General features: G+C 43.8%; 40 protein-coding genes, 4 tRNA genes and 2 rRNA genes. 14 read left to right on the forward strand and 32 right to left on the reverse strand.

All coding sequences use genetic code 11. The annotated features are described in order from the left end of the window. Positions 1–121: 121 nt before the first annotated feature. Complete coding sequence (locus J4227_01290; GenBank protein ID MBS3109144.1) at positions 122–622, reverse strand: hypothetical protein; 501 nt, start codon at positions 620–622, stop codon at positions 122–124. A gap of 72 nt (positions 623–694) precedes the next feature. Beyond that, positions 695–1,147 carry a hypothetical protein gene (locus J4227_01295; GenBank protein MBS3109145.1) on the reverse strand — a complete coding sequence of 151 codons (453 nt, stop codon included), beginning with the start codon at positions 1,145–1,147 and terminating at the stop codon, positions 695–697. A gap of 130 nt (positions 1,148–1,277) precedes the next feature. Between J4227_01295 and J4227_01300 the strand changes: the two genes are divergently transcribed. Beyond that, entirely contained in the window at positions 1,278–1,811 is a 534-nt protein-coding gene (locus tag J4227_01300) for an Lrp/AsnC family transcriptional regulator (protein ID MBS3109146.1), read from the forward strand. On the opposite strand, the gene J4227_01305 is transcribed toward J4227_01300, so the two are convergent. Continuing rightward, the gene (locus J4227_01305) at positions 1,812–2,432 is read right to left on the reverse strand and encodes a methyltransferase (protein MBS3109147.1); all 621 of its coding nucleotides are present in this window, start codon (positions 2,430–2,432) and stop codon (positions 1,812–1,814) included. A gap of 205 nt (positions 2,433–2,637) precedes the next feature. Here J4227_01305 and J4227_01310 point away from each other — a divergent pair, with 205 nt between their 5' ends. After that, complete coding sequence (locus J4227_01310; GenBank protein MBS3109148.1) at positions 2,638–3,060, forward strand: hypothetical protein; 423 nt, start codon at positions 2,638–2,640, stop codon at positions 3,058–3,060. 627 nt (positions 3,061–3,687) lie between these two features. Here J4227_01310 and J4227_01315 read toward each other — a convergent pair. From J4227_01315 to J4227_01350, 8 genes are all read right to left on the reverse strand, one after another. Further along, a complete protein-coding gene (locus tag J4227_01315) occupies positions 3,688–4,179 on the reverse strand; it encodes a hypothetical protein (GenBank protein MBS3109149.1) in 492 nt (163 codons plus the stop codon). A 1,026-nt stretch (positions 4,180–5,205) separates the two neighbouring features. Then, the gene (locus J4227_01320; GenBank protein MBS3109150.1) at positions 5,206–5,910 is read right to left on the reverse strand and encodes a proteasome assembly chaperone family protein; all 705 of its coding nucleotides are present in this window, start codon (positions 5,908–5,910) and stop codon (positions 5,206–5,208) included. A gap of 72 nt (positions 5,911–5,982) precedes the next feature. Further along, on the reverse strand, positions 5,983–6,999 hold the full coding sequence (locus J4227_01325) for a hypothetical protein (GenBank protein MBS3109151.1): 1,017 nt from the start codon (positions 6,997–6,999) through the stop codon (positions 5,983–5,985). 124 nt (positions 7,000–7,123) lie between these two features. Continuing rightward, the gene (locus tag J4227_01330) at positions 7,124–7,516 is read right to left on the reverse strand and encodes a hypothetical protein (GenBank protein MBS3109152.1); all 393 of its coding nucleotides are present in this window, start codon (positions 7,514–7,516) and stop codon (positions 7,124–7,126) included. A 244-nt stretch (positions 7,517–7,760) separates the two neighbouring features. Beyond that, on the reverse strand, positions 7,761–8,864 hold the full coding sequence (locus J4227_01335) for a hypothetical protein (GenBank protein ID MBS3109153.1): 1,104 nt from the start codon (positions 8,862–8,864) through the stop codon (positions 7,761–7,763). Between the two features lie 56 nt (positions 8,865–8,920). Next, positions 8,921–10,993 (reverse strand): hypothetical protein, encoded by a 2,073-nt coding sequence (locus tag J4227_01340; GenBank protein ID MBS3109154.1) that lies wholly within the window; start codon positions 10,991–10,993, stop codon positions 8,921–8,923. 31 nt (positions 10,994–11,024) lie between these two features. Further along, positions 11,025–12,464 (reverse strand): hypothetical protein, encoded by a 1,440-nt coding sequence (locus tag J4227_01345; protein ID MBS3109155.1) that lies wholly within the window; start codon positions 12,462–12,464, stop codon positions 11,025–11,027. Further along, on the reverse strand, positions 12,461–12,982 hold the full coding sequence (locus tag J4227_01350) for a hypothetical protein (protein ID MBS3109156.1): 522 nt from the start codon (positions 12,980–12,982) through the stop codon (positions 12,461–12,463). Before J4227_01350 ends, J4227_01345 begins: the two co-directional genes overlap by 4 nt. A 476-nt stretch (positions 12,983–13,458) precedes the next feature. Here J4227_01350 and J4227_01355 point away from each other — a divergent pair, with 476 nt between their 5' ends. Beyond that, positions 13,459–13,725: a hypothetical protein gene (locus J4227_01355; GenBank protein MBS3109157.1), complete on the forward strand. Its 267-nt coding sequence runs from the start codon at positions 13,459–13,461 to the stop codon at positions 13,723–13,725. Between the two features lie 47 nt (positions 13,726–13,772). On the opposite strand, the gene J4227_01360 is transcribed toward J4227_01355, so the two are convergent. Genes J4227_01360 through J4227_01375 form a run of 4 tightly spaced genes read right to left on the reverse strand, consistent with a single transcriptional unit; the run spans position 13,773 to position 22,657 of the window. Beyond that, positions 13,773–16,001, reverse strand: coding sequence for a hypothetical protein (locus tag J4227_01360; protein MBS3109158.1), 2,229 nt, complete (start codon positions 15,999–16,001; stop codon positions 13,773–13,775). 59 nt (positions 16,002–16,060) lie between these two features. After that, positions 16,061–18,223: a hypothetical protein gene (locus J4227_01365; GenBank protein MBS3109159.1), complete on the reverse strand. Its 2,163-nt coding sequence runs from the start codon at positions 18,221–18,223 to the stop codon at positions 16,061–16,063. A gap of 5 nt (positions 18,224–18,228) precedes the next feature. Then, positions 18,229–21,498, reverse strand: a complete 3,270-nt coding sequence (locus J4227_01370; protein ID MBS3109160.1) for a hypothetical protein — start codon at positions 21,496–21,498, stop codon at positions 18,229–18,231. Next, the gene (locus J4227_01375) at positions 21,485–22,657 is read right to left on the reverse strand and encodes a hypothetical protein (GenBank protein MBS3109161.1); all 1,173 of its coding nucleotides are present in this window, start codon (positions 22,655–22,657) and stop codon (positions 21,485–21,487) included. The genes J4227_01370 and J4227_01375 overlap by 14 nt, the downstream gene beginning before the upstream one ends. A 394-nt stretch (positions 22,658–23,051) precedes the next feature. Between J4227_01375 and J4227_01380 the strand changes: the two genes are divergently transcribed. The 6 genes from J4227_01380 (at position 23,052) to J4227_01405 (ending at position 26,353) form a co-directional block, all read left to right on the forward strand. Beyond that, complete coding sequence (locus tag J4227_01380) at positions 23,052–23,222, forward strand: hypothetical protein (protein MBS3109162.1); 171 nt, start codon at positions 23,052–23,054, stop codon at positions 23,220–23,222. After that, complete coding sequence (locus J4227_01385) at positions 23,219–23,425, forward strand: ribbon-helix-helix protein, CopG family (GenBank protein MBS3109163.1); 207 nt, start codon at positions 23,219–23,221, stop codon at positions 23,423–23,425. Before J4227_01380 ends, J4227_01385 begins: the two co-directional genes overlap by 4 nt. Further along, complete coding sequence (locus J4227_01390) at positions 23,418–24,335, forward strand: hypothetical protein (protein MBS3109164.1); 918 nt, start codon at positions 23,418–23,420, stop codon at positions 24,333–24,335. Before J4227_01385 ends, J4227_01390 begins: the two co-directional genes overlap by 8 nt. 10 nt (positions 24,336–24,345) lie before the next feature. Further along, positions 24,346–25,164, forward strand: a complete 819-nt coding sequence (locus J4227_01395; protein MBS3109165.1) for a hypothetical protein — start codon at positions 24,346–24,348, stop codon at positions 25,162–25,164. A gap of 11 nt (positions 25,165–25,175) precedes the next feature. Beyond that, positions 25,176–26,027, forward strand: a complete 852-nt coding sequence (locus tag J4227_01400; protein ID MBS3109166.1) for a hypothetical protein — start codon at positions 25,176–25,178, stop codon at positions 26,025–26,027. A gap of 62 nt (positions 26,028–26,089) precedes the next feature. Next, complete coding sequence (locus J4227_01405) at positions 26,090–26,353, forward strand: 50S ribosomal protein L35ae (GenBank protein MBS3109167.1); 264 nt, start codon at positions 26,090–26,092, stop codon at positions 26,351–26,353. A 45-nt stretch (positions 26,354–26,398) separates the two neighbouring features. Here the strand turns inward: J4227_01405 and J4227_01410 are convergent, their stop codons facing one another. Then, on the reverse strand, positions 26,399–27,601 hold the full coding sequence (locus J4227_01410; GenBank protein ID MBS3109168.1) for a tripartite tricarboxylate transporter permease: 1,203 nt from the start codon (positions 27,599–27,601) through the stop codon (positions 26,399–26,401). A 52-nt stretch (positions 27,602–27,653) separates the two neighbouring features. Next, positions 27,654–29,492: a hypothetical protein gene (locus J4227_01415; protein ID MBS3109169.1), complete on the reverse strand. Its 1,839-nt coding sequence runs from the start codon at positions 29,490–29,492 to the stop codon at positions 27,654–27,656. A 96-nt stretch (positions 29,493–29,588) separates the two neighbouring features. Between J4227_01415 and J4227_01420 the strand changes: the two genes are divergently transcribed. After that, a complete protein-coding gene (locus J4227_01420; protein MBS3109170.1) occupies positions 29,589–30,050 on the forward strand; it encodes a hypothetical protein in 462 nt (153 codons plus the stop codon). 83 nt (positions 30,051–30,133) lie between these two features. Here J4227_01420 and J4227_01425 read toward each other — a convergent pair whose 3' ends face one another. Continuing rightward, the gene (locus J4227_01425) at positions 30,134–30,499 is read right to left on the reverse strand and encodes a hypothetical protein (protein MBS3109171.1); all 366 of its coding nucleotides are present in this window, start codon (positions 30,497–30,499) and stop codon (positions 30,134–30,136) included. Positions 30,500–30,636: 137 nt separating this feature from the next. Here J4227_01425 and J4227_01430 point away from each other — a divergent pair, with 137 nt between their 5' ends. The 3 genes from J4227_01430 to J4227_01440 all read left to right on the forward strand — a co-directional run bounded on the left by J4227_01430 (position 30,637) and on the right by J4227_01440 (position 34,037). Further along, positions 30,637–31,509 carry a DMT family transporter gene (locus J4227_01430; protein MBS3109172.1) on the forward strand — a complete coding sequence of 291 codons (873 nt, stop codon included), beginning with the start codon at positions 30,637–30,639 and terminating at the stop codon, positions 31,507–31,509. Between the two features lie 133 nt (positions 31,510–31,642). Continuing rightward, on the forward strand, positions 31,643–33,649 hold the full coding sequence (gene lonB / locus J4227_01435) for an ATP-dependent protease LonB (protein ID MBS3109173.1): 2,007 nt from the start codon (positions 31,643–31,645) through the stop codon (positions 33,647–33,649). Between the two features lie 136 nt (positions 33,650–33,785). Next, positions 33,786–34,037: a hypothetical protein gene (locus J4227_01440; protein ID MBS3109174.1), complete on the forward strand. Its 252-nt coding sequence runs from the start codon at positions 33,786–33,788 to the stop codon at positions 34,035–34,037. A gap of 79 nt (positions 34,038–34,116) precedes the next feature. On the opposite strand, the gene J4227_01445 is transcribed toward J4227_01440, so the two are convergent. The 11 genes from J4227_01445 to J4227_01495 all read right to left on the reverse strand — a co-directional run bounded on the left by J4227_01445 (position 34,117) and on the right by J4227_01495 (position 44,475). Further along, entirely contained in the window at positions 34,117–34,692 is a 576-nt protein-coding gene (locus J4227_01445) for a hypothetical protein (protein ID MBS3109175.1), read from the reverse strand. Beyond that, positions 34,689–35,831: a hypothetical protein gene (locus J4227_01450; protein MBS3109176.1), complete on the reverse strand. Its 1,143-nt coding sequence runs from the start codon at positions 35,829–35,831 to the stop codon at positions 34,689–34,691. The genes J4227_01445 and J4227_01450 overlap by 4 nt, the downstream gene beginning before the upstream one ends. A 234-nt stretch (positions 35,832–36,065) precedes the next feature. Next, positions 36,066–37,055, reverse strand: coding sequence for a bifunctional N(6)-L-threonylcarbamoyladenine synthase/serine/threonine protein kinase (locus J4227_01455; GenBank protein ID MBS3109177.1), 990 nt, complete (start codon positions 37,053–37,055; stop codon positions 36,066–36,068). A gap of 51 nt (positions 37,056–37,106) precedes the next feature. Then, a complete protein-coding gene (locus J4227_01460; protein ID MBS3109178.1) occupies positions 37,107–37,607 on the reverse strand; it encodes a PH domain-containing protein in 501 nt (166 codons plus the stop codon). A gap of 68 nt (positions 37,608–37,675) precedes the next feature. Then, positions 37,676–38,056, reverse strand: a complete 381-nt coding sequence (locus J4227_01465) for a four helix bundle protein (protein ID MBS3109179.1) — start codon at positions 38,054–38,056, stop codon at positions 37,676–37,678. 110 nt (positions 38,057–38,166) lie between these two features. Then, positions 38,167–38,718, reverse strand: coding sequence for a YdeI/OmpD-associated family protein (locus J4227_01470; GenBank protein ID MBS3109180.1), 552 nt, complete (start codon positions 38,716–38,718; stop codon positions 38,167–38,169). A 15-nt stretch (positions 38,719–38,733) separates the two neighbouring features. After that, positions 38,734–39,015 (reverse strand): AbrB/MazE/SpoVT family DNA-binding domain-containing protein, encoded by a 282-nt coding sequence (locus J4227_01475; GenBank protein ID MBS3109181.1) that lies wholly within the window; start codon positions 39,013–39,015, stop codon positions 38,734–38,736. A gap of 31 nt (positions 39,016–39,046) precedes the next feature. Beyond that, positions 39,047–39,283 carry a hypothetical protein gene (locus tag J4227_01480; protein ID MBS3109182.1) on the reverse strand — a complete coding sequence of 79 codons (237 nt, stop codon included), beginning with the start codon at positions 39,281–39,283 and terminating at the stop codon, positions 39,047–39,049. Positions 39,284–39,857: 574 nt separating this feature from the next. Beyond that, positions 39,858–42,715: ribosomal RNA gene (locus J4227_01485) — 23S ribosomal RNA — on the reverse strand. Positions 42,716–42,855: 140 nt separating this feature from the next. Further along, positions 42,856–42,962: transfer RNA gene (locus J4227_01490), tRNA-Ala, on the reverse strand. A 158-nt stretch (positions 42,963–43,120) separates the two neighbouring features. Further along, positions 43,121–44,475 (reverse strand): 16S ribosomal RNA (locus J4227_01495). Together the 16S and 23S rRNA genes with 1 tRNA gene alongside form the textbook arrangement of a ribosomal RNA operon. A gap of 301 nt (positions 44,476–44,776) precedes the next feature. Between J4227_01495 and J4227_01500 the strand changes: the two genes are divergently transcribed. Next, entirely contained in the window at positions 44,777–45,856 is a 1,080-nt protein-coding gene (locus J4227_01500) for a hypothetical protein (GenBank protein MBS3109183.1), read from the forward strand. Between the two features lie 387 nt (positions 45,857–46,243). On the opposite strand, the gene J4227_01505 is transcribed toward J4227_01500, so the two are convergent. The 3 genes from J4227_01505 to J4227_01515 form a co-directional block, all read right to left on the reverse strand. Next, positions 46,244–46,318, reverse strand: a tRNA-Glu gene (locus J4227_01505). 210 nt (positions 46,319–46,528) lie between these two features. Continuing rightward, positions 46,529–46,638 (reverse strand) — tRNA-Ile (locus tag J4227_01510). 85 nt (positions 46,639–46,723) lie between these two features. Further along, positions 46,724–46,794: transfer RNA gene (locus tag J4227_01515), tRNA-Gly, on the reverse strand. Positions 46,795–47,014 lie beyond the last annotated feature (220 nt).

The following is a 47,014-nucleotide window of genomic DNA, read 5'->3' on the forward strand; positions in this document are numbered from 1 at the left end:
GCCATTGCTTTACTATCCAAACTCTTTTTTCAAATGTCAATTTGTACATAAACATCACCGAGTGAGGTTTATGTGTAAACTAATAATGGGATAGCACAGAGAGAGAATGAGCCAAGCTAGTTCAGGTCTTCCTTCTGATAGGAGAACGCATTAGCTCACGATGCATGTAGCAGGACATTGCCAGCGCATGTGCATCCTCCGGTATTTTTACATAGGCCAAGCTGCCTGTTGCAGATATGGTTAAAAATCTATAATAAATTGAATCTCGATATTCTCGGAATGGCTTTTCATGCAACCTTCTCACACTGGTCTCGATATTTATCACACGACACACTTTACTTTCTTGGAATTTGTCAAACCATATTATTTTCTCGACTGTGCTTCCAAATTCAGCTTGTAATGCTGTGTACTCCCCTTCTTCAAACGTACTAAACACCGACTCAAGGTATATTCCTGGAATCTCATTGTTCCACCAATTCCAGAAATAGCTTGATTTTTTTATCCTGTGCACGCCAGCGCCATCAACTTTTTTAATAATCACCTGTGGCTGAACCACAAACTCTTCATGATTTCCAGCTAATTTCTGATAACTTATTCCGGGAAAATACAATTCTCCATCCATCTTGTTGTAATTGCTTCGCATGCATCTTCAGGAAATAACCGTCCTCACAATTCCAGCCTTCGAGCAACTTTGTCATTTCAAATCTATATGCAGCAATTCTGCATACATTTTTGCAGCTGCCTCGCTGATATCCATTGTCCTGACATTTCCCTGCGTCCTCAAATAACCATCTGTTTGTTCGGTACCATAATTCATCTTTGGATCATACTGTTTCAGCTCCAAAGGCAATTTTCCTTCTCTGAGCTTATCAGCAAGGACCTGTCGTGTTACAGCTTCCCTAAATTGGCCAATCAGGTCAGCCTTTATATTGAGAAAATCGTCGATGAACAGGCTGTCATCAGCTTTTACGACTGCACCACTATTAGCAATAAAATCCATGCTTAAAGACATTTTATTCCTATCTATAGAAAACTTTTGCCTAGGCACCACAAATGTCTCCATCCTGAAAACGCCATTTTCCTCTTCCTTAACCGGAAAATACTGGATTTCGCTTCTGTAATCCGTAGCGTCAACTTGTTTTGTCATTTTCACACCCCTCAATTAATTTGTAACTTATTGGTAGTAGTAATAATCTTTATCTTAAATAAATAGCTTTTGCTATTTTTTTGCGCAAAAAACGATAAATTTATAATAGATACACGTATTTTGCGAGAATATGGAGAAACAAAGCTTTCCTGAAATAGAACAATCAAAAAAAGATTTACTGGTTTATGGTCCGCACCACAAGTTCGACAAGTTCGACAAAGCCATAATGAAAGCACTGAATGAAAATGCCAGGCAAAGTCTTGCAGACATTTCTAAAAAAGTTGGCCTTTCAAGGGATGCAATTCGGAATCGCATAACAAAGCTGATAAAGGACAAGGTTATCTCAAATTTCAAGCCAATCCTGAACCCTCCGGCCATGGGATTTCCAATAATAAACTATGTCTTTATTTCTTTACATAACCCGACGGAAAAAGAGGAAAAAAAATTCATTAGTTACATGAAAAGCCACAAAAATATAACTTATGTTGGAAGCATCATAGGAAAATGGGATTTCATCATAGATGTCATGGCTGAAAATCCGGGGAAATTCAACGACGTTATGAAGGAACTGAGGCAAAACTTTGCGGATCTGATAAAGGATTATGAAATTTACGGCGTGCTTGAAGAATACAAATATGAGGAGATAGCTGGGCTGCTGTCGTGATCATTTTCTCTTAAAGGTATAACAGCTGACGCCTATCCTTTTAATCCTCGAAGTGTGGTATTTCATGGTATTTTTCAGGGGGAAAGAAAATTTCTGCTCGGAAACAAGCTGAAAGCCATGCTGCTCTGCGAATTTCTGCAAGAATTCAGTGCTTTCACTTTTGTGAAGGCTATACACCACATCCGCAATCTCAAAGGCTTTTTCAAGAAAAATTCGGTCAGCGTGCCTCCTTTTCACGCCAAAAGGTGGATTCTGGAAAACCGTGTCAACTTTTGTCCTGAAATTCCTTATGTCGTCAAATATGACCTCAAACGGAAAATTTGCCAGGTCTTTCCGGGTTGTTTCAATGTTCTGCTTTAGGATGTCAATCACTCTCTCATCCTTTTCAACAAAATAAACTTTGCAGGCGCCAAGCAACCCACCGCCGATGCCGAGTATGCCAGGCCCGGCCCCAAGGTCCGCAACAACCTTTTCATCAACATGCCCGGCCATAAAAGCATTCCACAAAATAGTTGATGCAATTTCAGAATCAGTTTCATACTGCTCGTCGACAAATTTGGGCAATCTGAACTGGTGCAATTTGGACAGAAGAATCGCAATGCCTGATTTTGTCAATTTCATAACCATACTTAAGCCTTCCACTTTATAAAAAATTTGATTTCATTTTTTCAAACTATTTTTTCCGGCATACAAATCTTTTTAAATTAAGTGGCTGTGCTAGAACCGGGGGTGAAGGGACATTAGGATACTTATCAATCTTGCCAGACGAATCTTCCCATGGCAAACAGGCATTGACGAGGTCAGGAAAGAGCTGGACGAGCATCTTGTGACGCTGAATGAAAATACCAATGAGATGCAGGCAAATTATGAGTATTTGATGGAGCTTGATTCTAAGATACAAAAGCTCAATGAAAGAATAGATGAGCTGCATATGGTCATGAATCCTAATTTTAAAAAGGACAAAGCTGTTTGCGCATCACCGTTAACAAAGCTTGAACAAGAGGTTTTCCTGATCATTTTCACGACGACAGACACCCTCCTGACATACAAGGATATTGCCAACAGGACAGGACTGTCTGAAACAATGGTCGAAAAGTATGTCACAAGCCTGGTTGTCAAGGGCATACCTGTCATAAAGATTTACAGAAACACTAGGACATATCTTAGGCTGGATGAGAGATATAGGCTCCACCAGGCTAAAAATGACCTTCTGAAGCTTAATGAGGCCATAATCCAGCGAATGTTTTGATGAATTTGGCTCTGCTTACGCTATGACTCACTTTGTGACTTTTAACAATTTTTTTTCCTCGTCGGAAGTCATTTCTGACTTGCCCAATATCTTTTCAAACCACTTTTGATTATCCACGCACTTTCTATTGGTTTCCTAGTGCCTAAATGGAAAATATTGTTTTTTTAAAAATCCAAGCCTATTTTTGCTCCAACTCTCACTTTCCATATATGGAACTAAATTATTTATATATGATCCTTAAACTGTACATAATGCAAGTCCTTTTTTCTGTAATAACCACGACGCTTTGTAACATAATCCGAGAATCATGGAACATTTATAGATAGGGCAGATCTTGGTTCTATATTGTCTTGCTTGCGGATGATTTTTAATATATCTTCTTAATTAATTATAATATTGAAATTAATTAATTCCTGAGGATAAGCTCAAATACTATATAAAACCTATTATCACAATATCGACAATTGAAGATATAATTTCAATCAATATAATTTCTAAATATATTGTATGATTATTAGAAAGTATTATTATCCCTTCATTATTCTTGTATAATAACGAAAAAATTTCTATTTTGATAAAATAAGATTAAAGATTTTAATCAATAATTAAAATTTTTAAGAAATTAATCTATCCGTTAATGTCTTTGGCCTTCATTCCTTGGCTGATTTTCTCATTTTTAACTGTTTTTTGCAGCTCTCCAATATATTTGGCCGTAAAATCAAGGTTTGAGTTAATGCGATTTCTGGCCTTGTCAAATGCATTTTCCAGGGTACTACCATTTAGCTTATACCCGACGACAACTTTATTGTTACCACCAATAAAGCTGGTTTTAGATATGAAGTCAATTGCAAGCCACCGTTTAAGGTAATCATACATAGTCTGCCTGGTGATGCCCGCCAATACTGCCATTTCCTCGACGGTAAGCACGGCTTCAGTGGGATTTTTCTCCCGGTTGGCCTTCTTAGCCCTCTCATACAGTTCAACCAAGACCATATTCATGCGCTCTGTGGAACCTTTTTTCCTTGGCATAAGGCCCATCCTGGTCACAACAACATTTGCCAGCTCGTCGGTAGAAGGGTTTATGCCAGGTTCAATATCTGTTAGTATGATCTTGTTCATATCCTTGCCAATAACTTCCATTTATAAAAATGTTTGCATTATACCGACAATTGTCTATATTTTGGGCCTTATATCATTTAATTAAATATTTTAATTTTTAATTGAATATTATATATGATAATTCCTTATTTGGTCATGGAATACTACTATTAGCCCGGCTTTACCCAAATAAGGGAAAAAGCACATTAATCAATCAATTTTAACCAGATAACTCAAGGATTAGCAATATTTTCGGCAAAATCCCGAATCTTAAATTCGCAATAAAAGGGCAAATTAGTGCATAATTGCTTACGGGTCGGGATTATATCCTACTGTTAATCCATTTTGCCGACAAATTAGTTTAAGGGGTCTTTGCCCACAAGGCACCATTCTCGACTGAAAATATGGCAAAAGTCGCATGAATTGACAGGTTTTATTATCTTTTCGGCATTATCTCGAATTTGGTACGAGTATGGATTAATATGGCGCTTTATCGACGATAAATGGCATTCATGCTTTTCTAAACCCTTATCAAATTAATTTCATATACGGATCATGGCATCTCCTACATCTCCCTATTCACCAAATTCAACTTTTTTGCTATCTTGCACTATTTTTTTATGTTGGATTTTACACTTTTTGCATAATTATTATTTCTGTTATTATCGACGATATTTTATATTGAGTTTTTAAATAATATACTCTGTAGCATATAAAATAAAAACTAATTTTTTTAATATATTGTTCAATATATATTTAATATAATAGATAACTAAAAATATGTTTTATATCATATTCGATATAACATATATTCTGTAGTAAATATTCAATAAATTTTATCTATATTGCAAATAAATACATCAAAAATCGTATTTATTATCATTATACTTAGAAAGTGAGAGTTCATGCATATTGGCAAGCTGGTTTGAAGAGCTGATGTTTCGTTTTGATGTAGACTCTGGTCTAAAAAATGGTTAGGCACCAGAAACTTGATTAGAAGTTAACTCATTTGTCGTCAGGTAAATAATTCAGGTTAAGCAAAGTAGCCTACCCCACATATGACATCATTTTCTTTTCTTTCTGTTCCTGGGCCACCTTGCTCTTTTCCAGGAGGCCTTTAAGCTTGCGTTCGAATACTTTTGCTGACTCAATCAATGGCGCTTCGTCAACACCAAGCCCAAGAAGCTTGTTTAAGGCTCCAACAAGGCTTGCAGCAGCATGGCTGTCAGGCATATCAGCATGGCTCTCCACGAAAAGTGAGGACAAAGGCTTATCCAGCTTAACCATCAGAGCTGAGGTCACCCCTAGGATTATGCCTTCATTCATAGCCTCAAAACCCAATGCACTAAACTTTGCCTTTTTATCGTCGTGCTGGCTAAAGTAGAATATTTTTGGATTTATGCTGGGCTGGGCTGTGCCTACACCCTCAAGGGCAATCACTTCATAAGCATCAAATGCATCTGCAATCTTGACTATTTCCTCTGCAAGCTGCCATTCCGAGCCCTGGCCTGCTGCTATTCCGTGAATAATGACAATATTGTGCTTTTCATCGTAAAATACGCCGATTGGATCAACCAACGTCTGGTTATGCACTGCAACAATAGCCGGCGCATCTTCGAGCCATATCTTGCCAATGGATTCAGTTTTCAAATGCTCTATCAAGAATTCTGTTGCTATTGTGCCGACCAAGCCAAAACCAGGGAATCCTGTAATGACAATCGGCTTTTTTGGTGTTTTTCTCAGCTTATGCATTTTTTCACTCTTTTTCTCTTTTTTTTATTTCCATGTTTCCCATTAAGACCTTTCTGTCAACCATACCTTTTCTCAGGCCGCCCGCAGCCATCCTTCCTGACCGTTGCCCATGTGATAGATTTTTTCCTTTCTTGCCTCATGATATAGCCAATTGGACAATGACTCCACATCCATGAGAGCATTGTGCAGCGATAATTTCAAATCGTCAAATGTTATCCTGTCCAACTGATCCTTTTGGGCCAATTTCGCCAGTTCGCCAAATTTTTGCCATAAATCATAAACCAATATCCTATGCTTAAGCATCATCTGGTAAACATCCGTTATTTCACTGTCATAAATTTGTATTAGATCCTTAATCCCCTGAACATACTGCTCAAGGGTTCCGTTTTTCTTCAGCCTATTCAGCACCTTGATTTTTGCCTTGCTTTCCTTTGCCAAATCCACAATCTGCTTTGCCATGACCTTTTCCAAGCGAACAAGCTTCTCAACATGCTCAGTGTCTATGGCAACTTTAAGCTGTATTCCATCAATGGCCTGCTTTTTGGCCAGGTCCCAAATCATCCTGAGGCAGGCTTCCACTTTCCTGTCAAGGGCATGCATCCTGGCTTCTACCTGTTCCATTGCCTCTTTAAGCCTGGTTTCAGCCATAAACCTTTCCGCTTCAGACTTGGCCGTAATTTTCAATTTGTGGGCAAAGAACAGGAGATTAGCGCCCAAGCTTTTTTCAAACCGCCTAACATCCTTTAGCTCCCTGAACGCAAAGGTCTGGCCGCGATAGTCGACCTTCTTAACCTCCTTAATCTCCCTATTCAGGTCGCCTCTAATCTCCTCAAAGCATTTTTTTATTCTTGTCCTTATTGCAGTAATCTGGCCGCTGACTGCCTTGTGCTCCTCATGGCTTTTCATATCAGCTTCTGCAAGATGCGACAGGTGCCTGAGCCGGATTATGGCGTCCTCGAGCATTTTTTCGAGATCCCTATCCTTCTGCAGCTTGGCCTTGAGAATCCAGCCGCTGTGCCTAATCTGGTGAGCCAGAAACTTGTCTGGAAACGGGTTTAAGGCATAGAATTTTGGATTTAGCTTCCCCATACAAGCCAAAATGCAAGAATACTATTTAAATTTTTTTCAGTCCCTGCAGAGCGATTACAAACTTTACCGCAGGAATCCAGCGCCAAAGAAGCTGGCAAGAAACTATAAGAAAAAAACAAAAAATTTACAAATTCATGGCAAATGTGGCAATCATGAGGAATATGCCTTCTATTGTGAAAATCACATAATAGATGGTGTCCTTGATGAAGTCCAGGGCAAACCAGCTCATTCCCAAATCGTGCTTGCTCAAGACCTGCAAAATGCCAGCTGCCATTATAACCACCGCTATAATGAACGAAACCCAGCCAATTGCATTGCTGTTTGTTATTTCAATGACAGAATTTACCATGAGATAGAACCCGCCTATCGCCACGATGTACGCAAATATTTCCAGTGGCAGCCAAGGCAGCTCAAACCAATCCGGCCCCATGCCGAAGCTGTGCAACAGCGGCAAAACGCCCGTAACTGTCAGGACCAGCCCAACAAAAAAGCTTATCCAGTCTTTTGTGTCTATCATCTTATCACCTTTGAAATGGGTATAATTCACTTGGCTTATGCGAAATGATTATTTAAAATGTTTGGAATTTTCCACTAGTTTCTAACTGGTGGCTGGAAAGCCAATGTCAAACTTTCAAGTGAAAAATTCCTAACATCATGAAAATCGCATTTTTGAAAAGCATTCCAAACTAACCACGAGGTCTGTGGAACTAAACATGACATTTCACCAGTCTCTGACCGGTGGTTCTTGACAGTTGCGATGCTTAGGCAGCATCTTTCTTTGCATCCTGCGCAACTGAGCCGACCGCCTGCAAGGCTTCATACTTGGCCGCGTCCCTGATGGCAATAAGGATTTCCTTAATCCTGAGCTCCATCTCCTTCGCAAGGTCCCTTGGTATCTGGTGTTCTTCAGCCAGCTTTTCCTGGTCACGGTACATCTCATTCAGGATCCTAATCATGCCAAACATTATAAAACCAGACCTGAGCACCGCGCCCATGCCCTCCTTAAAAGCAGTTTCCACCATCTTGAAGATCTCATCTGATTTCTTATTCAATTTATCAATGAAATCAGTTATGTGCTGTGGCTCCAGGAATTTTGGCTTTTTCTTATCCATATACTGTTCATCAGCCAGTCTTCGCAGCTCGACTATGTCCTCCACAATCTTTCTCCTGAGGCGCACAACTTTTCCATAGTCCCTTATGACATCCTTAACGCCCCACCTGATCATCAAATACTTCCCGAGGCTGGCAGATTCATCTTTTATCGTTGATATATACTTGCTCATCAAAGTTGCCGCATCCTCCCTTTCAACACTCTTAATCATATTCAATAAGTAACCATAATCCTTTTTCAGCAATTCCATGGTCTCGCCTATAAGCTCATCTCTATGGTGCCTCACTGAATTCCTGGCCCTTTTGACAGCATTTATCATCTGCTGCAATTGCTCGCGCGATTCCTTCACTGTTATGCCTTTCAGCTTTTTTTCAAAATTATTCTGTATTTTTCGAAGGTAAACATCATAGCTTCCTGAATTTGGCAGCTTTCTCAAGAGGCTGTCCATATAAAGGAACAATCCCACTGTCAGAAAATAGTAATACTGCACCGCAAAGTGGCCATTCTTGACCATGTAAGAATCATTGACTTCAATATTTGATAAATCATGCAAGTGCTCGAGCTTTTCATTTTTTTCAAATGCCTGGAATACTTTTTGTGCACTGTGCACAAATTTAGGGGTTTCAATGGAGCGCAAATGGAACAGGTTGATAAACCCCATAACCCCTTCAAGTTTGCTGGTTGCCAATTTTATCTTGAATGGGCCATAAGTGTGCAAAACAAAATGCCTATGCAACATATCAGTATCTGCCATTATCTCACCTTGTCCTTTGGTTGTTAACTTATTTTTCTTTATATATATTTTTTGATTTAAGCTGCCTTTTTTGGAATTTCGGGCAGCTTTTCAGGCTTTTTCTGAATAATTACGGGAGCATTCGCATTCACTGCCCCTGGAAGCTTAGCCTGTGGCTGGTAGTCAGCAGCCATGGCGGATATTAACTGATTATAATCAACAGCCTTCGGAATCCTCTGCCTTATGTTTTCCAGGACTTCATCCTCAAATTTAAGGTCATGGGTCACATAATCCTCAAGCTCTGCCATCTTGTCATTGTAAAATCCAATGAGCCTCTGAGCCTTGTTCTGATCGGCAAGGCTTCGCTTGATTTCTTCGTGCAGCCTCACGAAATATTTGCCTGCATAGCCCCTGAGGCCCTCATATCCGCCCGCCTTGCCCTTCTGGGTAAAGGCCAGCTTGAACTTGTCCCTGTTCAGGCGCTTGCCGTACTCCTTCAGTATGTTGTCAACTTCACCCAGCTTCGCCAGCCTGTCAAATTCTTTCTCAGTCATCAGGCCTTCACGGAAAACGTATTCCCGCTTGGCCAGGCTTACAGCATCAGGATGCCTCCTGATTTCAGCCTGTGCATGGTCTTTGAGCAGCCTCAGCCTCGCATCCAGCTCTTTCTCAAGGTACATTGCATTTGCCCTAAAATCCTCATACATTTCATGGGCAGCCTTTCTGTCCAGCTGCCTTAAGATAAGCTGCTGCCCGTAAAAGCCAATTATATGGAAAGAATGCCTTTGCCCCTCATAATCATGGATTATGGTCTTTTTGGCTGCCTGAATCTTTTTGTTTATCACATTATACATGCCCTGCGTTTCTGCTGCAGTTGCCTTGTCTTTCAGGTTTCTTCCTTCAAGCTTGTGGTAAAACCCCCCAAAAACTGCGCTTGCTTCCCTGGATGTGAAGCTTTCCCGTTCCAGTTCTTCCCGAATCCTTTGCATTGGAGGCAGCAGGTCCTTCTCAGCCTTTACAACAACATCAAGATACTGCCTTATGTCCTTCACAATCATCTCAAGGTTATGGAAATGAGGTATAAGCTCCTGCGCAATATGATTTGCAGCCTCATACCATCTGATTTCATTCTGCAAATCCTCATTGAGCTCCCTGTTGAATTTTTTCAGGTAGTTTTCGATATATGCATCATCAATAATTACCATATTTCCCGTGATTCTGCTTTTTGCATCATCGGCAAACCTGTCAAACCTATTTTTGCCATCTTCATTCCTCATTTCATGGGCCAGCAGGCTTTTCAGCTGCTTGTAGGCATTTTCCTGGAAGGACAATGCACGCTGCAAATACGGGACAATTTCACCGGCACTCATCTGGCCATCCCGCAAAATCCTTTCCAGGTGCGGCTTAAGCTGACTGAAATTTTCGATTATTTCCTTGGGATGCTTTATCTCCATCTGTTCCTTCAGGACATTTTCCTTCACTCTTTCAAGCGCTTTTTTAAGCGGTGTTTCCTGCGACTCTATGCTGTCAAGAGCCTTGAGAATTTCCACATTTATTGCCTTGATCGCAAGGGCAATTTTGCCTGACCCGTCCATCTTTTCCGCAGGATTCGCATTTTCTGCCTTGGAGATTAAGGGCGCCGATTCCTGCCCGAATTTCACAACCAATGCCTGCTTCTGCTTTATCAGGTCCGCCATCCTTATCAGGTGAGAATCTTTTTTCTCCTCAGCTTCTTTTGCCGTATCAACATTGTGGATTGGGCTGGCAAGCATCCTTCTTTTTCCAAACCCGTAAGCACCTGCGCCCACCAAAGCCAGTCCTATAACAGCACCAATGCCCGCCATCTTTGTGGTGCCAGAGCCACTCTCTTTGCCCGCGCCTGTTTCTATCTCAGTAATTGCTGAGGCCACGCTCTCCTTAATTGCCACAATCCTTTGATCTGCATTGGCAGCATATTGTCCATTGTCAAGAATCTGGTGAAGGGTTCGCAAACCATTTGCATCATCATTGGTCCTCAGCTGATTTCTCAAGGACAAGGCAAGATAGGCATATTCCCCCTCATAATTGGCTGCGGCAGAATTTGCAATGGCAAGTATGATTACCATTAATGCCGCGAAATTCAAAATCCCCAAACTTTTCTTGCTCATCATTTTCTTATCATCATCTCTTGTTCTGTCAATCTCATTTGAAATTCCTATAGCCCTGCGCTGAGCAGCTTCCGCTCCTTAGGTCCAACAGAATCTCGAACTGGGTTTGCATTGGAAGGCTCTTGATGTACCTCCTTTCATCACTGGTGTAGCATTCTTTCTCTCCAGGATTGAGGGTTGCCAAGCTGGTTTCTGCTCCCATGTCAGGCGAATCCACGCCAATTGCATCATTCCTTTTATCAGGCCAGTCAATCAGTATCTGGTCAAGCTCTGACATCCATGCTTCGCATTTGCCAACCATTTCATATTCCTTGCTCTGCGTCGGGCCAGGCTCCAGGTTGTTTGCATTTTCCCTGTATTTCAGCGTGCCGTCGCTCAATTTCTTAAGCAAAGTGTCAAAGGTGTCAGTTTTTCTAAGGACTATGAATTTGCATTCCTGTGCAGCGCCTTCGGCGATTTGCTTCAGCCTGGCATCGATTGTGGCTTCAGAATATACTGTTACAGGCGGCGTTTTTCCAAGGTCCTTCAGTTTTTTAACATATACAGCATAGGCATCAGAAAATTCCTTTTCGAGCACTTGGCACCTGGTCAGGAAATCCCTGTTTGCAGGAGCGTTCTCATAATCCGGTGTCCTCGAATTGCTTAGCCAGGCGCTAAGGTCAGAATTGACCTGCCTCAATTTCTTGAGGGCGTCAGCATAACTGTCATCATTGATGATGGGCGCCCTGCATTCAATCCTTGCCCTGTCCTTGTAAATACCCAATTCCTTTTCCAGCTCAATTATGTCTTTTTCCAGCTGGGCTTTTTGGTCGGCAGTCAGGCCATCGCCCTTAACTGCCTTGCCTCCTGTCGCTTCGCTTATTTTCTCGGCGACTTTGCTGCTTACAATAGTCGGGCCGCCAAAGTCCGGAACCTTGAAAGTTTCTTTTCCAAAACTCGGCAGACTCAGTTTTTTTCCTGTGAAAAAGATGCTGCCAACATTGAAAAGTATTACAGCCACTATCACTGCCAAGATCAACGAGAGGAATTTGCTTTTTATGCCCATCCTTTGGAAGAGGAAATACAATGCTATTATGACGAGGAAGAACAACAAATTCTTGGCAAATGGTATGAAAAAGGAAACACTCAGGCCAGCCCTTATGACTGCAATAGCCATTGCTGCGCCAACTATTATTGCCAAAGCCCGAACGGCTCTGCCAGCTCCTCCTTGTTTGATATCTTCACCCCAAAATTTTGATAGCCCAATATAGACTATTGCAACAAATATTCCAGTAAATATCAGAAAATCAAAAAACTGCGCATATTTGTCATAAATTGGAAGCCCTGTGGAACTCGTTGCATCTGTCCCTTCAACTCTGATGCCAACCAAGTTCCCGAGATCCTCCAATTGTGCGAGGACAGGAGTCAAAGCCAGGGCAAGCGCAGCTACAAGGACGAGCCACTTCGCGTTTTTAGCCAATCTGTTTTTTATCATCTTGCCCTCCTTTGCAAGGCTTTAATCAAGAACTCTGACCCAAACAGGATTGTCCCGGACTGTATCATGCCTGAAATGTGATTGTCCCTGGACAAAATCCCAGAAACAAATTCATCATCGGACATCACTCCTAATTTATCCTCCTTGAATATTTTGGCAGCCGCAGCTTTTGCCTGTTCAAGACTGTGATGACCTGTCACTACCAAAATTCCATTCTGATGCTTTAGAACAAGCCTTGTGAGTTCGGACAGTTCTTTTACATCTTTTTCATCGGTTGATGCAACAAAACATGCCAGATGAAACGCAGATGTCTTCCGAAGATTGATATCATAGAAAAGTCCAGTGCCAAGCTTTTCTGCAACAACAATCCCCCCTTTTTCCATTTTTTTGAGGGACTTGTAAGAGCCGGCCGGGCTAATCTTCAGTTTTAATCCAATCTCCCTTGTGGTAAATCTAGAGGCATAATTCTTTATGAGAAATGCAATAATTTTCTGGTCATTGTCGCTTATGGCAATCATATTTAGTTATTACTTTTTCTCAATAATATACTATTTTTAGTAATTAGTCTACTATATAATGGTATTATATATAAATTTTTTGCTATAGGGTATTTTTTTTTGTATTTTAATAAATAAAAAAAGTAGTGAATTGTATGAAAAATAAAATTTGATAAATTAATTTAATAATAAGATATAGATTATAAATTGATATATGTTTACTATAAGTGAAGAAAAACCTGCACTATGGTTTTTTATATGAAGACAATAATCATATCATATTTTTGCTATGCCTCTATATACCTTATATTGCTAAAGTATTAATATTCAAGAGCCCTTTTATCGTCTATAAAATACGAGCAACTACACTCAGGATAGTTGGTAGGCCTTTGAGCCCTTATTTTTTTTCTTACAGTGGACCGAAAGACTTAAATACTTGTAAAAGTATATTAGTATACAAATAGATATACTAAGGTTAATTAGATAGGTTGAGAAAGATGATAACTATGCTACAACCAAACCAATCCTCAAACAGAGAATCAAATCTTGTTAGGATTATTAATCAGACAAATGCAACAACCCTTCACAATGGGAGTGCTTATCATCCGATTCTTGACGTAAACGATAATCCGGAGTATTTTGCGAAAAGGAGACATGTTACTTACAGCCCACCAAATTTCGAATCTCCTGAAGAACAAGAGGATTACAGTAGTACATCACCACACGGTGGATATTGGTACATTCCCCATCCAGTAAGGGCTTGATTTAGACTAAGATCTGAGACTAACAACTATGCGTTATTATAGCTTGCTTAATCTTTATCGCTCACAGGAAGCTCTTCCCATTGCGATTCAACAAGGTCTGCTTCAGACTCGGGAGCATTAGCCGTAGCAACATCGACCCGCAATGGATTCATTGGGAATTTACCACCATATGGCCTGGGCCCATAGTCATAACCATGTATCTCCTGGCCAATCAAATCAAAATATTGATTCATTCTCTTTGAATAATGTGTTCTGGACAAGACTGTGTCAATCATGTATATAGCCAGGCCTCTGGTGCTTATGTGCGGGTCATCATCCGGGTCAAGAATATCAGAATTTATCCCATCCGTTGTCCAATGATAGAATATCCGGCCAGGATGCTTCCAACTTTTGTATCTCGCATCATTTGTGACATGGCTGTGTTCCAATGCCCTTAAATCAAAGCAAGGATTCAGATTAGATGGCCTTCTTTCATCAATCCATGGTCGGTCATACTGCCCTGAACTGCCAAGATATGAGTATTGCCCATCAGCTTTATTCAATAAGTACATTGTGAACGACCTTGCCTCGCGCACATTCTCTAAGGAAACTTGCACAGTTGTATCAATTCTATTTAGCCCTCTGTGAGGCCTTGCTGCACCTTCATGCTCTCCATGTTCTCCCTCAATATGCTCTTCGGCCTCATCATGTTCCTCAGTTAGTGTATGGCCTTTAATCCTCGGGGTTATCTTATGCACTCTTTTGTGCATCCTGGCCAGCACATAATCATAAGCATTCATGCTATAAGGGTGGTATCTTCCATCCCTAAGATCATCCCTGAATGCATCGAATTCTCCATCTATCCACATTGCCACGTCAAGCAGTTTTTGGTACATATGCGTGTGCTCATCATAAAATTTCCTGTGGGGATCATTGATGTACCTCTCTTGGTCCGGAATACTGTATTTCTCTATCAATTCTCTTCTCTTCTCGGCCATATCCGCCTCAGAAACGCCATGGAGCCGCCATCTTTTTTCTGAATTCTCAAGCAATTGCCTTTTGTATTTATCGGCAAGAACAACAACCCTGTGTTGTACATCATCATATTCCACTTCAAGGGGCATATTATACTCATCCCTGCCCCAGCTCATTTCATGAGGCAATTTGACAAAATTGCCACCATGTGCCCTCACAGCTTCCCTAATAATATCCTCTGTCTTCCGGTTTCGTCCTGTGCTCCACCTGCCAAGCCTTCTCTCTTCCCGGGTAGGCAGAGGCGCATTTGGCTGATTTGGATTATAAGTATCCCCTCTTAGATCCTCATCATAATCCGGGCTGTAGATTACACGGTAAGTTCTCCTGCACACAATGTGCTGCTTGGTGTGCACTTTGTCCAAAAATGTTGTCATGCTCTCAGCCAGATTATCAACTTCATTTTGCCAATAGAAGCTGAATGCCCAATCTGATTGTTTCCTGAGATCCTGCTCATATTTGCCAATTTCAATCTGGAAGACTTCATTTACCATGTCAGTATATGCCTTTTCCAACGCGTCCAGATTGGTCTTAATTTCTCTATCATAAGTTTCCTTGCCAAACTCCCGAATTAAGCCATTCTTATTGGCCGCGTATAGTTCCCTGCACGCATTAATGACCTGTGATACAAGTTTTTTATGGATGTCCTTGAATTCATCTGCATACCTATAACCATATATCCTAAGATATTTTTCAATTCCATCATAATAGAGAATTTTATGCTCTTTTGGAATTCTGAACGGGAAGAACCTCGTCTCCTTCCTATCACCGGGCAGCTCAAAGTCAAATTTGACCCATACAGGTTCCATTGCTTCAATCGGAGGCTGCGTTCTGTCCAGCTTCTTCCTGCCAACAATATTGCCTTCATTATCAAATATTTCAGTAAGCTTGTCGAAGTCTATCTGGTATTTTATGATAGCCCTCTCATAATGAGTGTTGATTCTATCAGTGAAAGGCCCCACAATAGTGGTTGATTTATGCTCAACGTCATTCTTTAACTTGTTCCAGTCCTCACCCCAGATTTCTTTTTCTATTTTTTTCAAAAGGTCCATCCTGGCAGAGCCAACATCAAACAATCCCATAAATTTCAGTTCCCTGATTAGCGGCCCCAGTGAAGGCTCAACATCTTCTGTAGTGTCTTTTGCATTGCGGACAAACCGGAATTTTACATTGTTCCAGAGCCTAATTGGCATTTCCTGAAAAAGAGACCTGAAAATGCCTGCCAAGTCCTTGTGAGATTCCCCTCCTCCTCCAGGTTCTGCCATTTTATTCACTTCTCATTTGTTTTTTCGGTTCTTTCTATCATTTTCTTACTAACACCTATTTATTTTTGTTGGATTACTTTGGATCCTTCAATTTGTGGGGAGGGACCAATAGGGGGTTTCTTTGCAATTTCATTTGCCTTTGCAACGGATTCCGGGATTATCTTTTCCATGGTTCCCGGTGTATTGATGCCTCCCTGTTGCCAGGCATTTCCAGCCTGTTCATTCACCTTGGCACTTTTTTCCATCTCCACCAACAGCTCTGTAAGCTTTTCTACGTCAAAATGCTCCTGTACCAATTTCCTGACATTTTCACCAACACTTGCGAAATGCACCTCAATTTTCTGAAGCAGGGCCACCAAATCCTCAATCATGGCAAACTTGTTTTGCAAATTCCTGTACATTTTGCCAAACTGGCCCCCTATGTCATCTGCGATCAATTTTATGTTTCGATATGCTTCAATCTGAACCCTCGCCACAATCGCTGCATCATGGTATTCATTCTGGGAAGTTGTTGCACCCATAAGCTGTCCAGCATATGCCTGCCATTTTCCGGCAAGTGAAAAATCACTTGATATTCTCTGGAGGCTTGGCACCCAATCACCTTTAGGCATTGCATCAAATTTTTTCCGGAATTCCCCCATGCCAAACCATCCATCAATCAGCATGAGCTCCAATTTTTTTGCGATGGGCTTCCAAGTCGCTATAAATTTTTTCTCCCTAGCATCAACTCTTTCAAGGAAGCTTTCAACCTGCCTTTTGCTGGAAGAAAGCCTCTCTTCAACAAGGGCCCGCATTGTGACTATCCCTTCAACCATGTCCTTTTCCAAAATATTGATCCTGGACTGCAGGATCTCCTCAATTGACTTTTCAACATTATTTGAAATCAGCATAAGCTGCTTTTTCCTGCTCAAGAACAAATTTCTCAATCCCTGCACCCCCTGTGAAAAAGCCTCCAGCACCTTTTCCTTGTTGTTCACTTCTGCAGCAATCACCGACTCAATCTCTTTCATCCAGGCCTGGATATCATCCCTGTGCCTTTGCCGGATTTCAACAATCTTATCAGCGACTTTTTGGTCTGCAAATTGTTTTATAATATATTGCGATTCAGCTTTGGCATTTCTGGCAACAGCCAGGAAATCCTTCCAGTCATTTTGCTGGTAGCCCTTGGCAATCAGGGCCTGCAGCCCCATCTTTGTTTTGCCATCTCTCCTGTCCACATAGGTGCCTGGTCCCAAATATCTGTATTTGTCAACATAAAACAGCAATTTCCTTATTGTCTGATCCTTTTTCAAGTCTTCTGCCAGCACATTATCCTTGAACTGCTGCAGCAGGCCTGAAAGAAGAGCCTTTACCCTATTGACATAATTAAACAATAATTGCACATACTGGCTTGTTGTCCCGGTCTCAGAGCTGAATTCTGCGAGCCATTTTTCCAATTGCAGGATAAATTCGTCAAGCAAAACAATTTCTTTTTCCACATTATCATATTTTCTCTGCATGTCCAGGACTGTTTTCAGTTTCCTGACAAGAATCGCATCATTTATCCTGTATTTTGCCTGGAGCTCCTGCTCAAGGTGCTGCACATAGACAAACAGATTTTCCCGGATATGCGGGGCATTCTGGTTGCCGGGCTTAAGATCCGCCTTATTCATTTCCCGCAATTCCTTCAACTGCTCCCTGAGATAGGCATTTTCTATACTGCTGATGACCTGAACCAATCTTGCAATGCGATTTGCCAGGGCAACATCAGGAACTCTTCTGATGCTCTCCATCAAAGGGCTGTTTCCGCTTTCCACTTCGTGCGAAAGCTCGTTCCTGAAATAGCCTGAAATTGTTTCCTCAGACTTTACCCTGAGCATGCTGTGCAATTTCAGCAGCAGAATAGCTTCATTTTGCTCTATACTCTTCAATTGTCTTATCTCATTTTCAAGAGGCCGGTCGTATCTGCCTATTTCCGGTGCCATGGCTTTCAGGTAGCTGATGAATTCCTGCGGGCTTGAATTGTAGTTTCTTTTCGCTTCCAGAACCATTCCTAGGCCAATTGTGGCCTTATGTGCCCTTATTGCCAGAGCAGGGTCTGTCAGTATGACTGGCAAATCATCGTTGGTTATCTGTTGCAAGAGGGTTTTCAAATGCTCTTCCAACTCCCTTCTCCTGTCTTCATACATCTTTGTCAATTCAGGCCATCCCATTCTGGCTCCCTTTTCTTTTGTTTCGGCCATATTAATCACTTAGGTGCCTCCTGTTTTGCCGGATTCAGCGACTCGTCGCTGTAATAAATGCCTGGCTCTGGCCCACCGGAATCCTTTACAAACCATGACAAATATTCATTAACTATGTGCTCATCCTGTATGGTGTTCTCAAAGTAAAACTTAAGGAACTTGGATATTCCCAATGTGCTGATTCCAGGATAAGGTGTGGTGTATTCATAACTGCGAATTGCTTCGTTGCTTGTTTCGTAAAATCTTTTTCGGCCAAGGAACTGTACATGGTAACGTGCAGGATTCTTGAAATATTCCAAGTCAACAGCCGGATGGGAAATATCAGGGAACTCAACTCTGCCATTACTTATGGCCTTCCTGACGTTTCTAAAGGCCCTTCCTTCAGCATCTCCATGCAGGAAAGCATGCTCATAGTCTGAGAATGTTCTGCTCGCGCCTCTGTAAGTGCCATATCTAAGCTCTTCAATCCATCCAATCCACTCAATGTCAAGGTACTTCAGTGGATTTGTGAACTTCTCAAACCATGAAATTGTCGGCATCCTATATTCGTCACCTTCAAACACTGGCTTGACTCCCCTGATATAAGGCTGGCCATGATTTCGCCTGAGCCATTCCTTTGCATCTGCCACAGTCCTGTACTTGCCAGTCAAAGCTCCCATGTTAATTTCATTCAAATCATCAAGGAAGTAGCCGTCCCAGCTAACTTCATCCCTATCCTTGACACTTTTCAATTCTTCCACTTCTTCTGCAGCCTCTTCTTCAACTTGCTCAAGGGCTTCCCCTCTCTCGTCAGCCCTGAATGTCTCCATATTATTTTCTGATGTCCTTCTTCTTATATCTTGCATGAGATTCTCGCGCAGATCTGCCTCTTCTCTCCACTTTATACCATCAACGGGCACAGGATGCACCTTGACTGTGTTAAGCCCTGGGCGATGCGCTTCTCTTCCTTCATCGTCACCTGTCACTTTTTCAAATGTGAAGTCAAAATAATAAACAGGCGCGCTGTTGCGGGCCATTAAGTATGTGTGCGTGTACATGCCACAGTATGCATACTGATCGGCAACCAGCTTTCTTCGTGCATTAACCCGTATCAGCAGTCCGTATTTTCTCATGGCTTCAATATATTCCTTGTATTTGCCCGTGATATTCGGGACAATAGACTGCCTGAAATCACGCAAGACCCTCTCCTTGATGTTGGTGGCTCTCGCAGTGACTTCTGTAGCTTCAGAGCCAGTCCTTAACTGGGAAAGAGTCAGCTCGGACTGCAGCCTTTGGAGCAGTGAGAATGTATACCTGAATGTCTGAGTCGCCCCTTTTATGTTGGAGGTATTACCATAATTCAGGTATTTTGAATCGCCATCCACTTCATCATAATAAAAATTCTTGTATTTCATGAATTTGACATTGAACATCCTAAACCTTCTCCTGAAATCATCTGCGTCGATGTTTGTCGGGCTCAAAGGCTGGGTTTCATCAATCTTCTTAACCGGGAACACTTCGCATCTTGGTCCTGATTCGAATAGCACAATCTGAGTCCTGAACCTGTTCTGGGACGTATCTTTGCCAAGCCTTGCACTGTTTGGCCTTGGGACCCCTTCCTGGCCGTATATCTTCCTCATCAGCTCATAATTCTGAATTACTGCGCCGTGCTTGCCCTTGAAAACCTGCAGCCTGAGGAGATAATTCATGAGAGTGAACAGCTTTTCCCTGTTATGCAGGAATTCCAATGGGAAAGTGTTTCCTGGCTCATAACCGCCGGTTAATCCGAATTTTGTCAAGGCACGACCCGTTGGATCATTAATCCCCCTTAACCCTCTTCCAACATGGCGCCAGGCCCACCTCTTCAAATCTTCCATTATTCGGCGCCAGCCCTTGTTTTCCTTATGTGCCTTATCGCCTGATTTCGTTGCCATGCCTGCACCAATCGCCACGATGAAAAGCAACCCGCCAAACACCCAGGCAGAGAACGGCGCTATTGCATCTGCTGTAGAATCCTGGGCGCCACTCTTGAACCACCACCATCCCGCGGCTCCCAATAAAAGCACAATCCCCACCCTGATGGCCATCTTAGTCCTGTCATTCTGAATCCCATCTGTCTTGCTGTAGCCAATATATCCAGCCACACCCAGCGCCAAAAGAATAACAGAGCCTGTCAAAATCTGGCCATTGAACAATCCTGCAATTATGTCAAATGGAATTGCAGTGAATGCATACTCTTCAAAGGCAAGGTCAGCAAGCCATTCAGTGAGAAGGGACGCGAACAAAATATTGATCCATGCCCACTTATCCTTGAAGGTGTCCTGCGCTTTCATTCCCTTGTAAATTACAAGACCAAACAGCACTTCACCAAAGAACACAGCGCTCTTGACAGTAATCCCATTATTGGCTATTGCTGATCCGGCAAGTATAGCAATGGTCCACTGTATTAATTTGAAATCAGTCCCAATTTTCCATGATGTCAGGAAGAAATATACAAGCAGGCTCAAGCCTATGAAAATGAAAATCTGCCTGCCCCGCAGTATTCCAAAGCCCTCGAAATTGGTGCTTTCGGTTGTCAGGTCAGGGGAGTACGATGTTGATACCCCTCTTTGTGCATTTTCCAGTGTTTCTACGGTATAGCAATACCTGCCTGATGTCAGGCTGTCTCCCTCCCTGTTCTGGACAACGCAATTGGCGTCCCCGAGGAGATAATACCTGATCTCTATGAGGCTATCCTGTTCCCATATGTACTTGTAAGTCTTTTCATCATATGGCTTGCCTCCGGTAAATGGCCCAAGTGCAATCGTTGATGCAATAAGCAGGGCAACAGCAAAGATTCCAAAGTTGCCCCATTTTCCAGTCATCTTTTGCTTAACCTGCGGGATGAACTGGGCAACCACCATAATGAATCCGGTAATCAAGCCAAGATTGACAAGAACCTTCAGATGCAGGATGTTGCTTACCCATCCCATCTTCCAGATGTAATTGGCCTTCAAATCCGGGTTCATGAATGCAAGCAGGACAGCGAATGCAACAACCCCTAGCTGCAGCATATTCCTGTACCTGTCTTCTTTAACCTCCATCAATGCAGCCCCGGCCAATAGAAGCGCAGCTATTATCGCAGCGTTGATTCCGGCATACTTGTATTTTGCAACAGCTCCCTGGATTCCGGTTGTCGCAGAATTGAGGGCATCCCCTATCTGCGCAGATGCAAGCCCAATTGATACAAGCGCTATTGCAGCAATAACAAGAAGCATTGCCCACTTCGCATTCCTGGCAGATTCAGTGCTGCTCATTTAGCACCTCCTCTGCTTTTTTCAGGATTTCATCAGAAGGAATTTCATTGAATTCATAGCCGGAATAGGCAAGCTTAATCCATTTTTTCAAAATCGGCTCTGAAAAAGCATATTTGTTGTCCCTCTTCACCAAAATGTCAGCCTGCATCATCCTTTCCAAAAGGCTTTTTGTTACAGGGGCGCTCCTGTAGATACGCCTTGAAATTTCTGTCAGCCTTGGCTCCCTAAGGAAAGCAAGAATCTTGACAACAGTCTTTGGCATTGCCTCTCCGCGGGCGCGATAAAGATAATCATTCAGCATTGACTCAAGGTGCAAAAAAACCGAGGAATTTTTCAGAGTCATCTCAATCAAAAAGGACTTTTTGACATCATGCGTCTCGGAATACCTATTTGCAATGGCATGAACCAGGAAAGGAATGCCTTCAGAAATCGCATGAATCTCATCAGCAACTTTATTGTCTGCTTTGCCAATAATCTTCCCAACCAATTCCTGGGTTTCGGCCTGGCTCAGACCATATACCCGCTCCTGTGCAAAATTCCTAAGGGATTTTTCCAGCAGCACCCTGCCAGAACTGGCCACAAGGTATGAAACATTCCTGCTGCTGAGCGGAATCAGGGACAAAACATCCCTGACCTGGCTGAAATTATTGAGATCAAAAATGTTCTCAAAGTCATCCAGAAGCATGACAACTTTCTTCCCTGATTTTTTTGAAATTTCGTCAGCAAACCCAAAAGCCCTTTGCAGCATTGCCTTTTGGTCCGGTTTTATTTTTTGCAGCTCGTTACTCAAGAAGTCGACTGTATCAGCAGCATTTTTTCCGAGCCTGTCCTTAATGGAAAGAAGATGGGAAATATCCTGGAATTTTACGTAGTCCTGAGAAATGGCGCCCAGGAACCAGAAGCTGATACCGCCAATAAGTTCGACAGAAAAGTTTTCAGGGGGTGTGCTTGTTCTGTTTAGGCCAATATAGACCGGCAATAGATCGTGATGCTTGTCCAGCTTATCCTTGATCTCCCATAAAAGGGTTGTCTTGCCCGCGTACTTCGGCCCAACTATGGCGGTGTTTTTTCCTTGTCTTGCATATTCACTCAGTTTGTCTGAGTAGAACCTTCTGCCGACATGGTGCTTCTGGTTTCTTGGGTTAGCCAAAAAAAACATGCTGTCACTTTGTTGCTGCGTTTGCTGTAATATTAATTATTCCAATTGGACTATAATCAAATTAGTATACTATTATATAAAACTTTTGTTTCTGTGATTTTGGCACACCCGTCCAAATTTGCCAGTCATTTTGTATCTTATACAAAATGGAATATATTCTGATTAGTATAGATTATATATTTAAATTTTATTATTGTAGAAAACATATATTTTTTATTCCAATTGGTATATATTCTAATTAAGATAGTATTTATAATTTTCCTTTTAAATACAATCTTCTCATTATTTTATTACTTATCGAGAGTAACAAAACGAAAAGCTTAAATACTGGTAGTACGATATACTACTAAATACACTACTTTATGGTACTGACATTTGTTGGGGTGTGCGCAACATGAAACCAGCTGCTGAAAAAATCAGCATTAGCCTTGAATTTGAGACTGTTTCTAAACTACTTGCAAGGCTGGCCAAGCATCGGAACAGATTCCCCACAAAGAGCCATATCATAAGGCATGCAGTGCACGAATTTCTGAATCCGGACAAAAATGAGGGGGATGCGTCATGAAATTGAAGATGAGCATTACCCTGGACAATGAAACATTAAAACTCATTGAGGAGCAGGTAAATTCGCAGAGATTCAGGAACAAGAGCCACGCAATTGAATTCGCAGTAAGAAAACTTCTGGAGCAAAAAATTGGCGATGCCAAAGGCACTGCGAAATCGCAAAAGTCGCTAAATGCCTATCTGGAGGGTGATAGCCATGGCTAGCAGCAAACCCTCTGACCTGGGCGAACTTGTAAACCAGCAACAGGCACCTCCATCAAGCCATAAAGCCGGCGGCCTGGAAAAGGAAATACAGAATGAGCCCACTGACAGTGGATGGAATTTCAAGCAGGTTGCAAAAGATGTTGCCAAATTCTCACCTTTTGCCATTTTCAACTACCTTGCATCCGGCGGCCTTGCCTACTTAACAGGCGGAGCCAGCTTCCTCAGCTCAACAGCTTCCTTGATGTCACCTATTGGCTATATGTTTGGCAGGCTAATAGAGAACAGGAAGGCCAAAAAGAAAACAACATGGTACCAGATGCGAAAAGAACTCGGCACTGGCAATTTTGTGGGGAATCTTGCTTACTGGGTCTACCAGATCCCGGAATTCCTCAATATTTCAACAGCCACGTGGGGAGGCAAGATACTCAGGAGCCTGTCGTTCAATCCAGGAATGCTCATGCCCTTTATTGCACTTTACCAAACCGCTGTCTATCTTCGTGATAAAATCGGGACAAGGAACGCGCTTAAGGGATTATACAATGGAAAAATCTTCAGCTACATCAAAGAAGCATATCGCAATAAACTCAAGAAGGATTACTGGTCTGATGTAACAAAGACCTTTGCGACCCTGTTCCCAATCCACCTATACAGCCTCAATTTCGTTAAAATGCCTGCACTGCGTGTGGGCATTGGCGCGATGAATGATATACTTTTCAGATTAATAGCCGGCAGGCCAGAGGGAAATGGCCAGCAGCTGAAAAATCAAAAGGTCGAAACTGAGCAGCCTGTCCGGGCAAAATATGAGCCGCTGGGCAAGTACAAGGGCTTCAAGGAAAAGCTGGACCACTTTTTCAGGGCGCCAGGATACGAGCCCTTCAGCTACCAGCCGGCTATGAAGGGTGCACATTGAGTGAGTTACCATGGCAGATGAAGAACACAACCAAAACCTGGAGCATGAAGTGAATAACCAGGAAAGCAAGGGCTTCATGAAAAAAGCCATTGACACAACATTCAATTTAGCGGTAGCTGGCGGGGCTACAGCCCTGGGGCTTGCAACAGTCGGGCCTGTTGCACCAATTGTTGCTGCATCATTTGGAGGCGGCGGCCTGATTGGCGGCCTTATTGCCAGAAAAAAGAACAAGGAAAACAGGAAGCCAATATCAGAGATTGTAAACTCCTCCCTGAAAACATACTCCGCAGTCAACACTGTCTTTTACCCAATGACTCTGCTTGGCAATGCAACATACCCTGTCGCGGCAAACCTGGGCGCACAGGCATTCGGAACAGGAATAGGAGAATACCTCGGCAGATCAGCCTGGGCACTAACTGGATTCAACGGCGCATTTGTAGGATTGTTCAAGGGGGCGTACCACCTTTTCGACAAAAAATTCAATCCCAAAGGAATAGGAAAGAGTATAGCTGATGGTTATGGGTCATTGGCAACCAGAATAGGGACTGTATTCGCGCCAGGCTATATCCTCGCGGCGAATGGAATACCGGACCTCAGCATTGGGCCATACACAGCGCCGACTTTTGCAGTAAATGCATTGCCAGTGGGAATCTACAACGAAATTAATCCGCCTGGCCAGGCCAAGGAAGAAAAAAAGCCTGATTTCAGGTCCGCGGCATCCCAGATTTCACCCCAGCAGCTCCAGCAATACCAAAATCTGCTTGCACAGAATCCGGGATTGGCCAAACAGCTTGCGCAGCAATATCGGGCATCGCCTGCTCCTGCATAGGGAAAAGCAAAATGGCAGACCAACATCCACCACAAGAAGTGAAACATGATGACGAAAAAAAGATAGCGGAAGCTGCGAAGAAGCAAGAAGCGCAGAAAAAAGCAGCAGAGAAACAGGCAAGGCAGGCAGCAAAACATTCTGCAGAGAGCCCAGCGGCCGATTCCCGCTCCAGACAGAATTTGGAATCAAGGGTCAATCACACCATCCTTGAGAATTTAGGAATTGGAATGTTGGATGGAGCCAAGGTAGTGGCCAAGCCATTATATACTGCAGGCTGGATGACTGGCGGCGGACTCGTCAGCTATGCACTTGCCGGGCTGAGCCCATTTATCCTCGGCGGCGGCCTTGCAACAGGACGCTTTTTCCTGAACAGGGCAGCAAACAAGCCGTTTACTTTCAAGGATTTCAGAAAGGAATACGCAAAGGGGCTATTCAGTGGACTTTTATACTATCCTGCAGCAGTTGACATTAGCGCTACACCCTCAATTCCAATAAAGCTCCTGAAATTTTTTGGATATGGCGCGCCAACTTTCATGGCAGCTGACAATTTCGTGGACCATTTCTACCAGAAGTACCAGACACCATCAAGTCTGATTAGTGAGGTTAAAAAAAGGCCAATCGCGAAAATTGTCGGTGAAGGAATTGCCGACACAATCTCTGAAACCCCTGTCAGCTACTACAACTGGGTCAAGCAGACCAAAGGCATACTCCCGGCAATTGTTGCTGCAAACTGGAGTGCATCATACCCCATGGAAGCGAAGTATGGTGTCTCTGTCGGCACTGCATCTGCTTACAGGTATTTCACTTCAAAGGAAGCCATTGCAGCAAGGGATAGTGCAAAGAACAATAAGGCAGTGCATTAGGATAGGCATATCTCTTTACCCTATGGCAAGCTTTAAAAACACCCCTTTTTTCCATTAGCACCATGAAAGGCGTAATTGTAAATTTCAGGGGAGGCAAGCACACGCAGACAAACAACCAGATGGTTGTGCTGCCAGAAGGTGTGACATCCAAGGACAAGGCTGTTTCGCTAATAGGCAAAAGCGCTGTCTGGACCTCGGCCGGGAAGAACAAGAAGGACATCAAAGGCAAGATAACCAATGTCCATGGCAGAAATGGCGCAGTCAGGGTTGTATTTGAAAAGGGCATGCCTGGCCAGTCTGTTGGGCAAAGGGTTGAAATTAAATAGCAATAGCAGCCTCCGATTTCTCGTATCAGTCAATTTCCATATCAGTTAAACCAGAAAATAAACCATGACAGGCACTGTGAGGCATGCCATTGCATGTGTTCTCGAGATTTTCTTGATGGCAGGAATCAGCCCAATGGCAGTCGATACGATCATCACAACCAGTCCCAGAATGCCGGTCAGTGCCAATCCGATGAGGGCAATGAATGCTATTATTGTCCAGACTACTTTTTTATAGGGCATTTTTGTCATAAGCGATGAAAAGACTTTTGCAACTGCAAGGCTCAGCCAAACTCCGATGCTGGCTGCTATTAATGCGGATGCAAGCATAAGCATGATGTCATTCATCTCCATCCTCCCCATCATTTCAGCCAGAGCCACCACAACCCCATTCCTTGCCTTGCTTATTGTGTAATATGTGGCGAGTGATAGAACAAAGTTGACCATGCCTATTGCGCCCATTAAAATCATAAATCCATGGTCGCCGAGCTTTCTGGTAATTTGCATTGAGATTACTGCTGCAGTGGATGCGCCAATGCCAGGAAGGACTGCCGTGATAAAGCCTGAAAACTGGCCTGACAGAAGCGCTTTCACACCTTTTTTCCAATCAATGTCAATTTTACTGCTTGTTTTTTGCGGAGGTATTTCCTGGTTGTCATTCAGGCTGATTAGAAGCGTGGATATCCCGAAAAGGCCGGAAAGCATTGGAAAAAGCGGGTCTTCCAGCATAGGCATGTCCAGTACAATCATGCCAAGCAGGCCCGAGAGCAAAACAACAATTATTGCCCATATAAGGTTTTTCTCCCTGATCACCATAAATACCAGAATTACCAGCAAGAAATACCCAATATACTCCACAATATAATCATAAATCTCCCCTATCAGCGCAATGGCAATGGGAAAAAGCGCTAAGCTTAGCAACAGGGCAAAATAGTTTCCAACAACAGTGAGCTTAATAGCCATATAGCCATTCCCCTGCAATAAGTATCGATGCCCGGGCAAAACACCCAATGCTGTGTTGGAATCAGGCGCGCCAAGGTAAATGGACGGGACAGCATCCAAAAAAACATGCGTTATTGACATTGCCACAAGAAATACGGCAATGTCCATCAATGTGAAGAAGGCAAGCAATTTTCTGTGAATTGCCAGAATGAAGACACTTACCAAATTGACATGAATGCCCGGTGTAAGGCCTGTTATTATCCCAGCAAGAATCCCAATAACCAACGCTAAGACAGTTTGCCAAATCATCCTCAATTAATCCTATAAAAATTCTAATGATTAACTGCTTTTCAGCCGAAAACTATCCGGAGATTTGAGCAATATCCTGCCTGGAGCTTAGCAAATCATCGCATTCTTTTCTGATCATTAATGCGGTTTCATGCAAATCCACCTGGAATCCTGCAAGGTCATTCTTAAGATTGGCAACCTCATTGGAATTTAATGCTTTGTCATATGTTTTGGACTTTCTTTCAACTAGCTCGATGTATATATTGCCGCATGGAACAACATTCCTTTGCACAGACAACAGCAAGTCCTTTGCCTGATTTGTATAGCCCATACTGGTGCCATCGACATTTATCACTTCGTTCCGGATTTGGTAATCGTAGATAACACCATAGCCTGATTCCACAACATCTCCAGTTTGATTTTCATAGGGCAGCTTATAAATTTCATTCTTGGATACATTATGGCTTCCGTAAAATAACTCCTTTGTGACTCCTGGTCTGAACTCAGGCTTAGCCTGGATTGATTTTTCCAATTCATCGATATTCCTTTTTATCCATTGGGAATCATTGGCCTCATTCAGGCGCATAAATCCCACTAAATCTGCACTTTCCATCAATGTCAGGTTTGTTTGGTTGGTAATCACAAGCCTAATGTCCTGGGTGCCAAATGAGCTGTAGGTGTTTTTGTCCTCCCTCATGAAAATTATCCGCTTTCCCATCACCTTATTTATGAATTCCTCAACAGCCAGGCGATGGCTGCAATCCTTGCAGGATACCGAAGTCCCGAGCGGGCACTTATCAACGATTTCCACAGCACGCGGCAGAATATCATCGATGTCAGTTCTAAACTGGTTCACTGCACTGAGGGACGCATATCTCTCAGAATAAAAATAATTATTTTTCACAGCCCATTCAGGGGATAGCCTCAGGTAGAGATCCTCACTGCAATAAATATTGAAATTGTGGAATATCACCCCCTCATTTTCAGATGTTTTCCAATATCCAACCTTTTCATTGATCCGGCCCCTGCTGGTCTGATAATCCTCTTCTTCCAGCGTCACTTCCCAAGTACCGGCAGGCAGTATTCCCTCCTTCGGCCTTGGAAAAAAATGGAATGCCGCAAATTCCTGGTAATTTCTCAATATTGCAGCTGGATTATTTATTTTGGCCATCTGCACAATCCCATTTTCGAAGTAAATGCTTGTAACCTGGCTTCTCAGGTCGAATTCTTCTGTCCATTCACCCTGACCGTAGACTATCTCAACAATTGCCTTTAGGGACTCGGGAGTTATGCAGCTGCCGCAATCTGTGAAGCAGGCCCCGCATTTTTCACCCTGCTCGCAAATATCATTGCCGCAGCACGGGACAATAGGCTGGTGCGCACAAACATAATCGGTTTCAGGGCTGCACACATCCTCAGTGCATTTGTTGTTGTCATTGCATTCACTCTGGCAGCTGCTCAGGCTTTGTGTTTTCTTTGCCAGCTCCAGCATCTGGGTCGTGAATGTGTTGTAGCGGTCGCAGATTCCATCCAAATTCAGATCTGTGCAGCAGAAATCCCCGAATTTAGTGTATCCTTCGTCACACCGCTCGCCTAAAAATTTGCTGTGCAAGTAATGGTCGCACCTGCAGTCGCAGAATTGCTGGCTTCCGATTGTATAAGCAGCAGATGTAACGCTGTCATATGCTTTTTTAAGGCAACCGCCAAGGCAGACCCCTTCGCAATCTGAGCTCGCAGAACAATTTCTGCATTGAACCTCAAATATGGTCTCACCCTCCCTGAGCACCATTATTGTGGCCAGCAGGGCAATAAGGGAAACAATGACTACATCAACCAAGATTTTTTTGCGCCTCTTTTTTTCCTCGTCCGGCGTCTCATCAAAAATACTCCTTCTCTTTTCATCCTCAGGCATAACCTTAATTATTTACGGCTTTATTTAAATATTGCCCTGATTTTGGACTCTGCCAAGATTGCAAAATTTTAATAACATACCTTCCATCATGGCCGTATGACCGGCAAGATAATGCTGCCCAAGGGCAAACCAATGCTTTTTTATTCGCTGCCTGTTTTGACTATTTTGATCATCGGCTTTCTTCTCTGGGCAAAACCAGGCATCACAGGGCTGGCAATTGCCGAGCCTCTTGCTCCTGAAAAAATAAAAGTGACTATCCATACAGCAGACAATGAGGTCCTGCCTGAGCTTGCACAAGTCACAGTCAGGATAGGCAATGATGCAAAAATTATCACAGCTGAGGAATTCGTACAGCTGTCTGGAGTGAATCCAGTGAGGGTACAATTGCTGGGTGAGGCAGATGCATATGGCTTTACTGGTGCAAACCAATACAGCATAACTCTTGAACAGCTCGGGTTTGCAGATAAGTACCTTTTTTCAAGAACAGATTTGGAGGCATCTGTGACTTTTGGCGGCTCAGTGCTCAGAACTGCGAAAATCACAATAGGGCCGGATTAATGCCGTTGCCATTTTTTGCCCCTGACCCATTTTTTAGTCATAACTTATATTTATTATACTTAGTTATATTTATTTTATTATATTTAGTCATAGCCTGTAATAATTATCTTTTCAGCTAATACCTCTAATTCATTCCCAAACCTTGCCATCTCACCTTTTACTTCAATATTGGTCCCATTGGGCATCTTTAGGCTGCCTTCACCCTCCTTGAAATACACAACTTTGTAAGCCTGTCCGTATCTTTCCTCTTTGACAGCATACTGGATAGTCTTGTCGGTTTCCCTTGAATTGATGACCGTTCCAGAGAGGGTTATTTGCTTGCCGAGAAAGCTTTCCGCCCTTCCACTTTCAACACTTGGCACTTCTGCTGAGGCGGAAACATAATAGAGCCATGCCAGTCCAAGAATCCCGGTAACCAGGCTCATTGCAAGGAGGTTGCCTTCATCCATGCTTTTTCTAGGTTGGCTAAAATTAATATTCCTTCCTGTGAAAATCAGACCATTCTTCCGGGCATATTGGAAAAGTTTTGGGCCTGTTGCCCATTTAATGCGAAAAATAAATAAATACCGCAATGCAAAATACAATGATGTCAGACCAAATTGGCGTAATTTTTGCAATCCTTGCCATGGTGCTTTGGGGTGCCGAAGAGCTGTTCCTGAAAAAAGCCATTGACGGATTGAAAAGCCTGACAGCTTATTTAATCAACACTCTTACCGGGGTGGTATTACAGGTTGCAATTGTGCTTTTCCTGTTCAGCGAAAAAATCAGGCTGCTAACTTTTCCTGAATTCTGGCTTGTCCTCCTCGCCAGCTTCATTGGGTTCCTGGGTTATGTTTTTTTATATCTGGCTCTTGAAAAACAGGAAGTTTCGCTTATTGCCTCGCTCGATGAAAGCTGGATCATTGTTTCGGTCTTGATTGCAATCATCTTTCTGGGTGAAAGGCTAAGCCTTGTCAATACACTGGCCATACTGGTCATTTTAGCTGGCGCAGCATTGGTAAGCCTGGATTTTTCCAAAATCAGGCGTATCAAGATGATATCTGGTGCAGGATACGAGTTCATTTCCCTTATTTTTATCGGCACTGTCGTGCCTTTGGAAAAGTTTGTGGTAGACAGGATTGGCGAAGCAAACGCAATTTTCTATTTGGTTATACTCGTTGTGCCAATGATTTTTGCCTGGAAGCTTTTTTTGCACCAGAAATTTGTCAGGCCTAACCCTAAAATGCTGGGGATTGCCATGCTATCAGGGATTTCAGACGGAATAGCATTTGTATTTTATTTGCTGGCTATAAACAGGGCAACAGTCTCCATTGTCGCGCCGATTGTGGCTTCAAGCCTTGTGGTCACTGTAATCCTTGCCAGAATATTCCTGAAAGAAAAAATGACTGAAAAGCAGATTGTTGGGACAGGCTTAATCATGGCAGGCGTTTTGGTCTTGTCTGTTCTTTTTGGAGGGTAAGCATTCCGGAATATCCCTCCCAATTTCGGTTTTCCTTCATACAAAGGAGGCACAAGCATAATCATAGAATTTCAAATAAGATTTATTATCCTTATAGATAAGCTTTTAATATTATGCTCTTTTCTGAATCACCATGCCAAAAGCTAAATCTCCCGGTGGCAGCCCTGCTAAAGCAAGGAATGCAGAACCTGTTGGCCAAAAAAAGACCAAGGCATCAGTCAAGGCTAATAAGAAAGCCAAAGCCTTGGACGCCTCCAAGTCTATCTCCAATACACAGGAATCGCCTCTCAAATTTGCTGATACTTCCAAAATTGCAGTTTCAGCCAGGATAATAGAACAGGTAATTGGCCAGGAAGAGGCTGTTAATGTCATCAAGAAAGCCGCTTCCCAAAGAAGGCATGTGCTGCTGATCGGCGAGCCAGGCACTGGAAAATCCATGCTTGGCCTTGCACTGGCTGAGCTTTTGCCAAAGGAAAAACTGGTTGATGTTCTTTCATTCCCAAATGCAAATGATGAAAACCAGCCTTTGATACGGACTGTACCTTCAGGGAAAGGCCGGGACATTGTAATGCGTGCACGGCTTGAGTCCATGGGGCTTCTGAAAAACCAGAACATGCTTATGTTCATACTTGCGGTCGTGGCGATGATAATCCCCTGGTGGATCAGGTCACATTACAAATCAGACATAATGTTTGCCGCATTTTTTCTCGGGGGAATGCTTTTCCTCGCAATCTTTGTGATGTTCATTAATTTTAACAAGAAAAGCAGTGAAAAAGCGCTTGTTCCAAAAGTGATTGTGGACAATTACGATAAAAAGCAAACGCCTTTTTACGATGCAACTGGCGCGCATGCAGGCGCCCTTCTGGGAGACGTGCTGCATGACCCATTCCAAACAGGAGGGTTGGGCACACCTGCGCACGAACGCGTTGTTGCAGGCATGATCCATAAGGCCAATATGGGCGTTTTATTTGTGGATGAAATTTCCACACTCAAGCCGCATACCCAGCAGGAATTGCTCACGGCCCTGCAGGAAGGCAAATATTCTATCACCGGGCAAAGTGAGCGCTCTGCCGGCGCCATGGTCAGGACTGAAGCAGTGCCATGCAATTTTATCCTGGTAGCTGCCGGAAACTATGAAACCATAAAGCACATGCATCCTGCATTGAGGTCAAGGATAAGGGGCTATGGCTATGAAGTGTATATGAAAGAGACAATGAAGGACACGCAGGCGAACCGCGACAAAATTGCAATTTTTGTCGCGCAGGAAGTGGTAAAGGACAAAAAAATCCCCCACTTCAGCAAGGATGCGGTTGATGCAATCATTGAGGAAGCCAGGCGCATGGCAAATAGAAAAGGCCACCTGACGCTCAGGTTCAGGGAACTTGGCGGCTTGATAAGGGCTGCTGGCGACATTGCAATTGAAAGGGGAAAGACACTGGTGGAAAAGGACCATGTGCCCAGCGCAAGAAACATTGCCAGGACACTGGAACAGCAAATTGCAGACAGCTATATCGAAAGGAAGAAGGAATATGAAGTCATAATCACGAAAGGCAAAAGAGTTGGCAGGGTCAATGGCCTTGCCGTGATTGGCGGCGGCTCAGCCTTTAGCGGAATTGTGCTGCCAATTGAAAGCGAAGTCACATCCGGAGGCAAGCAGCTTGAAATCGTTGCAACAGGAAAGCTGGGTGACATTGCCAAGGAAGCTGTTAAGAATGTGCATGCAATAATCAAGAAATACTTTGGAGAATCCATTAAGGGCAGGTATGACTTCCATGTGCAATTCCTGCAGACATATGAAGGAGTGGAAGGCGATTCAGCATCCATCGCAGTCGCAACTTCAATTATCTCAGCGCTCAAGGGCGTTCCGGTGAAGCAGAATTATGCCATGACCGGCTCCCTGTCAGTGCGCGGGGAGGTCCTGCCTGTTGGCGGCGTCACTTCAAAAGTGGAAGCTGCCATAGAAGCCGGCATGGAATTTGTCATTGTGCCCAAGACAAACATGATGGACATAATCATAGACAAGGACAAGCTCAAGCGCATCAAGATTATCCCTGTAGAGACTATTGCAGATGTTCTCAAAGAGGCCCTTGACTGGAATGGCAAGGAGCCAATATTAAAGAAAATAGCTGGAGCACGCTAGGCTATTGGCGAGCTGTTGCTTAGTTCATCCAAGACCATCCAACTACAGAAGACCGTGAACCACCCTGAGGTCAAAGCTCTAGGTATATACCTCATATCCGCAAACTATTTAAAGCCCGGTCCAAAGGAAGTTCAATATGAAAAAAAGGAAATCAATGGGCAAAAAGCCGGCTCTGCCGAGAAAGGCAGGGAAGGGAGGGAAGGCCAGGAAAGGCAGCCCCAGGCCAGGCAAATCAAGTGCCCCTGACAATTATAGCCTTCTCAACTCTCCACATGTGGTGCCCACAAAAGAATGCCCTGTATGCGGCAGCAGAAACGTGCATTACAATAAAGAGCGCGCTGAGCTGGTATGTCGGGAATGCGGGGAAATACACGCTCAAATAGTCTAAAATGAAATAGCCTGGAAGGTGTGGTCATTTTCTGACATAATCAAACATAATGCATAATGGCATTATCTTGCCTTTGTTCCTAATTGTTCATATTTCCTTTCAATTTCCTTATCCTGCGCGCAGCCAGGAATATCAGGAAAATTACAGCAATGAGCAATACCCAAACAGCATATCTGGCCACCTTCTGGCCATTTTCCTTTGCCGGAACATCATAAGAATAGATTTGCAGGCCCTCCTCATTAAGTATGACAACCTTTTCTTCATCCGGATATGTCGGCAATGTCAAGGCAAAGTCATTTTCAGTGAGGATGGTCAATCCTCCGCTTATCTCGTCCTCATTATATTCGTGCAAGTAAATTTTCGCAGGTGAAATGAATTTTATGCCAAACAATTCATTGTCATTTTGGCCAAGGATTTTAAGGGAATAGCCCTGTTTTGGCTGAATCCTGTAATCAGGATAGTAGCCAAGCCTTGTTGTTTGGGAGGACAGGACTAATGAAGCTCCGGCATCAGATGCACTTTGGTAGTGGAATGTCATGATTCTTACTGTTTCCGGCCTTGCCTGGACCGGCGAAGCTGCTATGATTATGGCAATTGCCACGATAAAAAGGCAAGCCGCATTCTTCACATTTTTTGCACGGGAAAAAGGCTTCATTGATACCCCTCCAGTGCCCTTGCCATTGCATCTTCATTAATTGGGCCGTAGCTTGTATCAGACAAATCCCTCATAACCGAAGTGAGCGTGCCGCGGTAGTAATTTCCAAGCGTGCATCCTTTTTCACAAACCGGATTTATGCTCCATTTATTGCATCCGCTATAATCACAATTCGGGTAATCAGCCGGGTCATAGCCAGGATACTGGCTGTAATATGCCTCATCCTCATATTCCTCAGCCAGGTTGCCAATGGCATGGCCCAATTCATGCAAAATCACAGAACTCCTGTCACGCGTCGTGACCTTGACAAGGTTCATGATGCTGCTCGACCTGGCAGTCCCCAAAAAGCCTTCGTTGTAAATCACAAGAACAAAATCATTGGGGCAATGCGAGGCAAGGCTGTTGACAACTGATTCATCACACTTGATAATCCTGTTTTGGGCATTGCAGCTCAATGCCTCAATATCCTCAACCCTGAAATAATTCATCTTGTCATTATATCCTCCAAAAAATTCATGCCCCCTCAGCTCACTTATGTAGCTGTCTGAATCAGCGATAAAGTCATCAATATTCCCGTAGTTTGCAGGAATGACAACTATATCCAATTTTTTTTCCGGATCTCCGCTGTAATGCACATTTGTGCAGTCATCGCCGCTTCTCCTGTTCTCCGAAGTTATATCCTTGAAATCACCTTTATTTTCCAGCTTAAGCTCAACCTTCCTATTTTCCACTCTGATGCAAAAGGGATTAGACTCCTTTTGCAGCCTTAAGTCAGGAACCTCATAAGCATGGTATTCGCCTTCATAGCTGATGAAAACATTGGCATTCGAGAAGATATCCACAACTGCAGAAAGCCTGTTGTTCAGAAATTCATCGTATTGCCTCTTCCTATCGACAAAGCAAATTTCGTCAGCGCTGTTTGGCATTGAAAAGCTGATGGCCTCGACATTACCGATATCAGATGAGTCTGTTTTCAGCATTTTTGCAAGCCGGTCCCTGAAAACCAGGAGATCTGCCTCATTGCTGTCCTTGCCGATTTTGACCAGGTAAAAAGTGCCCAGTGCCCCTATTGCCAGAATCACTATTGCCACGCTGACATAAATCAGCGGAGTCAAGGCTTCCTGTCCTCTTTTATCCATAAACATGTGAAAATATTCTGTTTATGGCTATTTAAATTTTGTTTATCCAGAGGCCTTGCCCGAAAACTCGCCTTCCGGCTCGGTTTGGACATCCGCTCAGCATTGCGGCTTCCCGCGAATTGCATTTTTCTCCTCCGCAACCCCGAAAAATGCATAATCCCTCCGGGAATGTGCTTCGCAAAATTGATGCCCAAACTCACTTTTCTGACAAGACCTTATCCAGAAGAAATAACCTTATCGCCAGGCTACCAGCACATCGTCTGTCCTGAGGTACGGGTCGATTCCAGCATTTTTGATATCTGTCCTGATGCCATGTGTGCTTTCAAGTATCCCGAGCCAGGCAATCATTGCAGCATTGTCAACAAAAAACTGGTTTTGCAGGACAAAGCTATTCGCACCCCTCTCCTTACACATTATCCTGGCCATTTCCTGAAGCCTCTTGTTGCATGCAACCCCTCCACCGAGCAAAAGTTCCTTTTTGCCAGTATGGGCCAAAGCGCGCTCGCTAACCTCAATCAGCATGGCAAAAACAGTCTCCTGCGCTGAATAAGCCAAATCCTCATTCCTGTATTTTCCACTCTTGATTTTCTCCTTGATATTTGTCAGCAAGCCGCCGAAGGAAACATCCATTCCTTTCACCGTGTATGGCAATTCTATGTATTTCCTGCCTTTGGATGCAAGGCTTTCAATAATCGGCCCTCCTGGGAAACCAACACCCATCTCCCTGGCCAATGTGTCCAGGAAATTTCCTATTCCTGTGTCCAATGTTTCGCCGAAAATCCTGTATTTCTTTCCTTCGTATGCAATAATCTGGGTGTTTGCTCCAGAGGCGTAAAGAAGAATTGGGTCTTTTGCATCAGTCAGGAGCCTGCCGATTTCAAGGTGGGCAATGCAATGGTTCACACCAATGAGGGGGATGCTGTTCTGCACGGCAAGGCTCCTTGCTGCCATGGCACCGATCCTGAGGCAATGGCCTATGCCGGGCGAGGCAGAATAACTAATGAGGCTGATATCCTTTATCGAGACTTTGGCGGTTTCCAGCGCTTCGCGCACAATCCTGCCGCAGTTTTCCGCATGGTGCAATGCCACTTTGTGGGGTATCATGCCGCCTGATTTGGTCGTGAAGCTGCTTTTGACATTGCTGAGCACTTTGCCACTGTAGGTGACCACGGAGCCTCCAAATGTGTGCGCAGTGCTTTCAATCCCAAGGCAAAATTTATCCATTTTTTCCATAGGGATATGACATGGCGGGTTAATTATAAACCTTGCTAGAATTTATTTTCCTGTTACCTTTTTGGACTTTATGAGCCTGTAAATACCCCTCTCAATTTTTTCAGGGTCCTTGACGTGAAACAGGTAAATGTTTGGATTCGAGTCATCTGTGGTGCTTATGATAATCTGGCCGGCATTGCACATCCTGTCCCATAATCCCATTTTCATTGTAATGTCCTTTATCCTCTCATAAGGCGCGGAAATTTTCGTTATTTTCACAAGCTTGTACTCTGTTATCAGATGTGTTTCGAAAAAATAATACCTTGTGTGCATAAGCTTCACAATTTTCAGGGCTACGGGCACGATCCCCAAGATAACAACTATCCCTGCCAATATGCTGATTTCAGTTGTGGCTGATATCTCAAATATGCCCACTGCGCCGAGCATGGAAAGTATTGCAAATGCCACCAGGGCTATCAATATGCCCAGCCCCAAATTCTTGATTACCGTAGGCAGCAAGGCATTGACAATGCTTGGCCTGACTGTCAGCAATGGCTTGTCCATAAGAACACATCACCATCTGCCTATTAAATATATTTTGTTTTTTGACGCCGAAAACCGGCAACCTGGATTTACTTATCACCGGCATTTTCAACTGCAGAAATCATCCGTTCCAATTCCCTGGCAATTCCCCTGCATTTCTGGTCCAGCTGGTCCAGCTGGTCATTTGTAATATACCCAATATCCCTGCTCATCGTGCCTAATGCAATTATGCCGTTGGCTGATGCATTGGCATATGTCATGAAAAAAAGGAACTCCCTGCCCTCGCGAACCGCAAGAGCCTTTGAAATGTTGCTGACAACAGACAATGCCAATTTTCTGAGGAGGGGAATCATCACGTGCGCTTCATATTTTGGAAACTGCACCGTGAGCGTGTAAACTTCAACCGCCATGGAGTTGGCTTTTTCGGAAAGGCCGTTTTCCGGGATTTCATAAACTTCTTTGCTTTTCATCCACCAATCAAATTTCATTGCCTTATTATGCATTTGGTGAGATTATTCGCAGATTTTCCGTATGTTGCCCTGCTTATCACATTTTTTCCGGAAATGCAGAAAAGAGGATTCTATCTGACCATCCCGAACTTCTTGTTTTTCCGTGTCATTTTCAGGAAATTTTCGAGCCGTGTCCTGAACATTTTTGGATTTTTCCGATAATATTCTATGCCAGCAATCCTTATTCGCTTGTAATGGTCTGGGAAACTCCGGAAATTATTCCAGACTGTTTTGTCCTGCTTCAATGCTTTCATTATGTCCGGCCTGATCTTGATATCTTCAGAGGTGTCATTGTCATGGAAATGTGCAAGGCCTTCCGGAGCCATCTTGTTCTGTTTTATCATCATCCTGGCCCTTTCCATGTTCATCTGCGACATAGGGCTGCCTTTTCTCCTTGGAGTATACCTTTGCGCAGTTGCATCCTTGTTTATTTTCTTGACTATGCTGTCAATCCAGCCAAAGCACAATGCCTCCTCGACTGCGTCGTTGTAAGGAATTCTCGGCCTGTTGCTTGCCTTGTTGTAGTAAATCAGCCAGATTTCCTTTTCCTTTTTGTAGTTCTTCTTCAGCCAGGAGCGCCATTGGCTTCTTTTTGTGAGGTAAAGTGTTTTGGTGATTTGCATTCTCTTGAGAATTATTTAACTGGATGGGATAATTCTTATTCCATCCTTTTCCTTTGTTAGCGTGCCATGCTTTCCTTCTGATATATTGAATTCATCAGCTATTTCACTCGGTATCCTGACTGCGATGCTGTTTCCCCATTTTGCAAATGTGATTTCTTTCGCTTTCCTCAATTTCCTGTATTTCTGTGCGAGTTCATTCAATTGCTTCATGTCCATGATTTCTTCCTGGCAATTCGGACATCTATATGCATCAAAATCTATTCCATCCTGCTCAATTTTTCCCCTTATCTTTTTCATTATGCCTTTTTGGCATGCCGGACATTTCATTTTAATTGCCTCTCTCCACTGTTTTTATGATAATATAATTTCCTAAATCTTCACCGATGCATATTATTGAGTCTTTTTTCCCTTTGCTGGCGAACTTTATACCTTTCTTTCCAAATCTTTTTGTTTGCCCTGTCATTATAGCATTATAAACCTGGTCTGGACATGCAATCTCCCTTTCCCTTCTGATTGCATGGACTGTTATGATTATTGGCTTGCCGTCAAAATAAATCTCGCTCATTACGTATACACCTGTATATACATGTATATTATTTAAATGTTTTGGTTTTGATATACTATACTTTCAAGAATTAATAAGACTTTATTGTGAAAAGACGGAAGAATTGCGATTGGCAAAGGCTTTTATTGTAGGTTTCCAATATTGGTAGTATGAAGATACAGAACTCAAAGAATAAAACGTTTCCCAAGAATAAATATGAGGTTATTTTTTTAGTGTTTGTAAGCTCCTTGGTAATATCATTAGTACTCACATCAATGCTTCTTGAATTACCTTCATTTATTCGCAATTTCGATAAGTGCTCGAATAGTGAAATCGGATGTGGGATATTAGTCTACTCTTACTCAATTATTTTTCTGTATTGGACCGCAATTATACTGTTTGCATTTTCTATAATCCTTTTACCAACAATTTGGTTCTATGCAAAGTACAGAGAATCAAAAGCAAAGTAAATATGGATTGTGACAACTTTCCACATTCTCATACCTACCTCTCGACATTTCTCGACTAAAATTTCATTCCTCTATCAAGTCAAATCAAAAAATTACAAGAAATTAATGAATCAGACCATAGGCAAAGTATTGGAAGGTATGAACTATTGGTAACAGCATGCTGAACACCTCGTTACCTTGGTGCTTACACATCTGTCCCATCAAGCGAGTGTTGTACTCATGTTCTACGGTGTCTATTTTCACGGGGGGTTTCGGGCTTAGATGCTTTCAGCCCTTATCCCGTAAAGCGTAGCTGCCCGGCATGCCTTGTCAGACAACCGGTCTACCAGAGGCTTCGAAGTACCGTTCCTCTCGTACTAGATACTCCTTCCGCTCAGACACCAACATTTCCAGTAGATATCAAACAAACTGTCTCACAACGTTCTGAACCCAGCTCACGATCCCTTTTAACGGGTGAACACCCCCACCCTTGGCCGCTTCTGCACGGCCAGGATAGGAAGAGCCGACATCGATGTAGCAAGCCGCGCCGTCGATATGAGCTCTCGGGCGCGACAACTCTGTTATCCCCGGAGTAACTTTTCACTTTCGTGTTAGGATTGCTTATTGTTCACATTCCTATCAGTCCGGCTTTTGCCCTTACACTCTACGATGGATTTCTGACCCATCTGAGCCGAACTTTGGGCGCTGTTGATACCATTTCAACAGCGTGCCACCCCAGCCAAACTGTCCACCAATAGCTGTCCCTCTTTCGAGGTTAGCAGCGTAAACCCTAAAGACTAGTGTTTCATTTGCGTCTACACGTAATCTAGCGACTACGCTTTAGCGACTACTAGCTACCCTACACATCAGGGTTCACGTTGCAGCTACAGGCTACAGTAAAGTTTCACGGGGTCTTCGCTTCCCACTGGAAATCTCTGGAATTTGCACCAGACATGGAGTTCGGTGGAGTCCGTCCGGGGACAGTGATGATCTAGTTACGCCACTCATGCAAGCCGACATTCAATCGGCAAGGTATTACGCTACCTTAAGAGAGTTATAGTTACTCCCGCCGTTTACCAGCTCTTAGCCCGGTTGAACCCGGGTTTGAAGTACTGGCACTGGGCAGACGTCACCTTGTATACACAGCTTTACAGCTTCGCACAAGGTTAAGTTTTTGTTAAACAGTCCGACCATCCTAGTTATTGAACCCTGCGTTCGCATACATAATACACAAAAGCAGGGACCCCTTATACCAAAGATACGGGGCCAATATGCCGAGTTCCCTCGAACGGATTAATCCATCACACCTTAGGCTTCTCACCAAGGGGCACCAGTGCTGGTTCTGGGTATGGTTATGCACGATCCATCCCTGTTCCTTTTTTACGAGCTCCAGGCATTAGCTGAACAATGCAAAGCACTGCTGTTCTCAGCTTTAATCAGGTTCTCATCGTTACGATACTCCCCTGATATATGCTGATTAACACAAACGACTATTTGTGTCAGCCTAGCCCAAAGCGTCAGAAACAAGGCCTGCGTTACCGCGTGTACGCGCATAGTACAGGAATATTAACCTGTTTCCCTTTCCCGTGCTCCATTTTCTGGGCACAGTTAGGACCAACTTACCCTTGACTGATCTACATTGTCAAGGAACCCTTGCCCTTTCGGTGGCAGAGACTCTCACTCTGCTCAGATCTTACTACCGCCAGGATTCTCATACTTACAAGGTCCATGCCCTCTTTCGAGGACACTTCTACCCTCACAAGTCGCCATACCTACCACTGTTCTTGTTGAACGTCTGCAGTATCGGCAGCTGATTTAGCCCCGTCCATTTTCAGGGCTTATTCTCTTGACGAGTAAGTTGTTACACACTTTTTAAAGGGTGGCTGCTTCTAAGCCAACCTCCTCGCTGTCTTGGAGAATAAACACCTTTTACCCTTTAACACTCAATCAGCATTTTGGGGCCTTAACTGCAGTCTGGGCTGTTCCCCTTTCGAGGCCCAAGCTTACCCCGGACCCCCGTTTACCAATATCTACGACGCTTGAACATTCGGAGTTGGACAAGGAACCGATCCCTTTCGAGACCTAAATCCCTGATCCGTATCTCTACCATTCAAGCTATCTCCTTTGGCACTTGACTGCGGCCAACTTCGGTAGGAACCAGCTATCGCCTGACTCGATTGGCTTTTCACCCCTAGCCCCAGGTTAGAAGAACACTTGCACGTAGAACCTCTTCGGGCCTCCACACGGTTTTACCCGCACTTCACCCTACCAAGGGCTAGATCGTCAGGCTTCGGGTCGCACCTAAGTGACTCCACGCATTTTCATACGCCGCCCCTAATTGCTTGCGGGCATGTCGCTTTCGCTTCGGGTCCTTCTTTTGGAATTACCCTCGCCACTTAAATGCACTCCCTGGCACGTTATTCGAAACGAACGATAGAACGCCTTAGCGCCCTATCTCTAAAATAGCTATTAGGTTTCAGGATCTTTTTACTCCCTGTTAAGGGTTCTTTTCAACTTTCCCTCACGGTACTTATCCTCTATCGGTCTCCAGACGTATTTAGGGTTGGAAGTTAATACCTCCCAAATTCCTGCTTAATATCCGATAAGCAGTACTCAAGAACTCTTCACATCCTCTTGCCTTTCCCTTACGGGGCTATCACCCTCTATGGCATTCCTTTCCAGAAAACTTCTGGTCAGGCTCAAGGATTAAAAGAAGGTCTTAAAACACCACATCTCCTTACCATTGCTGGCAGGATTCAGTTTGCCCTCTGCTGTGTTCAGTCGCTCTTACTGGCAGCATCTCAATTGATTTCTTTTCCTACGGGTACTAAGACGTTTCAATTCCCCGAGTTCCCCCTCCTTACGGAGTGCTAGGTGAAGTCACATTAGGAAATCCATGGTTCAATGGCTACATGCGCCTTCCCATGGCATATCGTTGCTTGTCACGTCCTTCTTCAGCGACTGGAGCCAAGTCATCCGCCTAATAGCGTATGATTCCAAACTCTTTGCCTATGGTCTTTCATCAATAGGAACTGAGTGATTAATTCAGGCTATCTAGACCCTTCATACATTACGGGTTGCGTAACGTATTGCATCTTGTCTCTCATTTGTGATGAGCATGATTTATGTTAAGTGAATATGAAATGGACCCGTCGGGACTTTCAATATGCCCCCGAGGTCCGTGAGCATAATTTTTGAACCCGAGGCCTCCGCCTTGCAAGGGCGGCGCTCTACCGCTGAGCTACGGGCCCATTGGTGATTATTATCATATTATGAATCGAGCTCTGTTCTTGCCATTTCAAATCTTGGAGATTTTTTATGATCAAAAACATCCCGGTTATATGAGGAATATGAAATGAGCCATGCAATATCCTGAAATTCTGCACAAGAAACACTTGAAAAGAAAAAAAGGAGGTGATCCAGCCGCAGGTTCCCCTACGGCTACCTTGTGACGACTTAGCCCACCTCACTGACAAAAGATTCGACATAACCAATAAGCTATGTCTCACCCAAAGCCTGCTCGGTTGGCTTGACGGGCGGTGTGTGCAAGGAGCAGGGACATATTCACCGGGCGCTGTTGACACCCGATTGTTGCGCGCGTGTAGCCCAGAGGATTCGGAGCATACAGACCTACCGTTGCCCGCGCCTCCCTCCCGTTTTCACGGGCAGTGCTCATAATGTGCTCAGTCCATCGATGATGCCGTTAGCAATTATGAGTGCGGGTCTCGCTCGTTGCCTGACTTAACAGGACACCTTACGGCACGAGCTGACGACGGCCATGCACTACCTCTCGGCTCGTTAGGTAAGCCATTCAGACTGACCTTCATCCTGCCGTCGCCTCTGGTGAGATGTTCTGTGTTGAGTTAGATTAAACCGCACGCCGCACCCCTTGTGGTGCTCCCCCGCCAATTCCTTTAAGTTTCAGTCTTGCGACCGTAATTCCCAGGTGGCGAGCTTAACACCTTCGCTTCGACACTGCACATTCACGAAGAATGTGCAACACCTAGCTCGCAGCGTTTACGGCTGGGACTACTCGGGTATCTAATCCGGATTGCTCCCCCAGCTTTCGTTCCTCACCGTCAGATCCGTTCTAGCTAGACGCCTTCGCCACAGGTGGTCCTCTCAGGATTATAACATTTTACCGCTCCCCTGAGAATACCTCTAGCTCCTCCCGGTCTCTAGTTTGCTAGTGTCCCCTGCACACTGTTAGGTTAAGCCTAACAATTTCACAGAAGATTTGTCAAACCGGCTACGAACGCTTTAGACCCAATAATTGTGGCTGCCACTCATGGCGCGGGTGTTACCGCGGCGGCTGGCACCCGTCTTGCCCACCATTTATTCGCCAAAGTATTTACCTTTGGCAAAAGCCTACGCTAAATCGCATAAGCACGTAGGATTCCCTCCTCACGCTTTCGCGCATTGGGAAGTTTTCGCGCCTGCTGCACTCCGTGGAGCTAGGGCCAGTATCTCAGTGCCCTTCTCGGGGCGACCTCTCTCAAGGCCCCTACGGATCTCTGGCTTGGTGGGCCGTTACCTCACCAACTACCTAATCCGCCGCCATCTCATCCTTAGGTGTTGCCTTTAAGGGAAAGAACATTCCAGTGACTTTCCCCTATCCGGTATTGACCTCAGTTTCCCAAGGGTATCCCAGTCCTAAGGGCAGATTAATGACGTGTTACTGAGCATTGCGCCGGCATTGCTGCCTGACTTGCATGGCTAAACCGAATCCTACTAGCAGCAGCCGCCCGCAGGATCAACGGGTATTGATTATACGGTCGACTGTTTACTATTATTGTTCTAGTACGTTAAATTTCAGAATTGGCATTGCATGGTCTCATTCATACTTGATTGTTGCATCAAGTACACACTGATTGTGAGAATGGGAGATGATATTGCGGAAAGTGTACCGCAGAACCATGCAGGAAATTCGGCCCGTTTATAAAGCTTTCTAACCCGTATATGAAATTTTTTAGGCAATCTCATGAATTTTAATACGTTGTTACTATATAATAATCACTATATAGTAGCGAAAGCTTTAAAAAGCTGGATTACGATGTGTAGTAATATGGGCAAATATGTGGCAATTATTTCAGATTTGGACGGGAAAGCCTCTGTACTGAGAAGGCTAAAATCATCTATACCTCATGGCTCTACTGTTATTTATGATGGTGATATCCACGGGGAACCTGACAGGACTTTCAATGAAAAAATTGGCAGGCAGGTCAAACATGATGCAGTTGGGTATTATGCAGAATTACACAGGCAAAGCAGAGAACAGACACCAGAATACATGCAATGGCAACGAAATTCTTATTATACAACCAAAGACACCCTAAACGAAATCATTGAATCAACTCTTTGGTCAGATCCAATCCTTGTCACGGGGAACCGGGAAGTATATCAGTCTGACCTGTGGAATTATGATTCTGGAATGGAAAGCCCTTCAGACATTTTTCGAAACAGCAGCATCCCTTATGTCGAGAATTTACCAATCCTCAAATCTTATAAAAATGGAAGGGAGACAAAAGATGAAAGGAATGCAGACACTGCAGTTGTAATAGTGCCTTATGTCCGGTCAAAAAGCCTGGATGAAAAACTTTCCATGGCAAAGGGCATTGAGCCAACGGGCACAGATGCTGAAAAATCCGCTATCTATGAGCTGATAAGGGACGATGGGATTGTTGACAGGATAAAATCTATAGACCCAAAAAACATTTTTGTCGTGATGCATGAAAATCCCAGCCCTGAATTATTCGCCCCCTTCGGAAAGCCATACGAATCTGACAACAAAAACCTCTATTCTGTTTTGGCCAGCGAAATGTCAGCCATCAAGAATTCCGGGAAGAGCAGGGCCACCAGGCTTCTGTTCATCTATGGGCATATTGGCCCGGACAAGGGGAAATTCTACAGGACGGTAAACCTCGACGGCAACAACATTGACACCCTGCACATGAAAGAGGGTGAAGAATTCCTAATCATTGATACAGAATCAGGAGAGATTGTTGACGCCGGAACTGTAGGCTATGATGCCAATGCAGCGTTTGCCGAGATTGAATCGGATAGGGATGGCCAGGCAGTGCATGGCCTTGAGGCAGTAATTGCCGGAGCAGAAGGCGCATCCGGGGATTCCGGAAGCGCTGAGTAAAGTCTAGCACTGTAAAATTAATATGTTAAAAAAGAAAATAGCGAGATGCCAAAACAATCCATTACTTGGATCGTCTCCTTTTCTCCTTCTTCATCCTTTTGCGCTGCCACTTCCATCTCATCTGTTTTTTCTTTTTCCAGCGCCTTGAACTTCTTTTCATTATACGACCTCCGATTGCATCAACTTTTTGTTCAACTAATATGTTCAGCTAATATAATGCTCCGTCCGGCAGCTGACCTCAGCTGGCACGGGAGCGTATTAATGGGATTTCGCTTTACTCCATCCCATAAACTCACTACACCTTTTTTCCACTTTACTATTTAATGCTCCGTCCGGCAGGAGAAACCTTGCGGTTTCTGGCGCCGTACGTCGCATTCACTGCGTTCATGCTCCGTCCGGGATTCGAACCCGGGTCGCGGCCTCGAAAGGGCCGCATGATTGGCCGGACTACACTAACGGAGCAAATGACACGATCATTTGACACTCGAATTAGTCTTGAGGGGATTTCGCCTTGCTCAATCCCCTGAACTCCATTCAAGCGTGATGAGCTTTACAACCCGATTCTCGGCAGCAAATCCATCCTTTCGAAGAAAGGACTTTTTTGGATGTTAATCCTCTCTTAAAAGGCTATTCGTTGACGGAATATAATAGGGGCCGTCTAGGCCCCTTTTATGGGCCTGGCCGGATTTGAACCGGCGACCACCGGCTCTCTTCGAGCCGTTCATTGTAAATGAAGCGAGGCCATATAAGACCGGCGCTCCACCAGGCTAAGCTACAGGCCCGGAGCTGACCTCAGCTCACACGGGAGCTGGTACGACACTCGCGTTGCTCGGTCGTACGAACTGCGATTTCAGCATCTCTTCGATATGCGGCTGCCGGGATTCGAACCCGGGTTACGTCCGTGGCAGGGACGTGTCCTACCGCTAGACTACAGCCGCGCAACATAGCAATATCATTCTCATCAAGCCAATTTGCATGTCAATTGCCACGAGAACGGTAATTGCCACTTTGGAAAAGAATACTAAATCTGTTTATAAAGGTTGGGGAAAAGAAGGCCTAGTAGAAAATCCCATCGGCGACAGCCGATGTTGTAGGCTATCAGCCTACAAAACAGCTCAGCTGCCTGCGTTCTTATGTGCCTTGACCTTACATAGCTTC

The sequence above is a fragment of the Candidatus Woesearchaeota archaeon genome (assembly GCA_018303405.1).
Taxonomy (GTDB): Archaea; Nanobdellota; Nanobdellia; order Woesearchaeales; family JABMPP01; genus JAGVYD01.

What these genes read in the sequence shown, in the direction of transcription:
- J4227_01290 (MBS3109144.1), bottom strand. Translation starts at nt 622, where the DNA reads ATGGATGGAGAATTGTATTTTCCCGGAATAAGTTATCAGAAATTAGCT.
- J4227_01295 (MBS3109145.1), bottom strand. Translation starts at nt 1,147, where the DNA reads ATGACAAAACAAGTTGACGCTACGGATTACAGAAGCGAAATCCAGTAT.
- J4227_01300 (MBS3109146.1), top strand. Translation starts at nt 1,278, where the DNA reads ATGGAGAAACAAAGCTTTCCTGAAATAGAACAATCAAAAAAAGATTTA.
- J4227_01305 (MBS3109147.1), bottom strand. Translation starts at nt 2,432, where the DNA reads ATGAAATTGACAAAATCAGGCATTGCGATTCTTCTGTCCAAATTGCAC.
- J4227_01315 (MBS3109149.1), bottom strand. Translation starts at nt 4,179, where the DNA reads ATGAACAAGATCATACTAACAGATATTGAACCTGGCATAAACCCTTCT.
- J4227_01320 (MBS3109150.1), bottom strand. Translation starts at nt 5,910, where the DNA reads ATGCATAAGCTGAGAAAAACACCAAAAAAGCCGATTGTCATTACAGGA.
- J4227_01325 (MBS3109151.1), bottom strand. Translation starts at nt 6,999, where the DNA reads ATGGGGAAGCTAAATCCAAAATTCTATGCCTTAAACCCGTTTCCAGAC.
- J4227_01330 (MBS3109152.1), bottom strand. Translation starts at nt 7,516, where the DNA reads ATGATAGACACAAAAGACTGGATAAGCTTTTTTGTTGGGCTGGTCCTG.
- J4227_01335 (MBS3109153.1), bottom strand. Translation starts at nt 8,864, where the DNA reads ATGGCAGATACTGATATGTTGCATAGGCATTTTGTTTTGCACACTTAT.
- J4227_01340 (MBS3109154.1), bottom strand. Translation starts at nt 10,993, where the DNA reads ATGATGAGCAAGAAAAGTTTGGGGATTTTGAATTTCGCGGCATTAATG.
- J4227_01345 (MBS3109155.1), bottom strand. Translation starts at nt 12,464, where the DNA reads ATGATAAAAAACAGATTGGCTAAAAACGCGAAGTGGCTCGTCCTTGTA.
- J4227_01350 (MBS3109156.1), bottom strand. Translation starts at nt 12,982, where the DNA reads ATGATTGCCATAAGCGACAATGACCAGAAAATTATTGCATTTCTCATA.
- J4227_01355 (MBS3109157.1), top strand. Translation starts at nt 13,459, where the DNA reads ATGATAACTATGCTACAACCAAACCAATCCTCAAACAGAGAATCAAAT.
- J4227_01360 (MBS3109158.1), bottom strand. Translation starts at nt 16,001, where the DNA reads ATGGCAGAACCTGGAGGAGGAGGGGAATCTCACAAGGACTTGGCAGGC.
- J4227_01365 (MBS3109159.1), bottom strand. Translation starts at nt 18,223, where the DNA reads ATGGCCGAAACAAAAGAAAAGGGAGCCAGAATGGGATGGCCTGAATTG.
- J4227_01370 (MBS3109160.1), bottom strand. Translation starts at nt 21,498, where the DNA reads ATGAGCAGCACTGAATCTGCCAGGAATGCGAAGTGGGCAATGCTTCTT.
- J4227_01375 (MBS3109161.1), bottom strand. Translation starts at nt 22,657, where the DNA reads ATGTTTTTTTTGGCTAACCCAAGAAACCAGAAGCACCATGTCGGCAGA.
- J4227_01380 (MBS3109162.1), top strand. Translation starts at nt 23,052, where the DNA reads ATGAAACCAGCTGCTGAAAAAATCAGCATTAGCCTTGAATTTGAGACT.
- J4227_01385 (MBS3109163.1), top strand. Translation starts at nt 23,219, where the DNA reads ATGAAATTGAAGATGAGCATTACCCTGGACAATGAAACATTAAAACTC.
- J4227_01390 (MBS3109164.1), top strand. Translation starts at nt 23,418, where the DNA reads ATGGCTAGCAGCAAACCCTCTGACCTGGGCGAACTTGTAAACCAGCAA.
- J4227_01395 (MBS3109165.1), top strand. Translation starts at nt 24,346, where the DNA reads ATGGCAGATGAAGAACACAACCAAAACCTGGAGCATGAAGTGAATAAC.
- J4227_01400 (MBS3109166.1), top strand. Translation starts at nt 25,176, where the DNA reads ATGGCAGACCAACATCCACCACAAGAAGTGAAACATGATGACGAAAAA.
- J4227_01405 (MBS3109167.1), top strand. Translation starts at nt 26,090, where the DNA reads ATGAAAGGCGTAATTGTAAATTTCAGGGGAGGCAAGCACACGCAGACA.
- J4227_01410 (MBS3109168.1), bottom strand. Translation starts at nt 27,601, where the DNA reads ATGATTTGGCAAACTGTCTTAGCGTTGGTTATTGGGATTCTTGCTGGG.
- J4227_01415 (MBS3109169.1), bottom strand. Translation starts at nt 29,492, where the DNA reads ATGCCTGAGGATGAAAAGAGAAGGAGTATTTTTGATGAGACGCCGGAC.
- J4227_01420 (MBS3109170.1), top strand. Translation starts at nt 29,589, where the DNA reads ATGACCGGCAAGATAATGCTGCCCAAGGGCAAACCAATGCTTTTTTAT.
- J4227_01425 (MBS3109171.1), bottom strand. Translation starts at nt 30,499, where the DNA reads ATGGATGAAGGCAACCTCCTTGCAATGAGCCTGGTTACCGGGATTCTT.
- J4227_01430 (MBS3109172.1), top strand. Translation starts at nt 30,637, where the DNA reads ATGTCAGACCAAATTGGCGTAATTTTTGCAATCCTTGCCATGGTGCTT.
- lonB (MBS3109173.1), top strand. Translation starts at nt 31,643, where the DNA reads ATGCCAAAAGCTAAATCTCCCGGTGGCAGCCCTGCTAAAGCAAGGAAT.
- J4227_01440 (MBS3109174.1), top strand. Translation starts at nt 33,786, where the DNA reads ATGAAAAAAAGGAAATCAATGGGCAAAAAGCCGGCTCTGCCGAGAAAG.
- J4227_01445 (MBS3109175.1), bottom strand. Translation starts at nt 34,692, where the DNA reads ATGAAGCCTTTTTCCCGTGCAAAAAATGTGAAGAATGCGGCTTGCCTT.
- J4227_01450 (MBS3109176.1), bottom strand. Translation starts at nt 35,831, where the DNA reads ATGGATAAAAGAGGACAGGAAGCCTTGACTCCGCTGATTTATGTCAGC.
- J4227_01455 (MBS3109177.1), bottom strand. Translation starts at nt 37,055, where the DNA reads ATGGATAAATTTTGCCTTGGGATTGAAAGCACTGCGCACACATTTGGA.
- J4227_01460 (MBS3109178.1), bottom strand. Translation starts at nt 37,607, where the DNA reads ATGGACAAGCCATTGCTGACAGTCAGGCCAAGCATTGTCAATGCCTTG.
- J4227_01465 (MBS3109179.1), bottom strand. Translation starts at nt 38,056, where the DNA reads ATGAAAAGCAAAGAAGTTTATGAAATCCCGGAAAACGGCCTTTCCGAA.
- J4227_01470 (MBS3109180.1), bottom strand. Translation starts at nt 38,718, where the DNA reads ATGCAAATCACCAAAACACTTTACCTCACAAAAAGAAGCCAATGGCGC.
- J4227_01475 (MBS3109181.1), bottom strand. Translation starts at nt 39,015, where the DNA reads ATGAAAAAGATAAGGGGAAAAATTGAGCAGGATGGAATAGATTTTGAT.
- J4227_01480 (MBS3109182.1), bottom strand. Translation starts at nt 39,283, where the DNA reads ATGAGCGAGATTTATTTTGACGGCAAGCCAATAATCATAACAGTCCAT.
- J4227_01500 (MBS3109183.1), top strand. Translation starts at nt 44,777, where the DNA reads ATGGGCAAATATGTGGCAATTATTTCAGATTTGGACGGGAAAGCCTCT.